Annotated in this window: 38 protein-coding genes, 1 rRNA gene, 1 pseudogene and 1 riboswitch (1 of these 41 only partly in view); of the genes and pseudogenes, 13 read left to right on the forward strand and 27 right to left on the reverse strand. The window is 69.5% G+C overall.

Annotation, left to right across the window (positions count from 1 at the left end; genetic code table 11):
• The 9 genes from ABEU20_RS14400 to ABEU20_RS14440 form a co-directional block, all read right to left on the reverse strand.
• On the reverse strand, nucleotides 1-556 hold the 5' portion of the coding sequence (locus ABEU20_RS14400; protein ID WP_420165082.1) for a Rossmann-like and DUF2520 domain-containing protein. 371 nt of this gene lie to the left of the window's left edge; 556 of the gene's 927 nt are visible here — the first part of the coding sequence; it begins with the start codon at nucleotides 554-556; the stop codon falls past the left edge of the window.
• Nucleotides 557-691: 135 nt separating this feature from the next.
• Nucleotides 692-1,681 (reverse strand): DUF6779 domain-containing protein, encoded by a 990-nt coding sequence (locus ABEU20_RS14405; RefSeq protein WP_420165083.1) that lies wholly within the window; start codon nucleotides 1,679-1,681, stop codon nucleotides 692-694.
• A gap of 93 nt (nucleotides 1,682-1,774) precedes the next feature.
• Complete coding sequence (locus ABEU20_RS14410) at nucleotides 1,775-2,242, reverse strand: DUF3180 domain-containing protein (RefSeq protein WP_420165084.1); 468 nt, start codon at nucleotides 2,240-2,242, stop codon at nucleotides 1,775-1,777.
• 5 nt (nucleotides 2,243-2,247) lie between these two features.
• Nucleotides 2,248-2,754: a 2-amino-4-hydroxy-6-hydroxymethyldihydropteridine diphosphokinase gene (gene folK, locus ABEU20_RS14415; protein ID WP_420165085.1), complete on the reverse strand. Its 507-nt coding sequence runs from the start codon at nucleotides 2,752-2,754 to the stop codon at nucleotides 2,248-2,250.
• Nucleotides 2,751-3,152 carry a dihydroneopterin aldolase gene (folB, locus tag ABEU20_RS14420; RefSeq protein WP_420165086.1) on the reverse strand — a complete coding sequence of 134 codons (402 nt, stop codon included), beginning with the start codon at nucleotides 3,150-3,152 and terminating at the stop codon, nucleotides 2,751-2,753. Before folB ends, folK begins: the two co-directional genes overlap by 4 nt.
• Before the next feature lie 36 nt (nucleotides 3,153-3,188).
• Nucleotides 3,189-3,998: a dihydropteroate synthase gene (gene folP / locus ABEU20_RS14425; protein ID WP_420165138.1), complete on the reverse strand. Its 810-nt coding sequence runs from the start codon at nucleotides 3,996-3,998 to the stop codon at nucleotides 3,189-3,191.
• 32 nt (nucleotides 3,999-4,030) lie between these two features.
• Complete coding sequence (gene folE / locus ABEU20_RS14430) at nucleotides 4,031-4,648, reverse strand: GTP cyclohydrolase I FolE (protein ID WP_420165087.1); 618 nt, start codon at nucleotides 4,646-4,648, stop codon at nucleotides 4,031-4,033.
• An 84-nt stretch (nucleotides 4,649-4,732) separates the two neighbouring features.
• On the reverse strand, nucleotides 4,733-7,054 hold the full coding sequence (gene ftsH / locus ABEU20_RS14435) for an ATP-dependent zinc metalloprotease FtsH (protein WP_420165088.1): 2,322 nt from the start codon (nucleotides 7,052-7,054) through the stop codon (nucleotides 4,733-4,735).
• A 259-nt stretch (nucleotides 7,055-7,313) separates the two neighbouring features.
• Complete coding sequence (locus tag ABEU20_RS14440) at nucleotides 7,314-8,666, reverse strand: amidase (RefSeq protein WP_420165089.1); 1,353 nt, start codon at nucleotides 8,664-8,666, stop codon at nucleotides 7,314-7,316.
• A gap of 101 nt (nucleotides 8,667-8,767) precedes the next feature.
• Between ABEU20_RS14440 and ABEU20_RS14445 the strand changes: the two genes are divergently transcribed.
• Nucleotides 8,768-11,110 (forward strand): serine/threonine-protein kinase, encoded by a 2,343-nt coding sequence (locus tag ABEU20_RS14445; protein WP_420165090.1) that lies wholly within the window; start codon nucleotides 8,768-8,770, stop codon nucleotides 11,108-11,110.
• Here ABEU20_RS14445 and hpt read toward each other — a convergent pair.
• From hpt to dacB, 4 genes are read right to left on the reverse strand one after another with little or no spacing between them, the layout of a single operon-like run.
• Nucleotides 11,071-11,625 carry a hypoxanthine phosphoribosyltransferase gene (gene hpt / locus ABEU20_RS14450; protein WP_420165091.1) on the reverse strand — a complete coding sequence of 185 codons (555 nt, stop codon included), beginning with the start codon at nucleotides 11,623-11,625 and terminating at the stop codon, nucleotides 11,071-11,073. The genes ABEU20_RS14445 and hpt overlap by 40 nt on opposite strands.
• A 12-nt stretch (nucleotides 11,626-11,637) precedes the next feature.
• The gene (gene tilS / locus ABEU20_RS14455) at nucleotides 11,638-12,627 is read right to left on the reverse strand and encodes a tRNA lysidine(34) synthetase TilS (RefSeq protein ID WP_420165092.1); all 990 of its coding nucleotides are present in this window, start codon (nucleotides 12,625-12,627) and stop codon (nucleotides 11,638-11,640) included.
• Nucleotides 12,624-13,673, reverse strand: a complete 1,050-nt coding sequence (locus ABEU20_RS14460) for a zinc-dependent metalloprotease (protein WP_420165139.1) — start codon at nucleotides 13,671-13,673, stop codon at nucleotides 12,624-12,626. Before ABEU20_RS14460 ends, tilS begins: the two co-directional genes overlap by 4 nt.
• A gap of 33 nt (nucleotides 13,674-13,706) precedes the next feature.
• Nucleotides 13,707-15,116, reverse strand: a complete 1,410-nt coding sequence (dacB, locus tag ABEU20_RS14465) for a D-alanyl-D-alanine carboxypeptidase/D-alanyl-D-alanine endopeptidase (protein ID WP_420165093.1) — start codon at nucleotides 15,114-15,116, stop codon at nucleotides 13,707-13,709.
• Nucleotides 15,117-15,295: 179 nt separating this feature from the next.
• Between dacB and ABEU20_RS14470 the strand changes: the two genes are divergently transcribed.
• The 4 genes from ABEU20_RS14470 (at nucleotide 15,296) to sigJ (ending at nucleotide 17,994) form a co-directional block, all read left to right on the forward strand.
• Nucleotides 15,296-15,787, forward strand: a complete 492-nt coding sequence (locus ABEU20_RS14470) for an inorganic diphosphatase (protein ID WP_005515761.1) — start codon at nucleotides 15,296-15,298, stop codon at nucleotides 15,785-15,787.
• Nucleotides 15,788-15,873: 86 nt separating this feature from the next.
• The gene (gene lexA / locus ABEU20_RS14475; RefSeq protein WP_420165094.1) at nucleotides 15,874-16,536 is read left to right on the forward strand and encodes a transcriptional repressor LexA; all 663 of its coding nucleotides are present in this window, start codon (nucleotides 15,874-15,876) and stop codon (nucleotides 16,534-16,536) included.
• Between the two features lie 119 nt (nucleotides 16,537-16,655).
• A complete protein-coding gene (locus ABEU20_RS14480) occupies nucleotides 16,656-17,129 on the forward strand; it encodes a carboxymuconolactone decarboxylase family protein (RefSeq protein WP_420165095.1) in 474 nt (157 codons plus the stop codon).
• A gap of 1 nt (nucleotide 17,130) precedes the next feature.
• Nucleotides 17,131-17,994 (forward strand): RNA polymerase sigma factor SigJ, encoded by an 864-nt coding sequence (gene sigJ, locus ABEU20_RS14485; RefSeq protein WP_420165096.1) that lies wholly within the window; start codon nucleotides 17,131-17,133, stop codon nucleotides 17,992-17,994.
• 22 nt (nucleotides 17,995-18,016) lie between these two features.
• Here the strand turns inward: sigJ and ABEU20_RS14490 are convergent, their stop codons facing one another.
• The 4 genes and pseudogenes from ABEU20_RS14490 to ABEU20_RS14505 all read right to left on the reverse strand — a co-directional run bounded on the left by ABEU20_RS14490 (nucleotide 18,017) and on the right by ABEU20_RS14505 (nucleotide 21,416).
• Nucleotides 18,017-19,690, reverse strand: coding sequence for an MDR family MFS transporter (locus ABEU20_RS14490; protein ID WP_420165097.1), 1,674 nt, complete (start codon nucleotides 19,688-19,690; stop codon nucleotides 18,017-18,019).
• A 32-nt stretch (nucleotides 19,691-19,722) separates the two neighbouring features.
• On the reverse strand, nucleotides 19,723-20,553 hold the full coding sequence (locus tag ABEU20_RS14495) for a crotonase/enoyl-CoA hydratase family protein (protein WP_420165098.1): 831 nt from the start codon (nucleotides 20,551-20,553) through the stop codon (nucleotides 19,723-19,725).
• 38 nt (nucleotides 20,554-20,591) lie between these two features.
• Entirely contained in the window at nucleotides 20,592-21,029 is a 438-nt protein-coding gene (locus tag ABEU20_RS14500; RefSeq protein WP_420165099.1) for a carboxymuconolactone decarboxylase family protein, read from the reverse strand.
• A 32-nt stretch (nucleotides 21,030-21,061) separates the two neighbouring features.
• Nucleotides 21,062-21,416 (reverse strand): annotated as a pseudogene (locus tag ABEU20_RS14505) (VOC family protein).
• Between the two features lie 218 nt (nucleotides 21,417-21,634).
• Between ABEU20_RS14505 and ABEU20_RS14510 the strand changes: the two are divergent.
• The gene (locus ABEU20_RS14510) at nucleotides 21,635-22,156 is read left to right on the forward strand and encodes a 2-oxo-4-hydroxy-4-carboxy-5-ureidoimidazoline decarboxylase (RefSeq protein WP_420165100.1); all 522 of its coding nucleotides are present in this window, start codon (nucleotides 21,635-21,637) and stop codon (nucleotides 22,154-22,156) included.
• Here the strand turns inward: ABEU20_RS14510 and ABEU20_RS14515 are convergent.
• Nucleotides 22,150-22,782, reverse strand: a complete 633-nt coding sequence (locus ABEU20_RS14515; protein WP_420165101.1) for a TetR/AcrR family transcriptional regulator — start codon at nucleotides 22,780-22,782, stop codon at nucleotides 22,150-22,152. The genes ABEU20_RS14510 and ABEU20_RS14515 overlap by 7 nt on opposite strands.
• A gap of 70 nt (nucleotides 22,783-22,852) precedes the next feature.
• Between ABEU20_RS14515 and ABEU20_RS14520 the strand changes: the two genes are divergently transcribed.
• From ABEU20_RS14520 to ABEU20_RS14540, 5 genes are all read left to right on the forward strand, one after another.
• The gene (locus ABEU20_RS14520) at nucleotides 22,853-23,962 is read left to right on the forward strand and encodes a hypothetical protein (protein WP_420165102.1); all 1,110 of its coding nucleotides are present in this window, start codon (nucleotides 22,853-22,855) and stop codon (nucleotides 23,960-23,962) included.
• Nucleotides 23,963-23,977: 15 nt separating this feature from the next.
• Nucleotides 23,978-24,451 carry a YbaK/EbsC family protein gene (locus tag ABEU20_RS14525; RefSeq protein WP_420165103.1) on the forward strand — a complete coding sequence of 158 codons (474 nt, stop codon included), beginning with the start codon at nucleotides 23,978-23,980 and terminating at the stop codon, nucleotides 24,449-24,451.
• A gap of 123 nt (nucleotides 24,452-24,574) precedes the next feature.
• Nucleotides 24,575-25,129 carry a flavin reductase family protein gene (locus tag ABEU20_RS14530; RefSeq protein ID WP_420165104.1) on the forward strand — a complete coding sequence of 185 codons (555 nt, stop codon included), beginning with the start codon at nucleotides 24,575-24,577 and terminating at the stop codon, nucleotides 25,127-25,129.
• Nucleotides 25,130-25,245: 116 nt separating this feature from the next.
• Nucleotides 25,246-26,031: an oxidoreductase gene (locus ABEU20_RS14535; protein ID WP_420165105.1), complete on the forward strand. Its 786-nt coding sequence runs from the start codon at nucleotides 25,246-25,248 to the stop codon at nucleotides 26,029-26,031.
• Between the two features lie 33 nt (nucleotides 26,032-26,064).
• The gene (locus ABEU20_RS14540; protein ID WP_420165106.1) at nucleotides 26,065-26,823 is read left to right on the forward strand and encodes an SAM-dependent methyltransferase; all 759 of its coding nucleotides are present in this window, start codon (nucleotides 26,065-26,067) and stop codon (nucleotides 26,821-26,823) included.
• A 10-nt stretch (nucleotides 26,824-26,833) separates the two neighbouring features.
• On the opposite strand, the gene ABEU20_RS14545 is transcribed toward ABEU20_RS14540, so the two are convergent.
• The 4 genes from ABEU20_RS14545 to ABEU20_RS14560 all read right to left on the reverse strand — a co-directional run bounded on the left by ABEU20_RS14545 (nucleotide 26,834) and on the right by ABEU20_RS14560 (nucleotide 31,164).
• On the reverse strand, nucleotides 26,834-27,469 hold the full coding sequence (locus tag ABEU20_RS14545) for an LLM class oxidoreductase (RefSeq protein ID WP_420165107.1): 636 nt from the start codon (nucleotides 27,467-27,469) through the stop codon (nucleotides 26,834-26,836).
• 191 nt (nucleotides 27,470-27,660) lie between these two features.
• Nucleotides 27,661-28,977, reverse strand: coding sequence for an aminotransferase class V-fold PLP-dependent enzyme (locus tag ABEU20_RS14550; protein WP_420165108.1), 1,317 nt, complete (start codon nucleotides 28,975-28,977; stop codon nucleotides 27,661-27,663).
• A 53-nt stretch (nucleotides 28,978-29,030) separates the two neighbouring features.
• Nucleotides 29,031-29,145, reverse strand: a riboswitch (SAM riboswitch).
• 71 nt (nucleotides 29,146-29,216) lie between these two features.
• On the reverse strand, nucleotides 29,217-30,470 hold the full coding sequence (locus tag ABEU20_RS14555) for an RNA polymerase sigma factor (RefSeq protein ID WP_420165109.1): 1,254 nt from the start codon (nucleotides 30,468-30,470) through the stop codon (nucleotides 29,217-29,219).
• Nucleotides 30,460-31,164 (reverse strand): YciI family protein, encoded by a 705-nt coding sequence (locus ABEU20_RS14560; protein WP_420165110.1) that lies wholly within the window; start codon nucleotides 31,162-31,164, stop codon nucleotides 30,460-30,462. The genes ABEU20_RS14555 and ABEU20_RS14560 overlap by 11 nt, the downstream gene beginning before the upstream one ends.
• Nucleotides 31,165-31,315: 151 nt before the next feature.
• Between ABEU20_RS14560 and ABEU20_RS14565 the strand changes: the two genes are divergently transcribed.
• Both ABEU20_RS14565 and ABEU20_RS14570 read left to right on the forward strand, forming a co-directional pair.
• A complete protein-coding gene (locus ABEU20_RS14565) occupies nucleotides 31,316-35,287 on the forward strand; it encodes a Pls/PosA family non-ribosomal peptide synthetase (protein ID WP_420165111.1) in 3,972 nt (1,323 codons plus the stop codon).
• A complete protein-coding gene (locus tag ABEU20_RS14570; RefSeq protein ID WP_420165112.1) occupies nucleotides 35,284-36,600 on the forward strand; it encodes a M1 family metallopeptidase in 1,317 nt (438 codons plus the stop codon). The genes ABEU20_RS14565 and ABEU20_RS14570 overlap by 4 nt, the downstream gene beginning before the upstream one ends.
• On the opposite strand, the gene ABEU20_RS14575 is transcribed toward ABEU20_RS14570, so the two are convergent.
• From ABEU20_RS14575 to rrf, 5 genes are all read right to left on the reverse strand, one after another.
• On the reverse strand, nucleotides 36,586-37,851 hold the full coding sequence (locus ABEU20_RS14575) for an MFS transporter (protein WP_420165113.1): 1,266 nt from the start codon (nucleotides 37,849-37,851) through the stop codon (nucleotides 36,586-36,588). The genes ABEU20_RS14570 and ABEU20_RS14575 overlap by 15 nt on opposite strands.
• Complete coding sequence (locus ABEU20_RS14580) at nucleotides 37,848-38,501, reverse strand: GntR family transcriptional regulator (protein WP_420165114.1); 654 nt, start codon at nucleotides 38,499-38,501, stop codon at nucleotides 37,848-37,850. Before ABEU20_RS14580 ends, ABEU20_RS14575 begins: the two co-directional genes overlap by 4 nt.
• A gap of 45 nt (nucleotides 38,502-38,546) precedes the next feature.
• Nucleotides 38,547-39,368: an ABC transporter ATP-binding protein gene (locus ABEU20_RS14585; protein ID WP_420165115.1), complete on the reverse strand. Its 822-nt coding sequence runs from the start codon at nucleotides 39,366-39,368 to the stop codon at nucleotides 38,547-38,549.
• Nucleotides 39,365-40,054: a FadR/GntR family transcriptional regulator gene (locus ABEU20_RS14590; protein ID WP_420165116.1), complete on the reverse strand. Its 690-nt coding sequence runs from the start codon at nucleotides 40,052-40,054 to the stop codon at nucleotides 39,365-39,367. Before ABEU20_RS14590 ends, ABEU20_RS14585 begins: the two co-directional genes overlap by 4 nt.
• Nucleotides 40,055-40,618: 564 nt before the next feature.
• Nucleotides 40,619-40,735 (reverse strand): 5S ribosomal RNA (rrf, locus tag ABEU20_RS14595).
• Nucleotides 40,736-40,879 lie beyond the last annotated feature (144 nt).

Below are 40,879 nucleotides of genomic sequence, written 5' to 3' on the forward strand. Positions count from 1 at the left end.
GATACAGCGGGCGGACGTCCTCGCGGACCCGGACCGGCTCACCACCGATCTCGAGGACCAGAGACTGTCCGATTGCGTAGCCGATGTCGTCGGCCGCGGTGATGCCGAAGCAGGCGTCGGACAGTCGCACGGTGTCCTCGACGTGTCCGGTGAAGGTCATCGCGGGGTGGATCGCCAGCGGAACGATGCCCTGCGCGGTGAGCGGTTCGAGGATCCCGATGCCGTTGGCGCCGGAGGTGTGCACGACGATCGTGCCCGGGCGCACCGCTCCGGTGGCCGCGAGGCCCTTGATCAGCCCCGCGAGTTCGTCGTCGGGGACCGCGAGGATCAGCAGTTCCGCACGGGCGGCTACCTCGGGAACGGGGAGGATCTCACTGTCGGGCAGACGCGTCTCGGCGCGGTGGACAGAGGCGTCGGATACGGCGGAACACGCGACGACCAGATGACCGACTCGCTCCAGCGCGGAGCCTACTGCTGTGCCGACCCGACCCGCGGAGACGATTCCTACCGTCAATCGCGCAGGCGCAGGCCCATTGGTGATCCCGAAAGAGGTCACACTTGTCCTCTCGTTCGTTCCAGTCCCGCTCGGCGGGTACCAGACGTCCTGCGGAGAGAATAGCGCCGCCCGAAGACACGCCGCCACGTGCTACCGACGTGATCTACAGCTCACTCTGCGAGCGGTCGAGTGCGATCAGTCCGCACGCCGACGCCGGCGCGGTGCGCCGCCGGCCGCCTCGGCGGACTTCATGTTCGCCAGTATCTCGGCGACCGACAGCCCGCTCGAGTGGGCACCCGCGTTCTCGGGATCGTCGGAGAGCCGACGCGATCGCCTCGACGGGGGCCGCGCCTCGTCGTCGTCTACGGATTCCGGCGCCGATTCCGGTTCCGACTCCGCCTGCTTCGCTTCCGGCGCCTGCTCGGGTTCGGGCTGCTCGGCTTTCGGTGCCTGCTTCGCTTCCGGCGCCTGCTCGGGTTCCGGCGCGGCGATCCGCCCGGCCTCGTCGTCCACGGCCTCGACGTCGAGGGGCTCCGGCTGCACGATCGTCGTCTCCGCCGTCATCGGCTCGTCGTACGGGGTCGCGAAGGACGGACCCTGCGGGGCCGGGGGCTGATTGGTGTTCCGCGCATTGTTGTTCCGCGCAGGGTTGTCGCGAGTCGACTGCTCGGCGCCGGGAACGAACAACCCCGACGCGGCCGGCTGATAGCCGCCGGCGAGTTCCTGCACACGCATCGACTCCGCGCGCAGCGCCACCCGGTCCTCGGGCAAACGGCCGTCGAACAGGACCTCGAGGTTCTTGCGCAGCGCGGCGAGTTCCTCACGCAGCGCCGCGATGGTCTCCGCCTCCGCGCCCAGTTCGCCGCGAACGCGCACCTCGACGCCGAGTTCGTACTCGCGGCGTGCCGTGATCTCGCGCTCGAGCTGCAACTCGTACACCTTCTGCAGATCGCGCACCTTGGCCTTGTCGAGCGCCGACTCACGGCGGTACTTCGTCATCGCGATGGCGCCGAGCGTCGCCGCCCACAGCGCGACTACCAGCCCCACACGCAGGAGCTGGACGCTTTCACTGAAGATCAAGAGGAGCGACGCGACCACGGCGAGCACGACGAGGCCGGCGACGATCATCTGGCTCGCACTACGCCGGTTACGGCGTACTGGTTTGGCGCGACCGGGAACCGTCATGCGATCAGGGTAGCCGGACCGGGAGAGTTCCCAGGTCCGGACACAACGGTGGCAACAATCCGTTAGGCCCGTTTGATCCGGCCCGGGTCGGGGTCAGTGGGCGGGATCGTCCGGCGGCTCGTCGGGCGTGCGACAGCAGCGCTCGAGCCACAGCGCGGCGGCCACCAGCAAAACGGCCGCAACCAGTCCGACGATGACGCCCGAACTGTCGGACACCGCCGCCCGCAGATGGGATCTCTGCGGCCACAGGAACACCAGGAATCCCGCCCACACTCCGGCGCTCGCGGTCCCGACCAGCGCCGACGCCTTCGCGAGCGCGACAGCACGGGCCGCGGTGATCGGATGCAACTGGCGCGGTCCGTCCCCGATCGCATGCTCGCGCACGCGCGACCGGACGACGAAGGCGAGGATCGTCTCGATGAGCGCGACCGGGTACAGCGACGCCCCGGCATAGACCGGGATCGGGGGAATCGAGCCGTACGCGACGCGCAGCAGAAGCCACGTCGCCACCGCCGCGAGGAGCGACAGTGACAACAGGTCCCAGAGTCGGGTCGGCTTCATCACAGTTACCGTAGTTCCAGTCGCTGCGCCGTCCGCCGAACTCCGTCCCTTTCACCGGCGTCCAATTGCGCGAGGGCCGCGTCCACTCGCACCGGGACACCGTCGACGACGAGCGTCGCATCGGGTTCGACGGCCAGCCAGGGCACGAGGACGAAGGCGCGTTCGTGCGCCCGCGGATGCGGCAGCGTCAGTTCCGGGTCGTCACTGCGGATGTCGTCACACGTGACGACGTCGACGTCGAGAGTGCGCGGACCCCACCGCTGCTCGCGGACACGATCGGCCGCCGCCTCGAGGTCCTGTCCGCGTCGCAGCCAACCGCGCGCGTCGGTGTCCGGGTCGTCGACGACGACGATCGCGTTGAGGAAGTCCTGCTGGTCGACTCCGCCCCACGGGGCCGTCGCGTACACCGGCGAGACCGCCACGACCCAGTCCCGAAGACCGTCGACGACACCCTGCAGGTGCGCGAGGCTGTCGCCGATGTTGGAGCCGATGGACAGGACGGCCCGGCTCATCGCGTGATCCCCGCGCCGGAGCGGGACCGGGTCGCCACCACCGCGACGTCGGCGAAGGTGAGCGGGATCGGCGCGGACGGCTTGTGCAGCACCACCTCGACGCCACGGACGCGGTCGTCGCGCATCACGTCGTCGGCGATCTCCGCGGCCACCGTCTCGATGAGGTCGCGCGCCGGACCGCCCACGATGGCGGCGGCGCGCTGGGCCAGATCGCCGTAGTCGAACGTGTCCTGCAGGTCGTCGGACGCCGCTGCGGGAGCAAGGTCCATCCACAACGTCACATCGACGTAGAAGTCCTGACCGTCCCGCTTCTCGTGGTCGAAGACCCCGTGGTTGCCGCGGACCTTCAGGCCCCGCAACTCGATGCGATCACCCGAGACGTCACTGCCACCACTCACCGCCACCTCCTGGCACAAACGAGAATCAATCGTGAATCAACTCTGGGAGCCGCGCGCCCACGCCGACGCGACCGCGATCGCATCGAGCGAGGCCTGCGCATCGTGCACGCGCACGCCCCACGCGCCGTGCGTGGCGGCGAGCGCCGAGATCACCGCGGTGGCCGTCTCGCGCCCTGCCGGCGGGCGGACCGTGCCGTTCGCGTCGGCGAGCAGAGACCCCAGGAAGCGCTTCCGCGAGGCGCCGATCAGCACCGGGAAGCCGAGTTCGACGAACTCGGGAATCGCGTGCAGCAACTGCCAGTTGTGGTCGGGCTGCTTGACGAAGCCGAGTCCCGGATCGAGCACCAGGGCCGACGGATCCACGCCCGCCGCGACCGCCGCGTCCACCTGGACCAGCAGTTCGTCGCGGACGTCGCGGACCACGTCGTCGTAGTGGGTCGAACCGCCGGCGTGCACGAATCCGTCCGCCGGCCGCCAGTGCATCAGCACCCACGGCACACCCGCGTCGGCGACGACACGGGCCATGTCGGGGTCCGCCCGCCCGCCGGAGACGTCGTTGACGATGGTGACCCCGGCCTCGATCGCGGCCTGCGCGACCGACGCGCGCATCGTGTCGACGCTGACGGTCACACCCTCGGCGACGAGGGCCGCGATCACCGGGGCGACTCGTTCCGCCTCGATCTGCGGCTCGACCCGGGTGGCACCCGGCCGGGTGGACTCCCCGCCGACGTCGACGATGTCCACGCCCAGCCGGTGCAGGTGCACGCCGTGTGCGACGGCCGCGTCCCGATCCAGGAACTGCCCACCGTCCGAGAAGGAATCGGCGGTGACGTTGAGGACGCCCATCACGACGGGGCGACCGGGGCGCGGTAAGGCGATCACTTGCGCAGGATCAGATCCAGCGCCTCGGCACGCGAAGCAGAGTTCGACTGGAACAGGCCCCGCACCGCCGACGTCGTCGTGCTGGCGCCGGGCTTGCGGATCCCCCGCATCGCCATGCACAGATGCTCGGCCTCGACGACGACGATGGCGCCGCGCGGAGCGAGCTTGGACATCAATGCGTCGGCGATCTGGCTGGTGAGCCGCTCCTGCACCTGCGGGCGCTTGGCGTACAGGTCGACCAGACGCGCGAGCTTCGACAGCCCGGTCACGCGGCCCTCCGTGCCCGGGATGTAGCCCACGTGCGCGACACCGTGGAAGGAGACGAGGTGGTGCTCGCACGTCGAGTACATCGGGATGTCGCGAACCAGGACGAGTTCCTGGTGACCCTCATCGAACGTCGTGTTCAGGACGTCGTCGGGGGTGGTGTACAGACCCGCGAAAACCTCGCGGTAGGCGCGGGCCACGCGGGCCGGCGTGTCCAGCAGACCTGGACGATCGGGATCCTCACCGACCGCGATCAGCAACTCACGAACAGCTGCTTCGGCACGCGCCTGGTCGAAAGGCCTCCCCGTCGCGAGCGCGACCGACTCGCTCCCCAGCTGATTCACCGACAACCGACCGCACCTCCAGTATCGGGGCTCAATGCCCTGGCCCACCCAGGTAGGAGTGCGCCAGGGCCAAGCCTAGTTGCGGGCCGACTACTGCGGACCGCTCGGCCCCTCCCAGGCCTGCGTCCGAGCATCGTCATCAGACCGTCCGGTCCCTTCGTTCCCAGGTCGAGCACCCTGACCACCCGGCTGCTGCGGCGGCTCCCACTGCGGATACTGCTGCCAGCCACCGTGCTGTGGACGGTTCCGGTTGTCGGCACCCTCCTTCGGCGGCCAACCCGGCGCCGACCATCCGGCCGGGGCACCGTAGTCGGGCATCGTGCCGTGCGGCGGCTGCTGCGGCGGGGCCGAGGGGTACGGCTGGTCGGGCCGCGGGGCCCGGGTCGGCTCCGGAGTGTCGTGCCCGTTGACCGGCGCCGACGGTTCCCGCTGCGCGAACGCCGGCTGCGGAATCGCCTGCGTGGGCTCGGCGACGGGCGGCCACGTCTCGCCACGCTCGACGGCCAGTTCCCGCGGCGTCTTGATCGGCGGCTTGTCCGACGGCGTGCGGTCACCGAACTCGTTGAACGCGGTGATGCGGGGACGCTTCTCCACCGAGGTGAAGATCTGTTCCAGATCCTTGCGGGTGAGTGTCTCGCGCTCGAGCAGCTCGCGCGCCAGGATGTCGAGGACGTCGCGGTACTCGTTGAGGATGGACCACGCCTCGGTGTGCGCGGCCTCGATCAGGTTGCGCACCTCTTCGTCGATCTCGCGGGCCACCTCGTGCGAGTAGTCCGAGTTCATGCCCATCGAGCGGCCCAGGAACGGGTCGCCCTGTTCCTGGCCGTAGCGGACCGCGCCGAGCTTGGCGCTCATGCCGTACTCGGTGACCATCGCGCGAGCGATCTTGGTGGCCTGATCGATGTCCGACGAAGCACCGGTCGTGGGCTCGTGGAAGACGAGTTCCTCGGCGGCGCGGCCGCCCATCGCCATCACCAGGCGGGCGATCATCTCGGACCGGGTCATCAGACCCTTGTCGTCCTCGGGCACGGTCATGGCGTGACCGCCGGTGCGGCCGCGGGCGAGGATCGTCACCTTGTAGATGGGCTCGATGTCCGGCATCGCCCAGGCCGCGAGCGTGTGACCGCCCTCGTGGTACGCGGTGATCTTCTTCTCGTGCTCGGAGATGATGCGGCTCTTGCGACGAGGGCCGCCGATCACGCGGTCGACGGACTCCTCGAGCGACGCCTCGGTGATGACCGTGCCGTTCTCCCGAGCGGTCAACAGGGCCGCCTCGTTGATGACGTTGGCCAGGTCCGCACCGGACATGCCGACGGTGCGCTTAGCGAGACCCTCGAGGTCCGCGTCCTGCGCGATCGGCTTGCCCTGGGAATGCACCTTGAGGATCGCGCGGCGTCCCGCCAGATCGGGGGCACCGACCGGGATCTGCCGGTCGAAGCGGCCCGGGCGCAGCAGCGCCGGGTCGAGAATGTCGGGGCGGTTGGTCGCGGCGATCAGGATGATGCCCTGCCGATCACCGAAGCCGTCCATCTCGACCAGCAACTGGTTGAGGGTCTGTTCGCGCTCGTCGTGCCCACCGCCCAGGCCGGCGCCGCGCTGGCGGCCGACGGCGTCGATCTCGTCGACGAAGATGATGCAGGGGCTGTTCTGCTTGGCCTGTTCGAACAGGTCGCGCACACGGGACGCGCCGACACCGACGAACATCTCGACGAAGTCCGAACCGGAGATGGTGAAGAAGGGCACGCCGGCCTCGCCCGCGACGGCGCGCGCCAACAACGTCTTACCGGTGCCGGGAGGACCGTAGAGCAGCACGCCCTTGGGGATCTTGGCGCCGAGCGCCTGGTAGCGCGCGGGGTTCTGCAGGAAGTCCTTGATCTCGTAGAGTTCCTCGACCGCCTCGTCGGCACCCGCGACGTCCGCGAAGGTCGTCTTGGGCATGTCCTTCGACAGCTGCTTGGCCTTCGACTTGCCGAAGCCCATCATTCCGCCGCGACCGCCGCCCTGCATGCGGTTCATGACGAAGAAGAAGATGCCGAGCAGGATGATCATCGGCAGCACGAACAGCAGGATCGACGTCAGCCAGCTCTCCTGCGTCACGCTGGTGTTGTACTGCTCCGCCCCGGACCCGGCGACCTTGTCGAAGACCTGCTCGGACGCGGCACTCGGATACTTCGCGATGATCTCGGTCTCGCCGTCGGTGGCATCTCCGTTCTTCAGCCACAGACGCACCTGCTGTTCGCGGTCGTCGATCTGCGCCTTGTCGACGTTCTTGGCGTCGAGTTGGGCGATCGCCACGGAGGTGTCGACCGATTTGAAGCCGCGCGTGTCGTTACCGAAGTAGCTGAAGGCGTAGATCACCAACAGGACGCCGGCGACTATCGCCAGGTTGCGGAACACAGTCTTGCGGTTCATACAGGTTCGGCCACGGCGGCCGGTCCTTTCGGTAGTGCGGGCTACGCTCGTGCAGGTTCACGGGTCATCAGTCCGGCGTACCGGACAATCGACTCCCGGCTGTCCGGACATCTCAGATTACCGCGAACGATGATGCTCGACGCCTGGTAGCAGCCACCACTCCGAGAAGTGGCGTCAGTGCATTCAACGCACGAGGGTGCCGTCCCGGTTCCCGGTCCACGCCGATCGGTCGCCGTCGCCACCCGTTTCGTGCCGCATCTCACATGCCCGGGTGCCGATGCCACCCCTGGCGATGTTCGATCTCGGCGGCCACCGCGAGGATCTTCGACTCACCCCCGGGAGGCGCGACGATCTGCACTGCGATCGGGGTTCCCGATCCGCCGTGCATACCGACCGGCACGCTCGCGGCGGGCCAGCCGAGGACGTTCCAGAGCGCACTGAACGGGGCATATCGTACATTTGCGACGACGTTGGCCGCCCACGACCGCTCGCTCCAGGCAACGGCGGGCAGCGGCGGCTGCGCGAGCGACGGCGTCAGGATGACGTCGTGATCGGCGAAGAATCGTCGGATCCGCGTCTCCAGTCGCTGTACCTGGGATTCCCGGACCAGGCCCGCCCGCTCGATCACGCGCCCGATCGCAACGTGGCGTCGGGTCCTCGGCTGCAGAAGCGCCGGGTCCAGGTCGGCGGCGTCCGCAGCGGTACCGGCGAACCAGCGCGCGAACGCCGCCGTCATGTTCGGCGGGTACGGCATCTTCGTGGTGACGGTGCGGTGCCCGTACCGGCCGAGCAGTGCGGCAGTGTCGGCGACACCCCGCGCCCATTCGGCGTCCAACCGGACTATCGGCGACGGCGTGTTGGTCGCGACCCCGATCCGCAGGGGGCTCGGAGCCGGCACCTCGGCCAGGTCCGGCCGGTCGGACAGCACCGACAGCATCAGGGCCGCATCCTGAACGGTCGACGCGATGGGTCCGTTCTCCGACATCCCGAACCACGAGTGCGCACCGAGTTCGGCAGGAACCAGCCCACGGCCCGGCTTGATGCCGAAGACGCCGCACGCCGCGGAAGGGATCCGGATCGATCCCATGCCGTCGGCGGCGAGTGCGATGGGCACCATCGCGTCGGCGACGGCTGCCGCGGAACCACCCGAGGATCCGCCCGGACCGAAGGCCGGATTCCACGGGTTGCGGGTGATCCGCCCCGGCGAGTCGACGGCGCCCCACACGCACAGTTCGGGAACCGCGGTCAGACCCACCGGGATCGCCCCCGCGGCCCGCAACCGCGCGACGGTCGGATGATCGTGTGTCGAGGGCGCCGGGTCCGTCGCCGCCGAGCCGTCCCGCATCGGCTCGCCGGCCACCTCCACGTTGTCCTTGATCGCGACCGGCACTCCGGCGAGCGGGAGATCGGAGAGATCCGGACGCTCCGCCAGCGCGTGCGCCTCGGCGAGTGCGCGGTCCCGCATCACTCGTACGAAGGCGCTGATCCGAGGGTCCCGCTCCTCGATTCTGCGCAGCGCGGTCTCGACGGCGGCGACGGGCGACAGCGCACCCGAGCGGACCCGGGCTGCGATCGACGTGGCGGTGAATTCCTCGACCAGATGATCTCGCACCTGCCGAGTATCCGTCCGTCGGCGATAAGATTTCGAGTACCCCGAGGGGTGAGTTGTCCCCACCCCTTCGCACTCCCCTTTCTCCGGGCGGTGACGAGTAGATGGACGGTTCGATCGAATCGACCGCCGGCGCCACGAGAGCCGCGCGGACGGTCCTGAGCGGGACTCCGGCCGAGCCGGGAACGCAGACCGTGTCGTTCCTGGCCGACGTGGTGGCCCGCTTCGCGTCCGCGTGGGAATCACCGGCGAACGGCACGCCTCCCGACCTCGAGTCGTTCCTGCCCGGTGGTCTTCCGGTGGGCGACGCGCTGCGCCGGGCCGCGCTCGTCGAGCTGATCAAGGTGGATCTCGAATACCGATTGCTGCACGTGGGCGGTCCACGATCGCTGGCGTCGTACTGCACGCAGTTTCCCGAACTGCGGTCGAATCCGCTGCCTGTGGACCTGATCTACGAGGACTTCCACCTGCGGCGGCGCGGTGGACACACCGTCGACGTCGCGGAGTACGCGCGGGAGTTCCCCGAGCATGCCGGCCGGTTGACGGACCTGCTCGACGGTCCCGGCGACTACCGCAGCACCCTCGTCGCCCAGCCCGGTGCGCAGCACGCCCTCGACCAGGTGGACGTCGGCGACCACATCGACGACTTCGATCTGCTCACCGCGCTGGGCCGTGGCTCGTTCGCGCGCGTGTTCCTGGCCCGACAGCGGTCGATGCAGCGGCTGGTGGCGGTGAAGATCTCACACGATCACGGCACCGAACCGCAGACGCTGGCCCAGCTCGACCACGACTACATCGTGCGGGTGTTCGACCAGCGCCAGCTCGCCGACCGCGAGCTGAAGCTGCTGTACATGCAGTACGTCCCCGGTGGCACGCTGCTGGACGTGCTGCGCCGGGTTCGCGAGTACCCGGCCGACGCGGAGCACCCCAGGACGGGCCGGCTCCTGCTCGAGTCGATCGATGCCGTCCTCGAGCGCAAGGGCGAGATCCGGCCGTCCGATTCGAGCGTCCGCGACGAGATCGCCGCACTGACGTGGCCGGAGACGGTGGCGTGGCTGGGCCGACGGCTGGCCGACGCGCTCGACTACGCCTACGAGCACGGCGTGCTGCACCGCGACATCAAGCCGGCGAACGTGCTGTTGACGTCGGAGGGCGTGCCCAAGCTCGCGGACTTCAACATCAGCTTCAGCGATCGCGTGGCGGGCACCAGCCCGGTCGCCTACTTCGGCGGGTCGCTGGCCTACATGTCGCCCGAGCAACTGGAGGCGTGTCATCCGGAGATGCCGGGGTCGGCGGCCGATCTGGACGACCGCAGCGACATCTACGCACTCGGCGTGATGCTGTGGGAGCTGCTCACCGGGAGGCGGCCGTTCGCCGACGAGACCGGAGCGGGCGAGTCGGCGACGTCGTTGGAGCGGATGCTCGCGCTGCGCCGGCGTGAGATCGACCCGCAGTTCCAGACCGATCTGCCCGACGACTGCCCGGCCGCGCTGCGCCGTGTCCTGCTGACGTGCCTGTCGCCCGACCCGGGCGAGCGCTGGGCCACCGGGGCGGAGCTCGCGCAGCAGTTCGACCTCTGCCTCGACGCGCGGGCCCGCAACCTCGTCGACCCGCCTCCGACCAGTTGGCGCTACCGGCTGCGCCCCTGGATGATCCCGATCGTGGCGCTGGGCGCGGGCGTGCCGAACGCGCTGGCTGCGATGTACAACTACCACCACAATCAGACGCTGATCATCAGGGAACTGTCCGCGGAGGCGCAGCAGCGGTTCGTCGAGGTCTCGCAGGTGATCAACAGTGTGCTGTTCCCGCTGGGTTTCCTGCTGATCGTGTACTTCTGCCGCTACGTCATCTCCGTGCCGCGCGGTCTACGGAAGGGCCGGACCTACGACGCCGCCACACTTGCGCGTGCCCGCGCCGACACCCTGCTGATGGGTGACCGGATCGTCGCGGTGGTGTTCGCGCTGTGGCTGGTCGCGGGCATCGTGTTCCCGGTCTCGCTGCAGATCGCAGCGGGGAGCATCCCGCAGGGCGCGTATGTGCATTTCCTGGGCTCGCAGATCGTGTGCGGCGCGATCGCCGTCGCGTATCCGTTCTTCCTGGTCACGTTCTACGCGGTGCGGTGCCTGTACCCGTCGCTGCTGCCGCACGGGATCACCAGCAGCAGCGACGAGCGGCGTCTGCGCGGGCTCGACCGGCGCAGCACCATGTACCTGGCGGTGGCCGCGTCGGTGCCGCTGATCGGCGTCGCCGGGGTGACGTTCCTCTCCCCCGACGAGATCTCCGTCGTGGTCTACGCGGTGCGCGTGTTGTGTGTCGGCGGCGTCATCGCGTTCGTGTTCGTGTACTGGCTGTTCCGCCTGCTCGAGGAGGATCTGCGGGCACTCGAACGCGTCGTGTCGCAGGGGACCTATCCGCCGTACACCTTGGGGTCGAGGGTGCCGATGTAGGGCAGGTCGCGGTAGCGCTCGGCGTAGTCGAGGCCGTAGCCGACGACGAACTCGTTGGGGATGTCGAAGCCCACGTGCGCGACCTCGACGTCGACCTTGCACGCCTCGGGCTTACGCAGCAGCGTGACGACCTCGAGCGACGCGGGGTTGCGGGTCTTGAGGTTGCGCATCAGCCACGACAGCGTCAGACCGGAGTCGATGATGTCCTCGACGATCAGCACGTGCCGGCCCGCGATGTCCTTGTCGAGGTCCTTGAGGATCCGCACGACACCCGAAGACGACGTCGACGAGCCGTACGAGCTGACGGCCATGAACTCCATCTGGGTGGGGATCGGCAGGGCCCGCGCGAAGTCGGTCATGAAGAAGATCGCGCCCTTGAGGACACCCACGAGCAGCAGGTCGTCCTGCATCGGTTCGTCGGCGTAGCGCGCCGCGACAGCCTCGGCCAGTTCGGCCGTGCGCTCCTTGATCTGCTCCTCGGAGATCAGTACCGATGCGATGTCGCCCTCGTACACGGAGCATTCCCTTCAGTCGTTCACGAACCCCGCCGACAGCCTGCCACGCCGCCGGGATGCAACCAACCTGACTCCCACTCTTCCGCCGCCGAGCGCGACACCGCCCTGCCCTCGCCAGCGGTCGACGAGGTCGTCGACGGCACGTAACTGTTTGTCGGTCAACGCCTTCGCGCCCAGGTCGAGGAGCCACAAGCGGAGCGCGCGGCGCCGCACGGCGACGGGAACGTGGACCAGGTGCTCGATCAGAAGGTCTTCTCCGTCACGTGCGGACGCGACGGTCCGTTCCGCGAGATCGTCGAGCACCTCGCCATCCTCCCGCAGTTGCTCCGCGGTCCGGGCGAGCGCCGCCGCGACGCCGCCGCCGAGGGCGTCCTCGAGCAGCGGCAGCACCTCGGTGCGGACCCGGACGCGGGTGAAGGCGGGGTTCGAGTTGTGCGGGTCCTCGTGCGGGACGAGGCCCAGTTCGGCGCACGCCCGGCGGGTCACGTCCCGCCGCACACCCAGAAGCGGGCGCCCCCAGGGCGCGTCGTAGCCGGCCATCCCGCGGATCGACCGGCCGCCGGATCCGCGGGCGAGGCCCAGCAGCACCGTCTCGGCCTGGTCGTCGAGGGTGTGGCCGAGCAGCACCGGATGCCCGGCGCGGGCAGCGTCGAGGGCCGTGTACCGGGCGGCGCGGGCGGCGGCCTCCAGTCCCCCGCGCCCGGTGACGTCGACGGCCACGACGTCGGCGCCGGCGCAGCCGAGTTCGAGGGCGCGGGCGGCGGCGACGGCCGCGACCTCGGCGGACCCGTCCTGCAGGCGGTGGTCGACGACGACGGCCCGCACCGACGGCGCCTCGGCGACCGCGGCCGCGGTGAGCGCGAGGGAATCGGCGCCGCCGGAGAGCGCCACGACCACACCACCGGCGGGCCGGTGCCGGGCCAGCCAGGCGCGCACCGCGTGCCGGACGTCGAGGATCGCGGGTTCCTCCGGGAGCAGAGGCGGCGAGGCCGGTGCGGTCACCCCAGGACCCGAGCGATCCACACGTCCGGATCGTCGATCTCGGCGGCGACGGGCAGCGCGTCGGGGCCGGACCAGATCGCGTTGAACTCGTCCATTCCGACCTTGCCGACGACGGCGTCGACGAAGACCTTGCCGCGCACGTACTGCGCCATCTTGGCGTCCATCCCCAGCAGGGCGCGGATCAGACGCTGGACCGGGTTGCTCTTGCGGTGACGACGGGCGTCGAACGCCTTGCGGATCCGGACCACCGACGGCACGACGTCCGGGCCGACGGCGTCCATCACGTGGTCGGCGTGGCCCTCGAGCACGGTGCCGAGCATCAGCATCCGGTCCAGGGCCTGCCGCTGCGGTTCGGCCTGCGTCGCGCGCAGCAGTCCGACGATGCCGCGCTGGTCGGCGGGCAGGTCGTCACGGCGGCGTTCGCGCAGCGCCCCCGAGAGCCGGCTGACCATCTCGGTCATCGGTTCGTCGGCGGCCTCCCCGAGGGTGGCGACCGAGCGGCGCATGTAGTCGCCCATCCACGGCGCCGACGAGAACTGGACCCGGTGCGTGACCTCGTGCAGGCACACCCACAGCCGGAAGTCGCTCGGCGGGACGCGCAGGGTCCGCTCGACCTGCAGCACGTTGGGGGCGACGAGGAGCAGTGCGCCGTGTTCACCGGTGAAGGGGTCGTACTGGCCGAGGATGGCCGACGACAGGTAGGCCAGCATCGCGCCGGCCTGGAGTCCGCCGGGCTTGCCCGCCAGCAGCGTCTTCTGTCCGGCCTCCAGGTCGGAGCCGGTGAGCTGGGCCATCGACTGCGCCGCGGCGCGGATCCAGCCTGCCCGGTCCAGCACCTGCGCGGCGGGGATCGGCAACCCGTCCGCGAGCCGGGTGACGTCGCGGACCGGCCCTTCGGCGCGGATCGACGCCTGCGCGAGTTCGGCGACGACGTTCTCCGCGGTGTAGCGAGACGTGGCCGGACCGGCCGGGGCCAGCCGCGCACCGGCGCGCGCGGCGATACTCCAGTCCACCGCGTTCGCGAATCCGTGCTCCGGTTCCGTCACGTCGAGACCCACTTCCGGTTGCTACCCGCTATCTCACCTGCAGCCACACAGCCGCAACGCGCCCGCCACCGCATCGAGTGCGGGGCGGCTCACCTCCGGCGGGCGATCGTTGGACATCAGCGCGAACGTCAACACCCGGCCGTCCACGTCGACGACGTATCCGGTCAACGCGCTGGCGACCGAGAGCGTTCCCGTCTTGGCCCGCACCCAGCCGGCACCCGAGCGGTCACCCGACGCGTACCGGTCGGACAGGGTGCCGGTGGCGCCCGCGACCGGCAGGTCGTCGAGCATCGGGCGCAGCTGCGGCTTCGTCTCACCGGCGGCCGCGGTGAGGACGTCGGCCTGCAGGCGGGCGGGGACTCGGTCGTCCACGGACAGCCCGCTGCCGTCGTGGAGGGTGAGTCCGTCGGTCTTGAATCCGGCGTCGTAGAGCACCTGTGTGATCGACGTCGTCGCACCGGTGAACGACGCCTCGGCGCCCTTCGCGGTGGCCACCTCGCGGGCGATGGCTTCGGCGAGGACGTTGTCGGACCGTCGCATCATCACGCCGAGCCGGTCGCGCAGCGGCGCGGACAGCACGCTCGCGACGGGCGCGGCGCCCGACTCGGCCCTGCCGACGGTGACCCGGGCGGGGTCGACGCCCAACGCCTGCGCGAGAACACGACCGGCGTCGAGCGCCGGCTCGGCGCTGCGCGGCGGCTCGTCGGCGAGCGGGTCGCTCCGCGCGCCGTCGATCATGACGGACTCGACGGGGGCGATGTACCCGGCCGCGACGTCCTCGGGCATCCAGCCCTGCGCCATGGTCGGGCCCGCATACGCACTGGTATCGACGACGATGCTGTCGACCTCGGCACCGGCGCGGCGTATCTGCTCGACGAGGTCGGCGACGCGGGGCGCGCCCGGGTAGTAGCTGGGCTGCCCGGCCGGCTGTGCGGTGAGCGTCGGGTCACCACCGCCGACGAGGACCAGTTCTCCCGGTCGCGAACCCTGGACGACGCGTGTCTCGACACGGTGGTCCGGCGACAGCGAGAGCATCGCGGCGGCCGCGGTGAGGATCTTGGCGGTGGAGGCGGGGGTCATCGGGGTGTCGGGGTTCTGGCTCCACAGCGTCGTACCGGTCCGGGCGTCGGCGACGACGCCGGTGAACGAGCCGAGTGCCGGATTCGACACCAGCGGGGCGAGGACCGCGCCGAGCGCCGCGGGCGTGGGCACCGGGGCGTCGTCCGGAACGGGCACGACCTGCGGCGTCGCGGTGACCGGCGACGGTTCGGCGGAGGTGGCGGTGGTGCTGCCCGATGCGGTGGGGGTGTCCCGCTGCACGAGAACGATCGCCAGGGCTGCGACGGCCACGATCAGCACGACGGCGAGCGATATCAGGATCCGGGCATTTCGGCGGCGGCGTCCGGCCAGTGCGCCGATCTTCTTCTTTCCGTCGCCCGCCAACGTCCCTCCGAAATCTCTTGCCGCCGACTCCGCGGACCACCCAGACCGTCCCGAGCGAGGTTCCGCCGGCTTGCGGCACCCGCATCACACAGTATCGCCGACCCGCTACCCTTTTCCCGAACCGTCGATCCAGGCGGGCTAGGCAGACAGCCAGTAGACCCAGACAGTGAGGACATGACGTGGAGTTCGACGTCACCATCGAAATCCCCAAGGGCCAGCGCAACAAGTACGAGGTCGATCACGAGACCGGCCGCGTGAAGCTGGACCGCTACCTCTACACCTCCTTCGGCTACCCGGCCGACTACGGCTACATCGAGAACACCCTCGGCGAGGACGGCGATCCGCTGGACGCGATGGTGCTGCTGCCCGAGTCGGTCTTCCCCGGCGTCATCGTCGAGGCTCGCCCGGTCGGCATGTTCAAGATGGTCGACGAGGCCGGCGGCGACGACAAGGTGCTGTGCGTTCCCGCGGGCGACCCGCGCTGGGATCACATCCAGGATCTGGCGGACGTCGCGCAGTTCGAGCTGGACGCGATCAAGCACTTCTTCGTGCACTACAAGGATCTCGAGCCGAACAAGCACGTCACGGGTGCCGACTGGGTCGGGCGCGCCGAGGCCGAGAAGGTCATCACGGAGGCCGTCGAGCGCCTGAAGGCGAACGGCGGACACTGAGTTCTTCCGCGAAGGGCGGGACCGCGATCGTGGTCCCGCCCTTCGTCGTTCCAGGACCGTCCGACGGCCCCACTACGATTCGCCGGGTGACCGGTTACGACGATCTCGACATGTTCGGTGGCCTCGACGCCTCCACCCTGCCTCCCCGCCAGCAGCGGATCCTGCTGACGATCCGGGACTGGGTGGACGGGCACGGCTGCCCGCCGAGTACCCGTGAGATCGCGGACGCGGTCGGCCTGCGGTCCACGTCGACGGTGTCGAAGCATCTGAAGGCGTTGGAGGACAAGGGATTCCTGCGCCGCGGTGGGTCGATGACCCGACAGCTGGACGTGCGCCCGTTCCTCGCCGGCTCGGCCCCGGGGCGGTCGGCGGAGAACACGGTGACGGTGCCCGTCGTCGGCGACATCGCCGCCGGCGCACCGATCCTCGCGGAGGAGCACGCCGACGAGATGCTGTCACTGCCGCGCGAGTTGGTCGGCTCGGGCACCGTCTTCGCGCTGCGGGTGCGCGGCGAGTCGATGGTCGACGCCGCGATCTGCGACGGCGACACCGTGGTGGTGCGCCGCCAGGACGAGGCCCACTCGGGCGAGATCGTGGCCGCGATGATCGACGGCGAGGCGACGGTGAAGGTGCTGCGCCGGCGCAACGGGCACGTACTCCTCGAGCCGCGCAACCCCGCCTACGAGGTCATCGACGGCGACGAGGCCGTGATCCTCGGCAAGGTGGTCTCGGTGATGCGGCGGATCTGACACCCGTACAGCACGCCGAACCGAGAGCCGGCATGCGACCTGCATCACACAAGGTCACACCCGTCGCGCCTGCCTCGTCCTCCCTCCGACCGCGAAACAACGCATCAGGAGGAAGCACCATGAACGCTCGTCTCGACTTCTTCGGCAATGCCACTGCCGCCAAGTTCGCCAAGTACATCAACTCGGCGGGCAAGGTCATCAGCGATTCGACGTTGCCTGCCGCGACGCAGGAACTGGTGAAGATCCGCGCCAGCCAGATCAACGGATGCGGGTTCTGCACCGACATGCACACCAAGGACGCCGCGCACGCCGGCGAGACGACACTGCGTCTCAACCTCGTCGCAGTCTGGCGTGAGGCCACCGTGTTCACCGACGCCGAGCGTGCCGCGCTGGAACTCGCCGAGCAGGGCACCCGCATCGCGGACGCCGCAGGTGGCGTCCCGGAGGAGGTGTGGACCAACGCCGCCAAGCACTTCGACGACGACCAACTCGCCGCGTTGACGGGTCTGATCGCGTTGATCAACGCCTACAATCGCATGAATGTCATCGCTGCCACCCCGGCAGGCAGCTACACCCCCGGCCAGTGGGGCTGAGATGTCCGCCGCAACGGAGTTCGACGCCCTGCGGCCACGTCTCGTCGGCGTGGCCTACGGCCTGCTCGGCAGCGTGACCGAGGCCGAGGACGTGGTTCAGGACGCGTGGGTTCGTCTGCAACGCAGCGACATCGACGACATCGACGACCTCACGGGATGGTTGGTCACCACCACCTCACGGCTCGCGCTGGACGTTCTGCGTTCGGCGCGCACCCGCCGCGAGAGCTACATCGGCCCCTGGCTCCCGGAACCGGTGGAGACCGCATCCGATCCGGCCGACGCGGTCAGCCTGGCCGATTCGATCTCGTGGGCGATGCTGGTAGTACTGGAGACACTCGCCCCCGCCGAACGCGCGGCATTCGTCCTGCACGATCTGTTCGGCCTGTCGTTCACCGAGATCGGCACGGCGCTGGGCCGCAATCCCGCCGCCTGCCGCAAACTCGCATCCCGCGCGCGCGAGCACATCGACTCCCGTAAGCCGAGATTCACGATAGATCCCACCGTGCACCGCAGTGTCGTCGACGCCTTCGCGGATGCGGCGGCCTCCGGGGATCTCGAGGGGCTGCTGCGGGTCCTCGACCCGAACGCCGTGCTCACCGCCGACGGCGGCGGCATCGTCCGGGCGGCACTCGAACCGATTCTCGGCGCCGACGCGATTGCCGCCTTCCTGTCGGCCGTCGCGAGCAAGGGACCGCGTAAGACCATGCGCGCCACGGTGGTCAACCACAACCCGGCGCTCCTGGTGTTCGCCGGCGACACCTTGGACGGCGTCGTCGCCCTCGGCATCACCGACGGTCGCGTCACTTCGATCGATTTCGTCCGGAACCCGCAGAAGCTCAACGGCATCGGGGGGAACGGCGACTGACGGACGAACCGCCGGCAGCGTGTCAGGTGTCGGCGGACCCGTCGGCGTCCACACCCGATTTCTGCCGCAGCGGCACTTCCCGCCAGATGAGGATCAACACCAGCGACACGACGGCGAGAACGACGATCGGCGGATAGACCGCCTCGAAGGCGATCGCGAAGCCGTCCTTGAACGGGGCCGCGAGGGTGGGGTTCAGCTGCTCGATGAAGGACGTGTCGTTCATCGCGGCGCTCGCGGCGCTCGGGTCCCCGCTCATCAGGCCGCGCGCGATCTCGGCCTCCACCGGGTTCGGGCTGCTCGCACCGGCCGCGACGGCCTGTTGGAACTCCGGCGACTGGGCGGCGTCCTGCAGTTGGCTGGTGATCGACGGCGTCAGCTGGGCGAACAGGATCGACAGGAACAATGCGACGCCGAGCGTGCCGCCGATCTGCCGAAAGAACGTGGCGGACGCGGTGGAGACACCCATGTCCTTGGGCGGCAGCGCGTTCTGGATTGCGAGCGTCAACGGTTGCAGCAGGTTCCCCAGACCGAGTCCGAGCACGAAAATGAAGATCATGAAGACGTACAGACTGGTGTGCGCGGTCACCGAGTGCAGCAGCAGCGCGGCCACCGCGATGAGGACGGCGCCGACGATGGTGAAGATCCGGTAGCGGCCGGTCCTGGCGATCAGCTGACCGGAGACGACCGAGCCGATCGCGATGCCGAGCACCGCGGGCAGCATCTGGAATCCGGCGAGTGTCGGACTCGAGCCCTGCACCACCTGGAGGTACTGCGGGATGACGGTGATGGCGCCGAACATCACCGCGCCCACCAGGAAGCTGATGAGCACGCCGAGCGCGAACGTCTGGCCGCGGAAGAAGTGCAGTGGGAACAGTGCCGCGTCCTTCATGAAGTATTCGACGACGACGAAGCCCAGCACGCCCACGATGCCGATCGCGTAGCAGGTCAACGATTCCGGGCTGGTCCAGCCCCACGCCCGGCCCTGCTCGGCGACCACGAGAATCGGGACCAGGCCGACCGCGAGGACCAGGGCGCCCCACCAGTCGATCCGCATCGGCCGGTGCACGGGCGGCAGGTGCAGCACCCGCCACACCACGGCGAGCGCGACCAGTCCGATGGGGACGTTGACGAGGAACACCCACCGCCACCCGGCGATCCCCAGGATCGACGGCTGCCCGGACAGCAGGCCACCGATCACCGGGCCGAGGACGCTCGACGTTCCGAACACTGCCAGGAAATAGCCCTGGTAGCGAGCCCGTTCCCGGGGCGAGACGATGTCGCCGACGATCGCGAGCGCCAACGAGAACAGACCGCCGGCGCCCAGTCCCTGGACCGCGCGGAACACCGCGAGCATGTACATCGACTGCGCGAACGTGCACAGCACCGACCCGAGGACGAACAGGACGATCGCGGCCATGAAGAACTGTTTGCGGCCGTAGATGTCGGAGAGTTTCCCGTACAGCGGGGTGACCAGGGTCGCGGTGATGAGATAGGCGGTGGTCACCCACGCCTGCAGCGCATACCCGTCGAGGTCGTCGGCGATGGTGCGCATCGCGGTCGCGACGATCGTCTGGTCGAGCGCGGCCAGGAACATGCCGAGCATCAGGCCACTGAGGATCGCCAGGATCTGGCGGTGGCTGAAAGTGGCCTGCCCGGGGGCGACGGCGGGATCGGTGCCTCGTGGTTCCTCGGTCATGTCCGGCCCCGCCGTCGCTCGTCACATCGTGGTCAGCGTCCCTGGAACTCGGGCGGACGCTTCTGGAACACCGCCGTGATCGCCTCGGTGAGGTCCTCCGACGGCAGGAAGGCCGCATTCCACGCGGCCACGTAGCGCAGGCTGTCGTTCACCGCCGCGGAGCGGCTGTGGTCGAGCACGTCCTTGACGCCCTGCACCACGAGCGGCGGGTTGGCCGCGATCTCGGCGGCGGTCGCGTGGGCCGCGGCGAGCACTGCGTCGGCATCCTCGAACACGTCATTGACCAGTCCGATCTTCTCCGCGCGGGCGGCGTCGATGTCCTTGCCGGTCAGCGCGAGTTCACGCAGGTGCCCGTCGCCGATGATCGCCGGCAGGCGGGCGAAACTGCCCATGTCGGCGACGATAGCAACCTTGACCTCGCGGATGCTGAACTTCGCGTCGGCGCTCGCGTAACGGATGTCGGCGGCCGAGATCAGGTCGACGCCACCACCGATGCACCAGCCCTGGATCGCGGCGACGACGGGCTTGCGGCAGTCCGCGACCGCGTTGATCCCGGACTGCATGCGCTTGATGAGGTTGTGGAAGTCGGTGCGCGGCCCGGCCTGGGCCTTGTCGGCGAGGACGGCACCGAAGCCGCCGCTCATCGCGGGCAGGTCCAGTCCGAACGAGAAGTGCCTGCCGGATGCGGCGAGCACGACGGCCCTGGTCTCCGGGTCGGCGTCGAGCTCGGCGAAGATGCCGGGAAGCTCGTCCCAGAAGTCCGGTCCCATCGCATTGCCCTTGCCGGGGCCGATCAGGGTCACCTGTGCGACGTGGTCCTTGCGCTCGACTGTGAACGCCTTCCAGCTCTGCTGTTCCGTCATTACCGAAGAGTAACTTGACGGCGTCGGGCGCACCAGCGTCAGGGAGCGACGGGATAGTGGCTGGTGATCGCGACGCGGTTCCACGCGTTCATCACGATCGAGAGCCAGCTGATCGCCGACACCTGCTCGTCGGTGAGGGACCCGTCGTCCCACACCCGGGCGTCCGGCACCGACAGTCGGGTCACCTGCTCCGCCAGCGCGAGCGCCGCCCGCTCCTGCGGCGTGAAGTACTGCGATTCCCACCACGCCGCGAGCACGGCCACCCGGTCGCTCGTTTCGCCCTTCTCGAGGGCGTCACGGGTGTGCATGCGCAGACAGAAGGCGCAGCCGTTGAGTTGCGAGATCCTGATCTTGACCAGGTCACCCACCAGTGGGCCCAGACCCGACGCCTCGACGGCCGCGTCGGCCTGCCCGTTCAGCGCGATCAACTGTTTGTACGCCTCCGGGTGCTGCTTGCCGAGGTTCACGGAACTCATGTGTGCTCCTTCGATTTCCGAGTGAGACGGCATCATTCGCGGTGCCGCACGATGTTCAGAACGTTCCCGTCCGGCGCGCGGACGAAGAATCTGCGCACTCCCCCACGGCTCCGTGGTGAGCGGGTACACGATCTCGAACCCGGCCGCCCGCGCTTCGGCGTACGCGGCATCGACGTCGTCGGTGTGTACCGACACGACGGAGTCCTCGGGGGCCGATGCGTCGCCGGTGACGAGCTGCACACTCACCCCGGTGTCGGGCGAGGTGTAGCGGGCGACCCAGCCCATGTCGAACTCTTCGGTGCTCAATCCGAGGAAGTCGGTGTAGAACCGCCTGGCGGCATCGACCTCGGGGACACGGAGATTGGCCGTGATTCGTGTGACGCGCATGTCGTCCTCTCGTCCCGAGATCGGTGGGCGTCTTCGATACTCCCAGTTCCACGAGGCCGGTGCTCCGAACTCGTGATTCCGTCTCTCGGCACGCGCCTTTCCGCGCCCGCCGACCCGTTAAATGTGTGGAAATTCGCCACCCCTCGGCCCACATCGCGCGGCAACCGGAGCATGATCGAACTGCCCACACGTGGCTGCGACGTCGAGAGAGGTTGCGCATGCTCCTGCACCAGGGAATCGGCCTCGACCGGTTCAACGAGCTCCCCCGCCGTCGGGCGGTGCACGCGCTGTTCGAGTGCTGCTGCTGCCTGCCGTGGTCCGCGCGCCTTGCCGACGGCCGCCGCTACACGTCGCAGACGCAACTACTCGCGGCCGCAGACGCCGAGCTGCACGCGCTGCCCGAGTCCGAGATCGCGCAGGCACTGCAGGGCCATCTGCGGATCGGCGCGCGGGCGCGCAGCCTGCCGTCGTTTCGTGAACAGTGCGCCGTGTGGGTCGAGGACGCCGCCGTGATGCGCACGCTCGACGACGCCGCGACCGCTTACGAGGAGCGCTTCGGCTTCCGTTATGTGTGGTTCTCCGACGGCCGCGACGGGCGGGCGCTGCTGGCCGACCTGACGACCCGGATGTCCCACGACCTCGACACCGAACGAAAGGTCCGGACAACGGAACTCGCCCGAATCACGCGTACCCGGCTGGAACGGATGCTCGGTCCCGAGGGCGGGTTTCCGGACTACTGAGACCGGGTGGCCCGCGCGACGGCGCCGGCGAACAGGGTGGTCACCACGTCGCCCATCGCTCGTTGGTCCACTTCCTCGGGGTCGACGGAATGCTCGAGGACAAGTCCCGAGATGAGTGCCATCAAGGCGATGGCGGTGGTGCGGACGTCGAGGTCCACCCCCCACTCCCGGGCACGGTCGCCGATCAGTTCGACGAGTTTGCCTCGTAGGTAGCGGCGCTCGCGCAGATACGCCTGCTTCACGACGGGATCTCGGCCCGCCTGGACGCCGAATTCCAACACGAGCAGCGACCAGTCCGGGTCGGCGGTGAGTGCGGCCGCGATCTCGGCGCCGCCGCGCCCGACGGCATGGGCCAGGTCGAGGCCGGATATCTCGGCGAGGACGCGACCCGCGAGGTCGAGGGAGCGCTGCGCGAACAGTTCGGCGAACAGATCCTGTTTGGATTCGAAGTTCGAGTAGACGGCGCCCTTGGTGAATCCGGCGCGGCGAGCGATCTCGGCGAGCTTGGCGCCGGTGAATCCCTGCTCGGCGAACTCGTCGGCCGCGGCATCGAGGATCCGGGCACGCACCACGTCCCGCCCGGGCCGCGCCGTCGCGGACAACTCGTCTTGACGACTACCAGTCACGATACCTAGGGTATTCAATACCCACGGTATCGACAAGACCGCGCGGACCACCCAGACACCGAGGACACCCGTGACCGCACCGACCACCGAGACAGCCGACGCCACGACGCCCGCTACCGCCCCCGCAGTCCCCCAGGCGCATGCCAGTCCGCTCGAGCGATTCGGGCCGCGCAAGGTGATGGCGGCGCTAGTCGTCGGCGTGCTCGCGCTGCAGCTCGGATTCATCCTCAGCTACGTCGCGGCGTTCCATCAGCCGACGCCGCGGGACATCTCCGTCGCCGTGGTCGCCGGCCCGGGCCTGCCCGCGGGTATCCCGCAACAGTCGGTCGATCAGCTCAACGCGCTCGACGGGCATCCTGTCGCCGCCCGCGTCGCCACCGACACGGCCGAGGTGCGGCGTCTGCTCCGCGATCGCGAGATCCAGGGCGCGTACGTGATCGAACCGAACGGCACGGACACCCTGATCACCGCGAGTGCGGGCGGCAGTTCCATCGCGTCGGCGCTCGAGTCGATCTTCGGGAAGGTCGCGGAGAGCCAGCATCGGCAGCTCGTGGTGCGCGACGAGATCCCGGTCGGCGCGCACGACAATCGAGGGCTGTCAGGCTTCTACCTGTCGATCGGCTGGGTCGTCGGCGGTTATCTTCTGGCGGCGGCGATCGGCCTCGTCATCGGGGCGCCGGCGACGCTGCGACGAGCGTGGGCGCAGGTCGCGGTGATGTTCGGCTACGCCGTCGTGTCGGGTGCGCTCGGCGCGCTCATCACGACCCACGGGCTGGGAACCTTTGCCGGCCATTGGTTCCCGCTGTGGATTCTGGGCACCGGCGTGGTGTTCGCGACCGGGCTGTTCACTTTGGGCCTGCGCGCGGCGATCGGCATCCTCGCGGTACCCCTGGCGATCGCGGTGTTCGTGGTGCTCGGCAACCCGAGCGCGGGTGGCGCGTTCGGCGCCAACGTGATCCCGAGTTTCTACGCTGCCATCGGCAAGTGGATCACTCCCGGCGCCGGGACCGAGGGCGTGCGCAGCATCGTGTACTTCGACAACGTCGGGCTGGGGCAGCCGACGGTGGCGCTCGCGCTGTACACGGCGGTCGGCGCTGTCCTGCTGCTCGGATTCACCGCGTGGCGGTCGCGGAAGATCGGCAGTTCGAGCGCCGATACGGCTGCCGCCGCCACGAAGTAGTCCTACTCTGAATCCATGCCCAGGCTGCTGCATCCCAATGCGGCGCACGTCGCCGACACGTTGATCGCGCGCGGTCACCACGGCGTCATCGTCACGCAGCCGGCACCGACGCGCAGCGCCGTGCAGGCAGCCGAAGCGCTGGGGGCAGACCCGGGTGCGATCGTGAAGTCGCTCATCTTCCTGCTCGACGACGAACCGGTGTTACTGCTGGTCTCCGGGGCTCACGAGGTGAACGTGGCAGCCACCGGGGCCCGCCTGCAGGGCACCCTGACCCGCGCCTCGCTCGACGTCGCGCAGGAGGTGACGAGTCAGCCGATCGGGGGCGTCGCGCCGCTCGGACACCCCACGAATCTGCCGACGTACCTCGATACCGCCCTCGCCGCGCACGCAGAGTTGTGGGCGGCCGCCGGGCACCCCGACACGGTCTTCCGCAGCACCTTCCCCGAACTCCTGCGGGTGACGGCCGGCTTGGCCGTCGATATGGACTGATCGGTCCGAGGCGGCGCGGAGCACGGGAAGAGTAGTTGCCCGCTCAGTGAACGAGAACCTGGTTGCCCGGTGAGCACGGCCTTATAGTGGCGACAGTCCACCAGGTTCGAATCGGAGAATGCCTTGTCACAGTCTGTCGAGAACGCGCCCGAGCTTGCTGTCGTCCCCGCCGATGGCGCGGAGGGCATCAGCAACGACGAGTACAAGGCCGCGATGCGCCGCCACCCGGCCGGCGTCACCATCGTGACCCTCGATTCGGAGAACGGTCCGGTCGGCTTCACCGCGACGTCGTTCGCGTCGCTCTCCATGAATCCGCCGCTCATCTCGTTCAACATCGCGCTGAACTCGTCGAGCATCAACGCGCTGCACGCCACCGACTCGGTCGTCGTGCACCTGCTCGGCGAGCACCAGCAGCACCTGTCGCAGCGGTTCTCCCGCAGCGCGGACCAGCGGTTCAGCGACGAGACGCTGTGGTCGCGTCTCGAGACCGGCGAACCCGTGCTGCACGGCACGCCGATCTGGATGCGGACCACGATCCACCAGCTGATCCCGGCCGGCGATCACACGCTGGTGATCGGCCACATCACCCGTCTGCACAACGAGAACGACGACGAAGCCGCCGCCGCTCCCCTGCTGTACCACGAGGGCCGGTACCACCGCGCGACGCCGATCGACTGATACTTCGGTGGGTTCGCCCGGCCCGGTTCGTCATCGACGGTGAACTGGGCTGAGGACGGCGCACCGACGGCGGTAGCATGGGTCCGACACCATCCGGTCCACAGGATCGAGAAGTCATGGATCTGCATCTGGCCGGCAAGACCGCCGTCGTCACGGGTGCGAGCAAGGGTATCGGACTTGCGGTGACCCACGCGCTGGTGTCCGAAGGCTCACACGTCGTCGCCGGATCACGCACTCGCACTACCGAACTCGAAACACTCGAGGCCGGTGGATATGTGACGTTCGTGCCGTGTGACCTGTCCACCGCGGAGGGCCCGCCGGCCCTGGTCGAGGCGGCCGCCGAGCGCGGTGGTGTGGACATCCTGGTCAACAACGCCGGCGCGGTCACCCCACGCACCGGTGGCTTCGCCAGCGTCTCCGACGAGGACTGGATGGCATCGCTGACCCTGACGTTCCTGTCCGCGGTGCGGACCACGCGCGCTGCTCTCCCCCACATCGTCCGCCGCGGCGGCGGATCCGTCGTCACCGTCAGCTCGGTCAACGCCTTCCTCCCGGACCCCGGTGTCGTGGACTACTGCGCCGCGAAGGCCGCGCTCACCAACTTTTGCAAGTCGTTGTCCAAAGAGGTTGCCGGTCAGAATATTCGGGTCAATACGGTCAGCCCGGGCCCGGTGACCACCGCCCTGTGGCTCGCCGAAGGCGGGGTCGCCTCCACGGTGGCGCGGGTGAGTGGCAACACGGCGGAGTCGGTCGTCGAGGCCGCTGCGGCAGGTTCCGAGACGGGCCGCTTCACCCGTCCCGACGAAGTGGCCGATCTGGTGGCGTTCCTCGCCAGCGACCGCTGCGGAAACGTCACCGGTGCAGACTTCGTCATCGACGGCGGACTGATCAAAACCCTCTGATCCACAACCCCGATCGCTGGGACAATCGACGTCATGGACCGCACCTTCGACGAACTGGTCGCAGAGGCCGAGGCCGCCCCGATGGAGGGCTGGGAATTCTCGTGGCTCGACGGCCGCGCCACCGAGGAGCGCCCGTCGTGGGGCTATCAGCGCCAGTTGGGCGAGCGCCTCGCACGCGCGTCGGCCGCACTCGACATCGAGACCGGCGGTGGGGAGGTCCTCGCGGGCGCCGGAGCGATTCCCCCGACCATGGCCGCGACGGAGTCCTGGCCACCCAATCTGGTGAAGGCCACCGAGGTGCTGCACCCGCTGGGTGTGGTGGTGGTCCGGGCGTCGGACGAACCACCGCTACCGTTCGCGGACAACGCCTTCGATCTCGTCAGCAGCCGTCATCCCAACATCGTGTCGTGGCCGGACATCGCTCGGGTGCTCGCCCCCGGCGGGGTCTATCTGGCGCAGCACGTGGGCCCGGCGAGTGCCTTCGAACTCGCCGAGCACTTCCTCGGTCCGCAACCCGAGGCACGAAAACTGCGGCATCCGGACACGGCTGTGGCCGAGGCGCACGCCGCCGGGCTCGAGGTCGTGGATCTGCAGTTCGAGCGGCTGCGCATGGAGTTCTTCGATGTCGGCGCGGCGATCTACTTCCTGCGGAAGGTGATCTGGATCGTCCCCGGCTTCACCGTCGACGCCTACCGTGCCCGGTTACGGGACCTCGACCAGCTGATCCGAGCGGAGGGGTCGTTCGTCGCCCACTCCACCCGATTCCTCATCGAGGCCCGCAAACCGGACTGACGGAGCAGGCTCAGGAAGCGCGAGCCGGGCGAGTCCGTCCGAATCGGGCGAGTGCCTCGTCCACGGCGTCGGACGCGGTCGCCAGTCCGCGCCGTTCCAGCCAGGGCAGCGTCCCGTCCACGATGCGCTCGAGCACCTTCGGGAGTGCGAGCGGCAACAGGGTGACCCCGTCGGCGACGTCGGCGGCCCGGATGTCGGCGAGTAGGCTGGCGAGCCCCTCCGCGGTGCCGACGTAGGACAGCGACGACGACTGGTGCGGCACGCCGAGCGTCTCGTCGAGCAGCGCCAGTTCGGTTCGGGCGCTGCGGAAATCGGCGGCGATCAGGACCTCGACGTCGACGAGGACCGTGACGCTGTCCGGATCGCGGCCCTCGGCGGCGACCTCGGCCCGGATACGCTCGCGGGCCTGCTGCGCGCCGCGCAGATCGGTGGCCTGGATGCGCCGTACGACGGCGGGCCGGGCGGCAAGGTCGAGAATGTCGGGGCCGACGGTCAGGTCGACCCAGTAGTCGGGCCCGGTGAGCGGGACGTTGCCGGCGATGCGCGATGCGGCCGGATGGTGTCCGGCCAGCGTCAGTTCGACGGCCACCCGCAGCGGGCGTCTCGGGGCGATGGACGGGACGGAAGCGAAAACGGAGTGGGACATGACGATTCCTCGGGAGTTGACAGCTGGTGAGGGCGCGGGGCGTCAGCGCGTACAGCTGTCCGAGGAGGTGCGGCACAGATCGACATGGCGACGGGACCACTGCCCGTCCGTGTGCGTCGACTCCATGCGCGTCACGTTATCCCCCGATCCGGTCCCCCACCACAGTTCGAATCAGACCGATTCCGAGGCGGCTAGACGCACTCGGCGGCACCGTCGGTGCTGCTGGAGAAGCCACGGGTCTCCGGAACCGGGTTCCACAGGCCGTCGGTCTTGCCGTAGTTCCACGTCTGCTCACCGGCGACCAGCTGGCGGACGGCGGCGATCAGACGCTCGACGTCGTCGGAGCCGGTGCCCAGGCCGAGGCTCGCACGCACCGCACCGCCGGCGTGGCCGATGCGGTTGAGCAGCGGGTGGGCGCAGAAGCGGCCGTCGCGCACGCCGATGCCGTGCTCGGCCGACAGGAATGCGGCGATCTGACCGGGCTCGTAGCCGTCGATCGTGAAGGTGACGATGCCGACGCTGTCCGGGGCGTCCGACCACAGGCGCAGCAGCTGCACGCCGTCGATCTCGGCGAGACCCTCCGCGAGGCGGGTGGCAAGGACCTGCTCGTGTGCGACGACCTTCTCGAAATCCAACGCGGCCAGCGCATCACATGCGGCGGCGAGGGCCGCGACGCCGAGGACGTTGGGGCTGCCGGCCTCGTGACGGGCCGGGGCCGGGGCCCAGCAGGTCTCGTCGACGGTCACCTCGCGCACGGCGCCTCCGCCGGCGAGGTAGGGCTCGGCCTCGTCGAGCCAGTCGCGGCGGCCGACGAGTACGCCGGCGCCGAACGGCGCGTACAGCTTGTGGCCGGAGAAGGCCAGGTAGTCGACGCCGCTCTCGGTCAGGTTCACGCGGCGGTGCGGGGTGAGCTGCGCGCCGTCGACGAGGATGCGGGCGCCACAGCGGTGCGCGATCTCGGCGAGTTCGGCGATCGGGAGGACCTCGCCGGTGACGTTCGAGGCGCCGGTGACGGCGAGGAGCGCGGCGGGCTTGGCACACAGCTCGGCGACGATCCGGCGGATGGTCTCGGCCACCGTATCGGCGGCCTCGACAACGCGAGAGTTCTTCCACGGCAGGAAGTTCGCGTGATGCTCGATATCGAGAACGACGACGTCACCGGGAACGCAACTGGCGAGGAGGTTGAGCGAATCGGTGGTGTTGCGGGTGAAGACCACGACCTGATCGGCATCGGTGCCGACGAAGCGCTCGACGGAGCCGCGGGCGCTCTCGTAGGCCTCGGTGCTCACTCGCGAGGCGTAGCCGGCACCGCGGTGGACACTCGCGTAGAACGGCAGCAGTTCCTGGACGCGGTCGGTGACCTGCGACAACGCCGGAGCACTCGCCGCGTAGTCGAAGTTCGCATAAACGCAGGTTCCACCCCCGACGAGCGGAACCTGCAAGTCACAGCCGGACACCCGAGCGATCGGGGCGGTGGCACAGGCGTCGGCGGTCAGTACAGCGGTCATCACAAATCCTTCGAGTCCTGGGACTCGTCGGCAGTGGAAGTCGACGCCATCGGAGTCCGCGCTTGCCATGTCCTTGTGGACCATGACCTGGTCGTCACCCGGAGCACCCCACCGCGGTTGGAGGGTTGCCGACCAGCTAGCCGGGGCTTGACGCTGGTACTCGTGACCTGGCAACGAGAATGGCAGAGCCGTCCGCGCGATGTCAACCCACCGTCAACCCTTCGGCCATGAGATGGTCGTCACACTCGGGCGAGCTCCGCGAGGCGTCGCTCGAGGAACAGCCGCGAGGACGCATTGCGGGTCAGCGCGACGGCCCGGCGATACTCGCTCGCCGCCTCCGCGGTGCGCCCCGCCCGCCGCAGCAGATCGGCCCTAACCGCCGCCACGACGTGCCCGATCCGGTCGGCGTCGGAAGTTCCCAACGCGTCGACCGCTCTCAGCCCGGCGTTCGGCCCATCCCGAAAGCTCACCGCCACAGCACGGTTGATGCGAACCGCCGGCGATTCCCGCAGCGCGAGCAGGCGGTCGTAGGCGCGGACGATGCCGGCCCAGTCCGTCTCCGCGAAGGACGGTGCCACCGCGTGCGCGGCCGCGATCGACGCCTCGAGCGCATATCGTCCGCCACCACCGGGCACCGCAATCGTCAAGCACCTCAACCCTTCCGAGATCTGCTCGCGGTCCCACTTCGCCCGATTCTGCTCGTCGAGCGGCACCGCCCGTCCGGTCGCGTCGAGACGGGTGCCACGCCGGCTGTCCTGCAGGCACATCAGCGCCGACAGCGCCCATACCTCGGGTTCTCCCGGTACGAGATCGCACAGCAGACGTCCCAGCCGCAGCGCTTCGTCGCACAGCTCGGCACGGACGGCCGAGTCACCGGACGTAGCCGAATAGCCCTCGGTGAATACGAGATACACGCAGGCGAGCACGGCGGACAGGCGTTCGGGAAACTGCTCGTCGGACGGCAGCCGCAACGGAATTCCCGCGTTCCGGATCTTCGACTTCGCTCGGCTGAGCCGCTGTCCCACAGTGGATTCGGACTGCAGGAAGGCACGCGCGATCTCAGCGGTGCCGAGCCCGCACACGAGGCGCAGCGTCAGCGCCACCTGCGATTCCGCGGACAGTGCCGGATGGCAGCACGTGAAGATCAGCCGCAGTTGGTCGTCCCCGACGGAAGGCACGTCGTCGTCGGCTTCCTCGGGATGCCGGCGGAAGGCGTCCAGCTCACGGTCACCGCGTAGCCGTTCGCGACGCAGCCGGTCGATCGCCCGGTTCCGCGCCACGGTCGTGATCCACGCGCCGGGCTTGCGGGGCACACCGTCGACGGGCCACGTGCGCAGTGCTTCCGTGAACGCGTCCTGCACGGCATCCTCGGCGATCGCGATGTCGCCGACCAGGCCGGCGACGGTGGCCAGTGCGCGGCCGGATTCCTCCCGGAACACGCGCGTCAGGTCCACCGTCACCGGCGCGGCCGTCGCGGGCCGATCAGTCGGCAACGATCTGCCGGAGTTCGACGCACCCCTTGGGGCCGACCGGAATCTGCGCCGCGAGCGCGACGGCCGCGTCCCGGTCGGCCGCGGACAGCACGTAGATGCCGTTCGCGATCTCGTTGGCCTCCGTGAACGGCCCGTCGGTCAGCAGCATCTCCCCGTCACGCAGACGTACGGTCGTCGCCGACGCCGGCGGGAACAGCGCACCGGAACCGGTGATCCGGTCGCCCGCGATCTCGCCGAAACGCTTGTGTTCGGACACCCGCGCCTCCCATTCGGCCGAGCCGGGCTCGTTCGCGGACCCCGACGGTTCGCGCAGCAGCGCGGCCCACCGCGGGTCGGCCGACTCGTCCTTCCCGTTCCAGAACACCATCGGCCACAGTTCCACGTGCCCGGTCGAGACGTCGGGGAGCTGCCGCACGAGACTCAACGCGGCGTCCAGGTCGGCGGCGTCGAACACGTAGTAGCCTCCGACCGCCTCGGCGACCTCCGCGAACGGCCCGTCCGTCACGCTCGCCTGTCCGCCGTCGTGCCGGATCGTCGCGGCCTCCGCGCCCGGATGGAGACCGCCACCGGCGACAGCCTCCTGCGCCTCGGTCCAGAACTCCTGATGCCGCTGCATCGACGCGGCGTGCTCGTCGGTCCCGGGTACCGCCGCGGAGCCGCTCTCCTCGGCGGCGAGCAGTGCCAAGTAGTACATGTCGTCATCCTCTCTCCGACGCGGGGCCGATTACCCCGCTTTCGTCAACACGACGTGCGGGGGACACCGATTTCGACACATCCGGGGGAGAATCTTCGGGAAGAAGCGATTCGCCTCGCCGGGCGGGTGTTCATCCTCCGGACACCTGGACGTGAGACAACCTGATGTCCGCCCGACCAGGCACAGAGAGGGACGTCCCGGATTGTCTGCCCAGCAAGCAACAGACCAGTCGGACCAGCGGTTGTCGCACCGGATACCCGCCGAGTTCCTGCGGTCCGGCCTCGCGCCCGCGCCGCGCACCCTCGTCGACATCCTCGAGGCGACCGCGGCGCAGTTCCCGGACGCGACCGCGATCGACGACGGCGCCGCTCCCCTCACCTACCGCGAACTGCTCGCCGAGATCGGGACGGGCGCCCGCCTGCTCGTCGACGCGGGTGTCGGTGCCGGGGACCGGGTCGGTGTGCGGATGCCGTCGGGCTCGCGCGACCTCTACGTCGCGATCCTGTCGGTCCTCGCGGCCGGCGCCGCGTATGTCCCGGTCGATGCCGATGACCCCGACGAGCGCGCCGAACTGGTGTTCGGCGAGGCACAGGTCGCCGCGATCATCACCGCCGACGGCGTCCGGCCCGGCACGGCGCCGCGGCGTGCGGGGGCTCCGCAGGTCCGTCCGCCCACCCCGGGCGACGACGCCTGGATCATCTTCACCTCCGGGTCCACCGGCACCCCGAAGGGTGTCGCCGTGACGCACCGCAACGCGGCAGCCTTCGTCGATGCAGAAGCACGAATGTTTCTGCAGGACAATCCGATCAACTCACACGATCGGGTGCTGGCGGGGCTGTCGGTGGCGTTCGACGCGTCGTGCGAGGAGATGTGGCTGGCGTGGCGGCACGGCGCCGCGCTGGTGCCCGCGCCCCGCTCGCTCGTCCGCAGCGGCATGGATCTCGGCCCGTGGCTCGTCTCCCGCGACGTCACCGTCGTCTCCACGGTCCCGACGCTCGCCGCGCTGTGGCCGGCGGAGGCGCTCGAGGCGGTGCGGCTGCTGATCTTCGGCGGCGAGGCGTGCCCACCGGAGCTCGCCGAACGCCTCGCGATTCCCGGACGCGAGGTGTGGAACACGTACGGCCCCACCGAGGCCACCGTCGTCGCGTGCGGCGCCCGCATGGACGGCACCGGTCCGGTGCGGATCGGCCTGCCGCTCGACGGCTGGGATCTCGCGGTGGTCGACGCGTCGGGCGATCCGGTCGCCGACGGCGAGGTCGGCGAACTCGTCATCGGCGGTGTCGGGCTCGCCCGGTACCTCGATCCGGCGAAGGACGCCGAGAAGTACGCACCGATGCCGACGCTCGGCTGGGACCGCGCGTACCGCAGTGGCGACCTGGTCCGGCTCGACACCGCCGGTCTGCTGTTCCAGGGCCGCGCCGACGACCAGGTGAAGCTGGGCGGACGCCGCATCGAACTCGGCGAGGTCGACAACGCGCTGCAGAGCCTGCCCGGGGTCAGTGGTGCGGCCGCCGCGGTCCGCAAGACGGCGGCGGGCACCTCGGTCCTCGTCGGTTACCTCGCGAGCACCGACCCGGATTTCGATCTGAAGGGGGCCCGCGACCAACTGGCCGAGCAGCTGCCGGCCGCGCTGGTGCCCCGGCTGGCACTGGTCGACGAACTGCCCACGCGCACGTCCGGCAAGGTCGATCGCAATGCGCTGCCGTGGCCGTTGCCCGGGGCAGCGGACGATCCGGCGGAGGCCGCGGGTCTCGACGGCACCGCGGCCTGGGTCGCGGGGCTGTGGGCGTCGATCCTGGGCGCGGGCATCACCGGCCCCGGCGACGACTTCTTCGAACTCGGCGGCGGGTCGCTGTCCGCGGCCCAGCTGGTGACGGCGCTGCGCGAACGATTCCCCGAGGTGACCGTCGCGCAGTTGTACGACCATCCGAGGCTCGGCTCCCTCGCCGATTTCCTCGACGAACTCTCCCCCGCCGCGGCCACCGCTCCCCGGCACGTCACCCCGATGTCCCGGCGCGCGCAGGCCGCGCAGATCGCGGTCACGGTGCCGCTCATGACGCTCACCGGTCTGCAGTGGGTGACCTGGCTGGCGATCACCGGCAACGTGCTCGCGTGGTTCGACGTCGGCTGGGCGCCGACGCTGTCCTGGTGGTGGGTGGCGCTGGCATTCGTCCTCTTCATCACCCCGCTCGGCCGGATGGCGATCGCGGTGACCGGGGCCAGGCTGCTGCTGCGCCGCCTGGAACCGGGCACGTACCGGCGCGGCGGCCCGGAACACCTGCGGCTGTGGATCGCGCTGCGCCTCGTCGAGGCCAGCGGCGCCGACAATCTGTCCGGCGCGCCGTGGATGCTGTACTTCGCCCGCGCCCTCGGTGCCAGGGTGGGCAGCGGCGTCGACCTGCACACCCTGCCGCCGGTCACCGGCATGCTCGTGCTCGGCGACGGCTGCTCGGTGGAACCCGAGGTGGACCTGTCCGGGCACTGGATCGACGGCGATGTCGTGCACGTCGGCGAGATCCGCATCGGCGCCGGGGCCGCGGTCGGTGCCCGTTCGACGCTGCTGCCGGGTGCCCGCATCGGCCGCGGCGCCGAGGTCGCCCCGGGGTCCGCGGTGTTCGGGAAGGTCAAGGCCGGCCAGCACTGGGCCGGGTCGCCCGCCGTCAAGGTCGGCAAGGCGACGCATCCGTGGCCGGATCATCCGCCGCGCCGCGCCGCGCACTGGGTGCCGATCTTCGGCGTCACCTCCGTGGTGCTGGCAGGCATGCCGATCTTCGGCCTGGCCGCGGGTCTGCTCCTGATCGGGTGGATGGTCCGCGGCGCCGCCGATCTCGGCGACGCCTCCCTGCGCGCGCTCGCAATCCTTCCGTTGGCGACGCTGCTGAGCCTGTTCGTCTTCGCGGCGCTGACGGTGATCGCCGTGCGTCTGCTGTCGATCGGGCTCACCGAGGGCTATCACCCGGTCCGCAGCCGGGTGGGCTGGCAGGCCTGGGCCACCGAGCGCCTCATGGACTCGGCCCGCACGTTCCTGTTCCCGCTGTACGCGAGCCTGCTGACACCGCTGTGGCTGCGACTGCTGGGTGCCAGGGTGGGCCGCGACACCGAGATCTCGACGGCCCTCGTACTACCGAAGTTCACCACCGTCGCGGACGGCGCCTTCCTCGCGGACGACACCATGGTCGCGAGCTACGAGCTCGGCGGCGGCTGGATGCGCATCGAACCCGCCAAGATCGGCAAGCGCGCCTTCCTCGGCAACTCCGGCATGGCCGGGCCCGGTCGACGGGTCCCCAAGAACGGTCTGGTCGCCGTGCTGTCGGCCGCACCGAGCAAGGCCAAGTCGGGATCGTCGTGGCTGGGCAGCCCGCCGGTCCGGTTGCGCCGCGCCGCGACGGAGTCCGACGCGTCCCGCACCTTCGAGCCGCCGCTGCGCCTGAAGGTCGCCCGCGCGTTCGTCGAGACGTGCCGGCTGATCCCGGTGATGGTGACGTTCGGGATCGGGCTCGGGGTGCTGTTCACGCTGGCGTGGCTGGTCTCCGTCGGCGGATTCTGGCTCGCGGCGCTGTGCGGCGGCGTGGTCCTCATGCTCGCGGGTGCCGTCGCGGGCGCAGTGTCGGTGGCCGCGAAGTGGCTCGTCGTCGGCCGCATCGGCGCCGTCGAACACCCGCTGTGGAGTTCGTTCGTGTGGCGCAACGAGGTATCCGACGCCTTCGTCGAGACCGTCGCCGCCCCGTGGTTCGCGCGCGCCGCGAACGGCACCGCCGTCATGAACGTGTGGCTGCGCGGGCTCGGCGCGACCATCGGCCGCGGTGTGTGGTGCGAGACGTACTGGCTGCCCGAGGCCGATCTGGTGACGCTCGGCGACGGCGCCACCGTCGAGCGGGGGTGCGTCGTGCAGACGCACCTGTTCCATGATCGGATCATGTCCATGGACACCGTCACGTTGGGCGCGGGCGCCACCCTCGGCCCGCACTGTGTCGCGCTGCCCGCCGCCGGACTCGGCGACGGCGCCACCGTCGGCCCCGCGTCGCTCGTCATGCGCGGCGACGTCGTCCCGGCGTCCACCCGCTGGCAGGGCAATCCCATTGCGCCGTGGACTGATCCGACGGCCGTGGGTGATGCGCGGTGAAGTCCGGGAAGACCGCCGACGAGCCCCTCGACGCGTATCTGCCGCAGGCGGGCAACCGCGGCTACCGGGTGTCCCGGTACGACCTGGACCTCACGTACAAAGTGCACAGCAACCGACTGTCCGGCAAGGCGACGATCACCGCGACCACCACCGACGTCCGGCCGCGCTTCTCGCTCGACCTCGCGCCGACATTGCAGGTGTCGAAGCTGTCGGTGAACGGCCGACGGGTCGCGAAGTACACGCACCGTGACGGCAAACTCGTGATCACCCCGGCGCAGAAGATCCCCGCCGGCGGCGTCCTGGCGATCACCGTGCAGTACTCCGGCAACCCGCAGCCGATCTCGAGCCTGTGGGGCGAGGTCGGCTGGGAGGAACTGTCGGAGGGGGCGCTCGTCGCAAGCCAGCCGAACGGTGCGGCGTCGTGGTTTCCGTGCGACGACCATCCGAGTTGCAAAGCGAGCTATCGCATCTCGATCACCACCGACTCGCCGTACCACGCCGTCGCGAACGGCACGCTGGTCCGCAAGCAGACCAAGGCGAGTCTGACGACGTGGGTGTACGAACAGACCGAACCGATGTCGACCTACCTCGCCACCGTCCAGATCGGCCCGTACGAGCGTCGACGCATCGACGGCGCCCGCGTCCCGATGCACGCGATCCATCCGCAGAATCTGCGGGATCGTTTCGATCACGACTTCGGTCGTCAAGCGCAGATGATGGACGTCTTCGAGAGGCTCTTCGGCCCTTACCCGTTCGACGACTACTCGGTCGTCGTCACCGGTGACGACCTCGAGATCCCGATCGAGGCGCAGGGCCTGTCGATCTTCGGCGCCAATCACTGCGACGGCCGTCGCGGCTCCGAACGCCTCGTCGCGCACGAACTCGCGCACCAGTGGTTCGGCAACAGTCTCACCCTGGGGGCGTGGAAGGACATCTGGCTGCACGAGGGATTCGCGTGCTACGCAGAGTGGCTGTGGTCGGAGAACTCCGGCGGCCCCGACGCCCACACCCACGCGGTCCAGGCCCATCGTGGACTGGCCGCCAAGCCGCAGGACATCCTGCTCGGCGACCCCGGACCCCAACTGATGTTCGACGACCGCATCTACAAGCGCGGCGCCCTCACCCTGCATGTCCTCCGGGAGCAGATCGGCGACGACGCCTTCTTCGCCCTCCTGCAGAAGTGGACCGCGAAGTATCGGCACACGACGGTGTCCACCGAGCAGTTCACCGATCTGGCAGCGCATTACACCGACAAGCCGCTGCGGGGCCTGTGGGACGTCTGGCTCGCAGCGAAACCGCTACCCGCGCTCTGACGCCTCCGGCAGGTGCCGGCGCCACTTGACGACGACGAGCACCAGGCTCGCCGCCGCGACGATCGCGCCGAACACGAACATCATCGGATAGGTGAGCGCCGTGGTGGACTCGGCGATCACCGCCATCACGGCGGGCACCGCGAAGCCGAGGTAGCTCAGCGAGTAGAACACCGCGGTCAGCCCGGCCAGATCGTCCGGCCCGGCGATCCGCTGGATCTCCTGCAGGCCCGACACCAACGCGAGACCGTAACCGCACCCCAGGATCGCGGCGGCGATCATCGACATCGGCACCGTCAGTGCGTCCGACGCGACGGCCGCCACCGACATGCCCAGCACGAGCACCGCGAGGGCGACCGCGACGGCACGGGCGTTCGACGGCGTGTCGATCCTGCGCCCGACGGCCTGGATCGCGAAACCGGCGCCGAGACCGATCATGCACAGCAGCGCCGAGAACGCCACGGGCGCACTGCCACTGCGGCCGGTCATGAGGGCCGGCATCACCGCGTACGCGGACGCGGCCGCGCCGAACACCCACGGGGCGACCGGGGCGACGATGTACAGGAAGCGCCGGTGCCCGACGGCCGGGATCTTCAGATCCTGTGCCAGCGACCGACGCTCGTCCTTCGGAACGGCGGGCCGGGTCTCGGGCGCGCGCAGCAGCGCGAGGCCGGCTGCCAGCGCGAGCGCCGAATGGACGCCGTACGCAAGCGCACTGGGCCACGGCGCCCACTGCGCCAGGATCCCGGCAACGCCCGCCCCGATACCGAAGCCGGCGGTCAGGCTCATCGCCGCGCGCCGGGCACCGGCGCCCGGCCGGGCCGACGGGTCCCGATCCTGCGTGGACAGTTCCTTGAGCCAGCTGCCACCGACGGCCATGCCCAGCCCCAGCGCGACACCGGACAGCACGCGTCCGACGATCAGCCACGCCGCCGAGTCGGCTCCGGTCGCCAGCACGAGCGATCCGGCCACCGCGATGAACGGCGCGGGGACCATCAGCGGACGTCGGCCCAGCCGGTCCGAGAGCGGTCCGCCGATCAGCAGTGCCGGCACGATCCCGAGCACGTATGCGAACAGGAAGGTGTCGACGACCACCTGGGTGAAGCCGTGATCGAGCTTGTACATCACCAGCAACGGCGTGAACTCGTTGCCGCCCCACGCGACCGCGAACATTCCGGCCGCGACGAGCGTCCAGCGCTTCAGGCGTGTGGCCGATCGGGTGCCGACGACGGCGTCTTCCCTGACCGCGGTCATCGCCGGCCTCCCTCGCTCAACGCGTGGACCTCGCGCATGTGCCGACGGACCGCGGACGCGAAGCCCTCCGCGTCGCCCGCCTCGATCAGGTCCGTCAGCCGGGCGTGGTCCTCGATGATCTTGGTGATCTGTTCCGGGTCCCGGGCCAGCGACGACGCCGTCATCCGGCGCTGACGCTCCCGCAGACCGTCGTAGAACGTCTCGAGCAGGGGGTTGCCGCCCGCGCGCACGAGCGCCCGGTGGAAGTCCGCGTCGAGCGCGCTGAACTGCGCCGCATCACCGCCCGACGTCACCAGCTCTCGCTGCCGCACCAGGTTCTCGCGAAGCGCCGCGACCAGCGTGTCCCGCACGCGGGTACTCGACGCGACGGTCTCGACCGCATGCACCTCGACGAGCAGTCGCGCGTCGACGACGTGCTCGGCCTCCCCGTCGGCGACCGGCACGATCAGCGCGCCACGCTTGGGGTACAGGCGCATCCAGCCTTCTGCTTCGAGCCGCAGGAAGGCCTCGCGCACCGGCGTCCGGCTCGATCCCATGCGCGAGGCGATCTCGCCCTCACTGATCAACTCGCCGCCGGGCAGATCCCCGGAGAGGATCAGCTCCTTGACCTCTCGGTACGCCAGCTCGGCTGCGGAATACAACTTAGACACAAGATGTATTTATACGCCTTGCGAACGATCTTCGTGCGCTCGGGGTCAATCGATGGACTCCGGGACCGAGGGGCGGGACTGCGCCACGTATCGGCCGCCGTGCCGCACGATCGTGATCGGATGGTCGAAGCACTCGCTGATACGCGCGGTCGTGATCACCGATTCCGCCGGCCCCTGCGCGGTGATCCGCCCGTCCCGGATCAGCAGCGCGTGAGTCGTGGTGGTCGGGATCTCCTCGATGTGATGGGTGACGAGAATGCTCGCCATCGACGGATGCTGCGCCCGCATCGCATCGAGTGCGGTGAGCAGTTGCTCGCGGGCCGCAAGGTCGAGACCCGTCGCCGGCTCGTCGAGAAGCAGCACCGGCGGATCCGGCATCAGTGCGCGCGCAATCAGCGCCCGGCCTCGTTCGCCCTGTGACAGGACGGGCCAGCGGGCTTCGATGCGCGGCGTCATCCCCATCATTGCGATCAGTTCCTCGGCCCGCGAACGGTCCGCGTCGGTGGGCTGCCAGCGTTGCGCGAACTCGGGTGTGTTCGTCAGACCGGTCAGGACGACGTCGCGGACAGTCAACGGACGCTCGATCGCGTGGCGAGGGTTCACGTGCCCGATGTGCGATCTGAGCTCGCGCATGTCCACTCGACCGAGCCGGTGCCCCAGTACGTGGACGGTGCCGTGAGTCGGATGCGTGACGGCACCCAGCAGGCTCAGCAGCGTGCTCTTGCCGGCGCCGTTGGCGCCAAGGAGCACCCAGTGCTGCCCCTGCTCGATTCGGACGTCGATGCCGCTGAGGATCTTCCGTCCTTCACGGACCAGATCGACGCCCTCGGTGCTAAGCACCACCTTGTCGTCCGTACCGGTACTCACTGGCCGTTCCTTCCGTCACGCAGACTCGCGATCATGGGGTCGAGGTTCGCTGTCGTCGCGGCGACCGCGGCCGCGCCGTCGCCGCGCTCGAGGGCGGCGACGAGAGCATCGTGGGCCCCGCCGGTGTCCGGCAGCTCGGTTTCGTTCTCCACCATGTCGACCAGTGCCGCGTGCAGAACGGGACGGGCCGAATCGAACAACGCCGTCAACACCGAATTGCCGGCCAGTTCGACCACGGACCGATGGAAGTCGAGATCGGCCGCAACGAATTCGGCTGCACTCGACGCCTGGCTCGCATGTCGGTCGGCCACCTGCCGTCGGAGGTCCGCAAGGTCCTCCGGTTGGGCACGCTCGGCCGCCAGCCGTGCAGCCTCCACCTCGAGCGCACGACGCACCTCCAGCACCTCGAGTACTCGGGATCGTCGCAGAAGCTTCTCGAGCACCGGAGCAGCAGACGGCTCGGCAACGAACGTTCCGACGCCGTGCCGGACGTCGAGCAGGCCGTCCCGCGCGAGCAACCGCACCGCTTCCCGGACGGACGAGCGCCCCACCCCGAGCTCCGCAGCCAGATCGGCCTCTCTCGGCAGCCGATGGCCCACGGCCCACTCACCGGAGTCGATCCGACCGCGCAGCACTTGCTCCAACTGCGGAACCAGCGGCCCGTTGCGCAGCATCTGTCCAGTCATCACCGTCACCTCCCAGCGGAAGTCTACAGACCTCAGACCTCTGATGTCTCGCGTGCTAGATATGAGTGCCTGTATTCACGGGACGGAGACAGCGCACCTCGACATCGCGGCCGGCGATTGCGAGAGCGGTTCCCGAGTAGGCGGCGCTCCGCCCGCGTGCGTCGACTCGGATCCGATTGTCGAGTCGTACGACATCTGCTCACGCTCGGCAGGGACGCGACGACGTGGCTCGACGGCCAGGAAGCCTCGGTATTCATCCAACGGGGTTTCACGATCGCCGACGACGACCTCGAATACCCGGGCGCCGGAGTGCGCGTGATACTTCACGAGCCCTCTCCCCGAGGTGCGGGAAATGTCGGCAGGCATCCCGGATTGGGAAGTGCCGCCCTGGTTTCCGCGGTGCCCGCGGCACTTCTTCGCATCGCCTCGGAATCCGAGCTCATCCAGACGGAGTTACGGGCGCAGGATTGTCGGGCGCCACACGCCACGACATTCCGGGAACAGATGGATACGGAAATGCCGAAGGCCCCCACCAATACTGGTGGGGGCCTTCGGTTAACGGGTGTTCGGCGGTGTCCTACTCTCCCACACCCTGTCGAGTGCAGTACCATCGGCGCTGGAGGGCTTAGCTTCCGGGTTCGGAATGGGACCGGGCGTTTCCCCTCCGCTATGGCCGCCGTAACTCTATGAAACTGTCACACATTCAACTCCCCGCCCGAACCCATTCCGCCGGCCCGAAGACCGAACAATGGTGGGGGTGAATGATATCTGTGTGTTGTTTCAGATACCGCACAGTGGACGCGTAGCTTCTTTGTGGTAAGTCCT

The sequence above is a fragment of the Rhodococcus parequi genome (assembly GCF_046042785.1).
Taxonomy (GTDB): Bacteria; Actinomycetota; Actinomycetes; order Mycobacteriales; family Mycobacteriaceae; genus Prescottella; species Prescottella parequi.

Excerpts from the sequence above, each read along its gene's own strand:
- ABEU20_RS14540 (WP_420165106.1), top strand. The coding sequence starts at position 26,065 with ATGGACCGCACCTTCGACGAACTGGTCGCAGAGGCCGAGGCCGCCCCG.
- ABEU20_RS14405 (WP_420165083.1), bottom strand. The coding sequence starts at position 1,681 with ATGACGGTTCCCGGTCGCGCCAAACCAGTACGCCGTAACCGGCGTAGT.
- ABEU20_RS14445 (WP_420165090.1), top strand. The coding sequence starts at position 8,768 with ATGGACGGTTCGATCGAATCGACCGCCGGCGCCACGAGAGCCGCGCGG.
- ABEU20_RS14550 (WP_420165108.1), bottom strand. The coding sequence starts at position 28,977 with ATGACCGCTGTACTGACCGCCGACGCCTGTGCCACCGCCCCGATCGCT.
- ABEU20_RS14560 (WP_420165110.1), bottom strand. The coding sequence starts at position 31,164 with ATGTACTACTTGGCACTGCTCGCCGCCGAGGAGAGCGGCTCCGCGGCG.
- ABEU20_RS14410 (WP_420165084.1), bottom strand. The coding sequence starts at position 2,242 with ATGAAGCCGACCCGACTCTGGGACCTGTTGTCACTGTCGCTCCTCGCG.
- ftsH (WP_420165088.1), bottom strand. The coding sequence starts at position 7,054 with ATGAACCGCAAGACTGTGTTCCGCAACCTGGCGATAGTCGCCGGCGTC.
- ABEU20_RS14525 (WP_420165103.1), top strand. The coding sequence starts at position 23,978 with ATGCCCAGGCTGCTGCATCCCAATGCGGCGCACGTCGCCGACACGTTG.
- ABEU20_RS14590 (WP_420165116.1), bottom strand. The coding sequence starts at position 40,054 with ATGACTGGACAGATGCTGCGCAACGGGCCGCTGGTTCCGCAGTTGGAG.
- ABEU20_RS14545 (WP_420165107.1), bottom strand. The coding sequence starts at position 27,469 with ATGTCCCACTCCGTTTTCGCTTCCGTCCCGTCCATCGCCCCGAGACGC.
- ABEU20_RS14535 (WP_420165105.1), top strand. The coding sequence starts at position 25,246 with ATGGATCTGCATCTGGCCGGCAAGACCGCCGTCGTCACGGGTGCGAGC.
- ABEU20_RS14500 (WP_420165099.1), bottom strand. The coding sequence starts at position 21,029 with ATGAGTTCCGTGAACCTCGGCAAGCAGCACCCGGAGGCGTACAAACAG.
- folP (WP_420165138.1), bottom strand. The coding sequence starts at position 3,998 with ATGGGCGTCCTCAACGTCACCGCCGATTCCTTCTCGGACGGTGGGCAG.
- ABEU20_RS14575 (WP_420165113.1), bottom strand. The coding sequence starts at position 37,851 with ATGACCGCGGTCAGGGAAGACGCCGTCGTCGGCACCCGATCGGCCACA.
- ABEU20_RS14495 (WP_420165098.1), bottom strand. The coding sequence starts at position 20,553 with ATGACGGAACAGCAGAGCTGGAAGGCGTTCACAGTCGAGCGCAAGGAC.
- ABEU20_RS14510 (WP_420165100.1), top strand. The coding sequence starts at position 21,635 with ATGCTCCTGCACCAGGGAATCGGCCTCGACCGGTTCAACGAGCTCCCC.
- sigJ (WP_420165096.1), top strand. The coding sequence starts at position 17,131 with ATGTCCGCCGCAACGGAGTTCGACGCCCTGCGGCCACGTCTCGTCGGC.
- ABEU20_RS14490 (WP_420165097.1), bottom strand. The coding sequence starts at position 19,690 with ATGACCGAGGAACCACGAGGCACCGATCCCGCCGTCGCCCCCGGGCAG.
- folK (WP_420165085.1), bottom strand. The coding sequence starts at position 2,754 with ATGAGCCGGGCCGTCCTGTCCATCGGCTCCAACATCGGCGACAGCCTC.
- ABEU20_RS14480 (WP_420165095.1), top strand. The coding sequence starts at position 16,656 with ATGAACGCTCGTCTCGACTTCTTCGGCAATGCCACTGCCGCCAAGTTC.